The sequence below is a fragment of the Paenibacillus sp. DMB20 genome (assembly GCF_000987955.1).
In the GTDB taxonomy this organism is placed as follows: Bacteria; Bacillota; Bacilli; order Paenibacillales; family Paenibacillaceae; genus Paenibacillus_AQ.
On sequence record NZ_LAZU01000053.1, the window covers coordinates 173,015 to 230,685 of the forward strand.

The 57,671-nt window shown below is 50.8% G+C and carries 59 protein-coding genes and 3 pseudogenes (1 of these 62 cut by a window edge); 54 read left to right on the top strand and 8 right to left on the bottom strand.

The features are described 5' to 3' along the window. The first annotated feature begins 137 nt into the window (after positions 1-137). From XI25_RS28750 to XI25_RS28860, 24 genes are all read left to right on the top strand, one after another. The gene (locus tag XI25_RS28750; protein ID WP_052759788.1) at positions 138-752 is read left to right on the top strand and encodes a tyrosine-protein phosphatase; all 615 of its coding nucleotides are present in this window, start codon (positions 138-140) and stop codon (positions 750-752) included. Positions 753-920: 168 nt separating this feature from the next. Further along, positions 921-1,670, top strand: a complete 750-nt coding sequence (locus XI25_RS28755; protein ID WP_046681261.1) for a YveK family protein — start codon at positions 921-923, stop codon at positions 1,668-1,670. After that, the gene (locus tag XI25_RS28760) at positions 1,651-2,340 is read left to right on the top strand and encodes a CpsD/CapB family tyrosine-protein kinase (protein ID WP_046681262.1); all 690 of its coding nucleotides are present in this window, start codon (positions 1,651-1,653) and stop codon (positions 2,338-2,340) included. The genes XI25_RS28755 and XI25_RS28760 overlap by 20 nt, the downstream gene beginning before the upstream one ends. A gap of 234 nt (positions 2,341-2,574) precedes the next feature. Then, positions 2,575-3,816, top strand: coding sequence for a UDP-N-acetyl-D-mannosamine dehydrogenase (wecC, locus tag XI25_RS28765; RefSeq protein ID WP_046681263.1), 1,242 nt, complete (start codon positions 2,575-2,577; stop codon positions 3,814-3,816). A 36-nt stretch (positions 3,817-3,852) separates the two neighbouring features. Next, a complete protein-coding gene (locus XI25_RS28770) occupies positions 3,853-5,865 on the top strand; it encodes an alginate lyase family protein (RefSeq protein WP_046681264.1) in 2,013 nt (670 codons plus the stop codon). Continuing rightward, the gene (locus XI25_RS28775; protein ID WP_046681265.1) at positions 5,866-7,209 is read left to right on the top strand and encodes a hypothetical protein; all 1,344 of its coding nucleotides are present in this window, start codon (positions 5,866-5,868) and stop codon (positions 7,207-7,209) included. It begins immediately after the preceding gene. Then, a complete protein-coding gene (locus XI25_RS28780; protein ID WP_046681266.1) occupies positions 7,206-8,324 on the top strand; it encodes a glycosyltransferase family 4 protein in 1,119 nt (372 codons plus the stop codon). Before XI25_RS28775 ends, XI25_RS28780 begins: the two co-directional genes overlap by 4 nt. Beyond that, positions 8,314-9,798, top strand: a complete 1,485-nt coding sequence (locus tag XI25_RS28785; protein ID WP_082112529.1) for a lipopolysaccharide biosynthesis protein — start codon at positions 8,314-8,316, stop codon at positions 9,796-9,798. The genes XI25_RS28780 and XI25_RS28785 overlap by 11 nt, the downstream gene beginning before the upstream one ends. Then, positions 9,795-10,913 (top strand): GNAT family N-acetyltransferase, encoded by a 1,119-nt coding sequence (locus tag XI25_RS28790; RefSeq protein ID WP_046681267.1) that lies wholly within the window; start codon positions 9,795-9,797, stop codon positions 10,911-10,913. The genes XI25_RS28785 and XI25_RS28790 overlap by 4 nt, the downstream gene beginning before the upstream one ends. Further along, positions 10,903-12,105, top strand: a complete 1,203-nt coding sequence (locus XI25_RS28795) for a hypothetical protein (protein WP_046681268.1) — start codon at positions 10,903-10,905, stop codon at positions 12,103-12,105. The genes XI25_RS28790 and XI25_RS28795 overlap by 11 nt, the downstream gene beginning before the upstream one ends. A 23-nt stretch (positions 12,106-12,128) precedes the next feature. Continuing rightward, positions 12,129-13,484 carry a hypothetical protein gene (locus XI25_RS33545; protein ID WP_046681269.1) on the top strand — a complete coding sequence of 452 codons (1,356 nt, stop codon included), beginning with the start codon at positions 12,129-12,131 and terminating at the stop codon, positions 13,482-13,484. Beyond that, positions 13,432-14,277: a glycosyltransferase family 2 protein gene (locus XI25_RS28805; RefSeq protein ID WP_160308963.1), complete on the top strand. Its 846-nt coding sequence runs from the start codon at positions 13,432-13,434 to the stop codon at positions 14,275-14,277. Before XI25_RS33545 ends, XI25_RS28805 begins: the two co-directional genes overlap by 53 nt. A gap of 7 nt (positions 14,278-14,284) precedes the next feature. After that, positions 14,285-14,722 (top strand): PssD/Cps14F family polysaccharide biosynthesis glycosyltransferase, encoded by a 438-nt coding sequence (gene pssD, locus XI25_RS36605; protein WP_327204874.1) that lies wholly within the window; start codon positions 14,285-14,287, stop codon positions 14,720-14,722. Next, positions 14,719-15,228, top strand: coding sequence for a glycosyltransferase (locus tag XI25_RS28815; RefSeq protein WP_046681271.1), 510 nt, complete (start codon positions 14,719-14,721; stop codon positions 15,226-15,228). The genes pssD and XI25_RS28815 overlap by 4 nt, the downstream gene beginning before the upstream one ends. A 19-nt stretch (positions 15,229-15,247) precedes the next feature. Continuing rightward, a complete protein-coding gene (locus tag XI25_RS28820) occupies positions 15,248-16,387 on the top strand; it encodes a glycosyltransferase (RefSeq protein ID WP_046681463.1) in 1,140 nt (379 codons plus the stop codon). Between the two features lie 192 nt (positions 16,388-16,579). Further along, a complete protein-coding gene (locus XI25_RS28825) occupies positions 16,580-17,092 on the top strand; it encodes a class I SAM-dependent methyltransferase (RefSeq protein ID WP_235440491.1) in 513 nt (170 codons plus the stop codon). 81 nt (positions 17,093-17,173) lie between these two features. Beyond that, the gene (locus XI25_RS35985; protein ID WP_268794587.1) at positions 17,174-17,308 is read left to right on the top strand and encodes a hypothetical protein; all 135 of its coding nucleotides are present in this window, start codon (positions 17,174-17,176) and stop codon (positions 17,306-17,308) included. A gap of 175 nt (positions 17,309-17,483) precedes the next feature. After that, the gene (locus tag XI25_RS28830) at positions 17,484-18,389 is read left to right on the top strand and encodes a right-handed parallel beta-helix repeat-containing protein (protein ID WP_046681272.1); all 906 of its coding nucleotides are present in this window, start codon (positions 17,484-17,486) and stop codon (positions 18,387-18,389) included. 40 nt (positions 18,390-18,429) lie between these two features. Then, complete coding sequence (locus XI25_RS28835) at positions 18,430-18,795, top strand: hypothetical protein (RefSeq protein ID WP_152669240.1); 366 nt, start codon at positions 18,430-18,432, stop codon at positions 18,793-18,795. 112 nt (positions 18,796-18,907) lie between these two features. After that, positions 18,908-20,488: a right-handed parallel beta-helix repeat-containing protein gene (locus tag XI25_RS28840; protein ID WP_046681274.1), complete on the top strand. Its 1,581-nt coding sequence runs from the start codon at positions 18,908-18,910 to the stop codon at positions 20,486-20,488. A 21-nt stretch (positions 20,489-20,509) separates the two neighbouring features. Next, positions 20,510-21,607 (top strand): L-threonine 3-dehydrogenase, encoded by a 1,098-nt coding sequence (tdh, locus tag XI25_RS28845; RefSeq protein ID WP_046681275.1) that lies wholly within the window; start codon positions 20,510-20,512, stop codon positions 21,605-21,607. A 354-nt stretch (positions 21,608-21,961) separates the two neighbouring features. Continuing rightward, positions 21,962-22,150, top strand: a complete 189-nt coding sequence (locus tag XI25_RS28850) for a hypothetical protein (protein WP_046681276.1) — start codon at positions 21,962-21,964, stop codon at positions 22,148-22,150. A 52-nt stretch (positions 22,151-22,202) separates the two neighbouring features. Then, positions 22,203-23,114 carry an ABC transporter ATP-binding protein gene (locus tag XI25_RS28855; RefSeq protein WP_046681277.1) on the top strand — a complete coding sequence of 304 codons (912 nt, stop codon included), beginning with the start codon at positions 22,203-22,205 and terminating at the stop codon, positions 23,112-23,114. After that, the gene (locus XI25_RS28860) at positions 23,107-23,880 is read left to right on the top strand and encodes an ABC transporter permease (RefSeq protein WP_046681278.1); all 774 of its coding nucleotides are present in this window, start codon (positions 23,107-23,109) and stop codon (positions 23,878-23,880) included. The genes XI25_RS28855 and XI25_RS28860 overlap by 8 nt, the downstream gene beginning before the upstream one ends. A gap of 129 nt (positions 23,881-24,009) precedes the next feature. On the opposite strand, the gene XI25_RS28865 is transcribed toward XI25_RS28860, so the two are convergent. Continuing rightward, positions 24,010-24,414, bottom strand: coding sequence for a bactofilin family protein (locus XI25_RS28865; protein WP_046681279.1), 405 nt, complete (start codon positions 24,412-24,414; stop codon positions 24,010-24,012). Positions 24,415-24,480: 66 nt separating this feature from the next. After that, a complete protein-coding gene (locus XI25_RS28870; RefSeq protein WP_046681280.1) occupies positions 24,481-25,452 on the bottom strand; it encodes a M23 family metallopeptidase in 972 nt (323 codons plus the stop codon). Between the two features lie 260 nt (positions 25,453-25,712). On the opposite strand from XI25_RS28870, the gene cls reads away from it, so the two are divergent. The 3 genes and pseudogenes from cls to XI25_RS28885 all read left to right on the top strand — a co-directional run bounded on the left by cls (position 25,713) and on the right by XI25_RS28885 (position 29,599). Continuing rightward, positions 25,713-27,143 (top strand): cardiolipin synthase, encoded by a 1,431-nt coding sequence (cls, locus tag XI25_RS28875; protein ID WP_046681281.1) that lies wholly within the window; start codon positions 25,713-25,715, stop codon positions 27,141-27,143. 206 nt (positions 27,144-27,349) lie between these two features. Beyond that, positions 27,350-28,287: pseudogene (locus XI25_RS28880) on the top strand (YitT family protein). Between the two features lie 217 nt (positions 28,288-28,504). Then, complete coding sequence (locus XI25_RS28885) at positions 28,505-29,599, top strand: SPL family radical SAM protein (RefSeq protein ID WP_046681282.1); 1,095 nt, start codon at positions 28,505-28,507, stop codon at positions 29,597-29,599. A 14-nt stretch (positions 29,600-29,613) separates the two neighbouring features. On the opposite strand, the gene ligD is transcribed toward XI25_RS28885, so the two are convergent. From ligD to ku, 3 genes are read right to left on the bottom strand one after another with little or no spacing between them, the layout of a single operon-like run. Further along, the gene (gene ligD, locus XI25_RS28890; protein ID WP_046681283.1) at positions 29,614-30,510 is read right to left on the bottom strand and encodes a non-homologous end-joining DNA ligase; all 897 of its coding nucleotides are present in this window, start codon (positions 30,508-30,510) and stop codon (positions 29,614-29,616) included. Next, complete coding sequence (locus XI25_RS28895) at positions 30,507-31,421, bottom strand: ATP-dependent DNA ligase (protein WP_046681284.1); 915 nt, start codon at positions 31,419-31,421, stop codon at positions 30,507-30,509. The genes ligD and XI25_RS28895 overlap by 4 nt, the downstream gene beginning before the upstream one ends. 2 nt (positions 31,422-31,423) lie before the next feature. Then, on the bottom strand, positions 31,424-32,353 hold the full coding sequence (ku, locus tag XI25_RS28900) for a non-homologous end joining protein Ku (RefSeq protein WP_046681285.1): 930 nt from the start codon (positions 32,351-32,353) through the stop codon (positions 31,424-31,426). A gap of 203 nt (positions 32,354-32,556) precedes the next feature. Between ku and XI25_RS28905 the strand changes: the two genes are divergently transcribed. The 14 genes and pseudogenes from XI25_RS28905 to XI25_RS28970 all read left to right on the top strand — a co-directional run bounded on the left by XI25_RS28905 (position 32,557) and on the right by XI25_RS28970 (position 43,906). Then, positions 32,557-32,847 (top strand): hypothetical protein, encoded by a 291-nt coding sequence (locus XI25_RS28905; RefSeq protein ID WP_152669241.1) that lies wholly within the window; start codon positions 32,557-32,559, stop codon positions 32,845-32,847. 3 nt (positions 32,848-32,850) lie between these two features. Beyond that, positions 32,851-33,030, top strand: coding sequence for an H-type small acid-soluble spore protein (locus XI25_RS28910; protein ID WP_046681286.1), 180 nt, complete (start codon positions 32,851-32,853; stop codon positions 33,028-33,030). 323 nt (positions 33,031-33,353) lie between these two features. Beyond that, on the top strand, positions 33,354-33,851 hold the full coding sequence (tsaE, locus tag XI25_RS28915) for a tRNA (adenosine(37)-N6)-threonylcarbamoyltransferase complex ATPase subunit type 1 TsaE (RefSeq protein WP_046681287.1): 498 nt from the start codon (positions 33,354-33,356) through the stop codon (positions 33,849-33,851). Then, positions 33,844-34,626 carry a tRNA (adenosine(37)-N6)-threonylcarbamoyltransferase complex dimerization subunit type 1 TsaB gene (gene tsaB / locus XI25_RS28920; protein WP_046681288.1) on the top strand — a complete coding sequence of 261 codons (783 nt, stop codon included), beginning with the start codon at positions 33,844-33,846 and terminating at the stop codon, positions 34,624-34,626. Before tsaE ends, tsaB begins: the two co-directional genes overlap by 8 nt. A gap of 20 nt (positions 34,627-34,646) precedes the next feature. Continuing rightward, complete coding sequence (rimI, locus tag XI25_RS28925) at positions 34,647-35,171, top strand: ribosomal protein S18-alanine N-acetyltransferase (protein WP_046681289.1); 525 nt, start codon at positions 34,647-34,649, stop codon at positions 35,169-35,171. Beyond that, on the top strand, positions 35,168-36,214 hold the full coding sequence (gene tsaD / locus XI25_RS28930; protein ID WP_046681290.1) for a tRNA (adenosine(37)-N6)-threonylcarbamoyltransferase complex transferase subunit TsaD: 1,047 nt from the start codon (positions 35,168-35,170) through the stop codon (positions 36,212-36,214). The genes rimI and tsaD overlap by 4 nt, the downstream gene beginning before the upstream one ends. A gap of 283 nt (positions 36,215-36,497) precedes the next feature. Further along, positions 36,498-37,412 (top strand): GntR family transcriptional regulator YhfZ, encoded by a 915-nt coding sequence (gene yhfZ / locus XI25_RS28935; RefSeq protein ID WP_046681465.1) that lies wholly within the window; start codon positions 36,498-36,500, stop codon positions 37,410-37,412. A gap of 18 nt (positions 37,413-37,430) precedes the next feature. After that, complete coding sequence (locus tag XI25_RS28940) at positions 37,431-37,775, top strand: PRD domain-containing protein (RefSeq protein WP_046681291.1); 345 nt, start codon at positions 37,431-37,433, stop codon at positions 37,773-37,775. A 27-nt stretch (positions 37,776-37,802) separates the two neighbouring features. Then, entirely contained in the window at positions 37,803-38,162 is a 360-nt protein-coding gene (locus tag XI25_RS28945; protein ID WP_046681292.1) for a DUF2620 domain-containing protein, read from the top strand. A 76-nt stretch (positions 38,163-38,238) separates the two neighbouring features. Further along, a pseudogene (locus XI25_RS28950) lies at positions 38,239-39,485 on the top strand (YhfT family protein). 13 nt (positions 39,486-39,498) lie between these two features. Continuing rightward, entirely contained in the window at positions 39,499-40,431 is a 933-nt protein-coding gene (locus XI25_RS28955; RefSeq protein WP_046681293.1) for a phosphotriesterase family protein, read from the top strand. After that, positions 40,428-41,534 carry an aminotransferase class V-fold PLP-dependent enzyme gene (locus tag XI25_RS28960; RefSeq protein ID WP_046681294.1) on the top strand — a complete coding sequence of 369 codons (1,107 nt, stop codon included), beginning with the start codon at positions 40,428-40,430 and terminating at the stop codon, positions 41,532-41,534. The genes XI25_RS28955 and XI25_RS28960 overlap by 4 nt, the downstream gene beginning before the upstream one ends. Before the next feature lie 6 nt (positions 41,535-41,540). Continuing rightward, entirely contained in the window at positions 41,541-42,704 is a 1,164-nt protein-coding gene (locus XI25_RS28965) for an alanine racemase (RefSeq protein ID WP_046681295.1), read from the top strand. 2 nt (positions 42,705-42,706) lie between these two features. Continuing rightward, positions 42,707-43,906, top strand: a complete 1,200-nt coding sequence (locus tag XI25_RS28970) for a phosphopentomutase (protein ID WP_046681296.1) — start codon at positions 42,707-42,709, stop codon at positions 43,904-43,906. 418 nt (positions 43,907-44,324) lie between these two features. Here the strand turns inward: XI25_RS28970 and XI25_RS28975 are convergent, their stop codons facing one another. Continuing rightward, positions 44,325-46,277, bottom strand: a complete 1,953-nt coding sequence (locus tag XI25_RS28975) for an ABC-F family ATP-binding cassette domain-containing protein (RefSeq protein WP_046681297.1) — start codon at positions 46,275-46,277, stop codon at positions 44,325-44,327. Between the two features lie 184 nt (positions 46,278-46,461). Between XI25_RS28975 and XI25_RS28980 the strand changes: the two genes are divergently transcribed. The 10 genes and pseudogenes from XI25_RS28980 (at position 46,462) to XI25_RS29025 (ending at position 53,311) form a co-directional block, all read left to right on the top strand. After that, positions 46,462-46,899: a 5-formyltetrahydrofolate cyclo-ligase gene (locus XI25_RS28980; RefSeq protein ID WP_046681298.1), complete on the top strand. Its 438-nt coding sequence runs from the start codon at positions 46,462-46,464 to the stop codon at positions 46,897-46,899. Continuing rightward, complete coding sequence (locus tag XI25_RS37130) at positions 46,869-47,090, top strand: 5-formyltetrahydrofolate cyclo-ligase (protein ID WP_160308964.1); 222 nt, start codon at positions 46,869-46,871, stop codon at positions 47,088-47,090. The genes XI25_RS28980 and XI25_RS37130 overlap by 31 nt, the downstream gene beginning before the upstream one ends. Before the next feature lie 14 nt (positions 47,091-47,104). After that, positions 47,105-47,578, top strand: coding sequence for a cyclic pyranopterin monophosphate synthase MoaC (moaC, locus tag XI25_RS28990; RefSeq protein ID WP_046681299.1), 474 nt, complete (start codon positions 47,105-47,107; stop codon positions 47,576-47,578). 38 nt (positions 47,579-47,616) lie between these two features. Then, the gene (locus XI25_RS28995; protein WP_046681300.1) at positions 47,617-48,102 is read left to right on the top strand and encodes a MogA/MoaB family molybdenum cofactor biosynthesis protein; all 486 of its coding nucleotides are present in this window, start codon (positions 47,617-47,619) and stop codon (positions 48,100-48,102) included. 185 nt (positions 48,103-48,287) lie between these two features. Then, positions 48,288-48,515: a twin-arginine translocase TatA/TatE family subunit gene (gene tatA, locus XI25_RS29000; RefSeq protein ID WP_046681301.1), complete on the top strand. Its 228-nt coding sequence runs from the start codon at positions 48,288-48,290 to the stop codon at positions 48,513-48,515. 155 nt (positions 48,516-48,670) lie between these two features. Then, positions 48,671-49,441, top strand: coding sequence for a twin-arginine translocase subunit TatC (gene tatC, locus XI25_RS29005; RefSeq protein ID WP_046681302.1), 771 nt, complete (start codon positions 48,671-48,673; stop codon positions 49,439-49,441). Positions 49,442-49,809: 368 nt separating this feature from the next. Then, positions 49,810-50,091 carry a co-chaperone GroES gene (gene groES / locus XI25_RS29010; protein WP_046681303.1) on the top strand — a complete coding sequence of 94 codons (282 nt, stop codon included), beginning with the start codon at positions 49,810-49,812 and terminating at the stop codon, positions 50,089-50,091. Between the two features lie 62 nt (positions 50,092-50,153). Further along, positions 50,154-51,773 carry a chaperonin GroEL gene (gene groL, locus XI25_RS29015; RefSeq protein WP_046681304.1) on the top strand — a complete coding sequence of 540 codons (1,620 nt, stop codon included), beginning with the start codon at positions 50,154-50,156 and terminating at the stop codon, positions 51,771-51,773. A 551-nt stretch (positions 51,774-52,324) separates the two neighbouring features. Next, a complete protein-coding gene (locus tag XI25_RS29020; RefSeq protein WP_235440492.1) occupies positions 52,325-52,720 on the top strand; it encodes a hypothetical protein in 396 nt (131 codons plus the stop codon). 259 nt (positions 52,721-52,979) lie between these two features. Beyond that, a pseudogene (locus XI25_RS29025) lies at positions 52,980-53,311 on the top strand (DUF4064 domain-containing protein). A 97-nt stretch (positions 53,312-53,408) separates the two neighbouring features. Here the strand turns inward: XI25_RS29025 and XI25_RS29030 are convergent. Together XI25_RS29030 and XI25_RS29035 are read right to left on the bottom strand one after the other, a co-directional pair. Next, a complete protein-coding gene (locus XI25_RS29030; RefSeq protein ID WP_052759790.1) occupies positions 53,409-54,488 on the bottom strand; it encodes an alpha/beta fold hydrolase in 1,080 nt (359 codons plus the stop codon). Further along, positions 54,485-55,087 carry a TetR/AcrR family transcriptional regulator gene (locus XI25_RS29035; protein WP_046681306.1) on the bottom strand — a complete coding sequence of 201 codons (603 nt, stop codon included), beginning with the start codon at positions 55,085-55,087 and terminating at the stop codon, positions 54,485-54,487. Before XI25_RS29035 ends, XI25_RS29030 begins: the two co-directional genes overlap by 4 nt. 180 nt (positions 55,088-55,267) lie before the next feature. Between XI25_RS29035 and XI25_RS33855 the strand changes: the two genes are divergently transcribed. From XI25_RS33855 to cobD, 3 genes are all read left to right on the top strand, one after another. Further along, positions 55,268-55,441: a hypothetical protein gene (locus XI25_RS33855; protein ID WP_200901496.1), complete on the top strand. Its 174-nt coding sequence runs from the start codon at positions 55,268-55,270 to the stop codon at positions 55,439-55,441. Positions 55,442-55,573: 132 nt separating this feature from the next. Continuing rightward, positions 55,574-56,455 (top strand): YwqG family protein, encoded by an 882-nt coding sequence (locus tag XI25_RS29040; protein ID WP_046681307.1) that lies wholly within the window; start codon positions 55,574-55,576, stop codon positions 56,453-56,455. Positions 56,456-56,664: 209 nt separating this feature from the next. Continuing rightward, positions 56,665-57,671, top strand: the 5' portion of a protein-coding gene (gene cobD, locus XI25_RS29045; protein WP_046681308.1) for a threonine-phosphate decarboxylase CobD. It continues 85 nt past the right edge of the window; 1,007 of the gene's 1,092 nt are visible here — the first part of the coding sequence; its start codon is at positions 56,665-56,667; the stop codon falls past the right edge of the window.

The window sequence follows — 57,671 nt, forward strand, 5'->3', positions numbered from 1 at the left end:
ATCGTAAATTAACGATATCGTCAATACAAAATGTATCGAAAAAAATTAAAATCAGCTGTTCGGTCTTGCTGGATCGTTATTGTATCAAGTGTTTTTAGGATTCGGCAGGCTGTGATCACATCCATAGGAGATTGATTATGATTGATACGCATTGTCACATTCTTCCCGGTACGGATGACGGGCCCAAAACCGAAGAAGGCGCTTTGAAGCTGGCTCTGTCGGCCGTTGAGGAAGGGATTGAAACGGTGATAGCGACGCCGCATCATCGGGCTGGAAGGTACCGAAACAAGTCCGCCCATATCCTCCGCCGGGTGAAGTCGTTCAACCATGTCCTTAAAAGAAAGGGAATTCCTCTAACGGTCCTTCCGGGACAGGAATACCGGTTGACGGAGTTTTACCGCAAGGAGCATAAGCGGGGGGTTCTTCAAACCTTGGCCGGTTCCCGGTACGTTCTGATTGAACTTCCCTCCCGGGGGATTCCGGATTTTTTGCCGGAAATGCTGAATTACATGGAAAGCCAGCGGTTAAGGGTCGTGATTGCCCATCCCGAGCGGAACGCTTCCGTTATGAGCCAGCCCCGGCATGTGACCGCATGGCTGCAGAAGGGAGCGCTGCTTCAAGTAACAACTCCATCCCTGGCAGGTTTTTTCGGAGCTAAAGTGCAAGAAACGGCTTTGCGATTATGCCGGGAAGCTGGGCTCATCTTCTCGGTACCGATGCCCATGATCCGTTTCGCCGGAAATTTTTCCTGAACGAGGGCTGCAGCGTCATCAAACATCATTGCGGAACGGCTTACCTTGATGAATTACGGAAAAACGCAGAGGACCTGATCGGCGGAAGGGATATCGCTGCACGGCATTCGTCCATGCTGACCAAAACAAGTGCAGAAGGAAACTAGAACGAACTCTGGGGGGGAACCGATGGAATTCATGGCATGGATGTCAATCATCCGAAAACGGTTATGGTCGATAGCGTTAGGAGTGCTGCTCTGTTCGCTTGGTGCATGGTACTACAGCCAATATGTGATGACTCCCGTCTATGAGGCGTCCGCAACATTGATCGTCAATAAATCCAACCAGGATAACGATGGAGGGCCTTCTCTAGACATTAACCAAATCAACTCCAATATCATGCTGATCAACTCCTATAAAGTCATATTAAGCTCCGCCTCCATCATGGATAAAGTGGTAAGCGGCAGCCCCGAATTAAACGTAACCTCGGAGGAGCTCAGGGACCGCATCGAAGTGGTAACGACCCAAAATTCGCAAATCATAGTCCTGAAAATGCGGGACGCCTCCTATGAACAGGCCAGGCGCATAGTCAATGCCATTTCAAAGGTATTCCAGCAGGAAATCCCGGAGATTATGAAGGTCGACAATATTACGATCCTGGATGTCGCCCAGCCTCAAACGGATGCCGAACCGGTAAGTCCAAAAACGGCCCTCAATATCATACTGGCAGCGGTGGTTTCCTTGATGATCGGCATCGGCCTGGTTCTGGCTCTGGAATATTTTGACGATACGGTCAAAACGGAAAAGGACATCGAAAAATATCTTGATCTGGCCCTTCTGGGGACAGTCGGAAAAATGAAAAAGAAAGATTTGCGGCTTCGTTCCAAGGCTCCGACCAAAAAACAGGCAGGTGAATCCTATGCTCCGCTCAGCCAATAAACCCAAGCTGATCATGCAGACCAACCGGAGATCCCGCATTTCGGAAGGCTACCGGAATATCCGGACCAATATCCAATTTTCGGAATGGAACGGAAGGCGCCATGTTCTGGCCGTTACATCGACCCAGGCCGGCGAAGGCAAAACGACGACCATCAGCAACCTGGCGGTCGCTTACGCCCATGAAGGAAAGCGCGTGCTGCTGATCGATGCCGACCTGAGGAACCCGTCGCTGCAGGATATTTTCCAGAGTTCCAATAAAACGGGACTGTCGAACCTTTTGGCGAACCAATGCTCGCACGCCGAGGTGGTTCGAAAGACGGAGATCGACCACCTGTCCCTGATTACGGCGGGGCCGATTCCTCCAAACCCGACGGAGCTTCTTTCTTCCGGAAAGCTTCGAGAGTATCTCGAAATATGGAAGGGAAGCTACGATATTATCCTGATCGATACGTCACCGGTCATGGCGGTGGCTGACGGACTCATTGTTTCGTCGATGAGCGACGGCGTCATACTCGTGATCCAATCCGGGAAAGTAAAGCGCGAACATATTTTGAAATCAAAAGAAAGACTGGGTCACGTACAGGCGCAAATTATAGGCGTTGTGCTCAACAACAAAAAAATAAATAAAGCGGAAGCCCGGCACTACAACTACTACGGTTTACGGAGCTGATTAACGGGCAAAAGAGAGCGTTTTGAGGTCATGTCTACTGAACCTATATCACGGTAGGCACTCGGCCATGCTGTGGGTGCGAAAGCACCTTAGACGTTTATCGTCGGGAGTGTGGCGTGAGGCGGGGTTGAATGCCCTTTTTCTACTTGTTTTGCGGCGATAGAAGCATGAGTTATGTTGAACGGCTGAACGGTATAACTGATGCTTTTAGATTAATGGAAAGTTGGGACGAACATGGCAAAAAAGGTGTGTGTTGTGGGCCTTGGATATATTGGACTTCCAACGGCCAGTTTACTTGCCGTTAAGGGATTTCAGGTACACGGCGTCGATGTGAACGAGCGCGCGGTGGAGATGATTAACCGAGGCGAGGTTCATATTTATGAGCCCGATCTGGACATCATGGTGAAAGCTGCCGTACAGAGCGGGCAGCTTCAGGTTTCCGGCGAGCCGGAAGAGGCGGATGTGTTTATTTTGGCGGTGCCGACTCCATTTCGGCAGGATCACAAGCCGGATCTCTCCTATGTTAAGCAAGCGGCGATGTCGATCGTTCCTTACTTGCAGCCCGGCAATCTCGTCGTTCTGGAATCGACCAGCCCGGTCGGCACGACGGAAAAGATAGCCGAGTGGATCGTGGAAGCAAGGGACGATCTAAGCATCTCGGAATCACTGCATACGGCATGCAGCCGGGTTTACGTAGCCCATTGCCCGGAGCGGGTCATGCCCGGTCAAATCTTGCGGGAGCTGGTCGAGAACGACAGGATTATCGGCGGAATTGACAGCCAGTCCACGAAGCAAGCCGCAGCATTCTACAATCGGTTCGTAAGCGGCAAACTGCTTGAAACGAATGCGAGAACAGCGGAAATGGCCAAGCTGACGGAGAATTCTTTCCGGGATGTGAATATCGCTTTTGCGAACGAGCTTTCCTTCATTTGCGACCATTTGAACATCAACGTATGGGAGCTCATCCGGCTGGCAAACCATCATCCGAGGGTTCAAATTTTGCAGCCGGGCCCCGGCGTGGGGGGACACTGCATTGCCGTTGATCCCTGGTTCCTGGTGGATGCGGCCCCGGAGCAGTCGAAGCTGATACATACGGCCAGAATCGTGAACGATTTCAAGCCCGGATATGTGGTCGACCGGGTGGCGGAGAGAGCGGGGCGGTTTAAAGAACCGATCATTGCCTGCCTGGGGCTGTCGTTTAAGGCCAATATAGACGATCTTCGGGAAAGCCCATCCGTTGAAATCGTCGAGCATTTATCGAGATTGCAGGTAGGAAGAGTCAACATTGCCGAACCGCACATCCAAGTCCTGCCGGAATCCCTTCAACTGGAGCATGTGGCTTTAATGACGACAGAGGAAGCCATCCGTCAATCCGACATCGTGCTGCTGCTCGTAAACCATGATGTATTTCAGGATATTGACCGCAACCTGCTGAAAGAGAAAATCGTCATTGATACACGCGGCTTCTTTAACTGAAAATCCCGTGGATCACCCCTTGGAGTGTGAGTCGTCATGTCATCATTCATTTATAAAATGCGGAAGCTGAAAAACATGCCGCTGGATCTGGCCGTGAGGAAGGCCTGGAGAAGGGCGGTTAGGGCTCTGGATTGCACGATAAGGAAATATCGGATTCAGGCGGCGCCGATCCCATTGGACACGGCCCGTTTTACCGGATTTAACAGCGGCAGCCGTTTTTTGTTTCATCCACAGGACCGCCGGCGCTATAAAGATCATCTTGTTGAGCTTGGGCGGGACACAGGCATTATTGGGGATGCGGACCGGATCTGCTCCCACAACTTCAATTTGTTGGGCTCCGGAGATATCGGGCTGGGGGAAAGCCTGCCCTGGAACGAGGATTTCAAAGTGAAATACCGCTGGAAGAACTCATTTTATAAGCAGATGAAAATTATCGATCTGGATCATCCGGCGGACGTGAAGGTTCCTTGGGAGCTTTCGCGTTTTCAGCATGCTTTCACTCTTGGGAAAGCTTATTGGCTGACGGGCGAGGAGAAGTACGCAAGGGAATTCCGCGATCAGCTGGAGGATTGGCTGGCGCGGAATCCGGTTGAGATGTCCGTCAATTGGACGTGCACGATGGACGTCGCCATCCGCGCCGTGAATTGGATATCGGGCGCATGGTTTTTTCGGGACAGTCCCTTTCTGGAGGGGGACTTCTGGGCCCGATTCCACGCCTCGCTCTATCAGCACGGTCAGTTTATTATGAACAATCTGGAGAATGAGGGCGAACATACCGGAAACCACTATCTGTGCAATTTGTCCGGTCTTATCGCGCTCGGGATTTACTTCCGCGATTCCAAAGCCGTCTCTGATCGCCGAGGACGCCACGCTCCGGAAAGATGGCTGGGCTTCGGACTGGAAGAGTTCGAGCGGGAAATGTTCGTTCAGGTGAACGAGGACGGAACGAATTATGAAGCTTCCACCTCTTACCACCGGCTTGTTACCGAGTGTTTCTTGGTGACGACGGCTTTGTGTTCCCGCAACGGGATCGGGTTTTCCCCGGACTATATGAACCGGCTGGAAAAAATGTGCCGGTTTCTTCTTGATATCGTGAAACCGGATGGATGTTCTCCCCTTATTGGAGATGCGGATGACGGCCGGTTGCTGATACCGGCGGATTACGGATCATGGGTAAGACATGATTTCCGTCATCTGCTTGCTGTCGCAGGCGAGCTGTTTGACCGGGACGACTTTCGCCATGCCGGCCGGGATTTTCAGGAAGACGCGTTATGGATTGCCGGAACGTTCACGGTTACGGAATCTCCGGGAGGCGAGGACCGGCTGCGGTCAACGGCTTATCCGGACGGCGGCTACTATGTGCTGCGTCAAGGACCGGCTTACTGTCTTGTCCGCTGCGGAGACCTGTCCTTCCACGGGCACGGGGCTCACAGCCATAACGACCAGTTGAGCTTTGAACTGCAGATCGGCGGCCTCGATATCATCGTTGATCCCGGTTCGTATGTTTACACCGGCGATTACCGCATGCGCAATCTTTTTCGAAGCACCCTCATGCACAATACGCTGGAAGTGGACGGCAAGGAGCAGAATGATTTCGAAGCGAGGAATCTTTTCGAGATGAAGGAGCAAACCTTTGCGAGGTGCGACGGATTCCGCGACAACTTTTTCGCCGGAAGCCATCAAGGATACTTGAAGAAATGCGGGGTGGTTCACAGGCGGGAAATGACTTTAACCGGGCATCGGCTGGAAATCATCGATAAGCTGGAACGTACGGAAGATCCGCTTCAAACGGTGCAGGGCTACGCTGCTTCCTTCATTCTTGCCCCCGGCGTCAAAGCGAAAAAGCTTATCGATCGGTTTGTCCTGCACCGTCAAGGCATCATCGTTGAAGTAACCTTTACGAATGCCGAGGATGCCGAATGTCAACCATGCTGGGTATCCAGGCGTTACGGGGAACGGGAGGAGAGCCGGCTTCTCCGGGTGAGGGGAAGGAATTCGAAGCTGCGTACCGTTATAGAGTGGTCCATTCATGGGAAAGAGGGGTTTTAAATGAGCCTTGTCAAAGGGATAACCAAACAGATTTTGTCCCGTTTCCCTTACCGGTATATCAATGTCGGAAGGGAATTTTATAAATGGTTGAACACGTTCGAGCGGATGAAAACGATGACGCGGGAGCAGATCCGGGAGGCCCAGTTTGCCTCTTTCGCAAACATGGTGAGCTACGCCTATGGAGAAACCAAGTTTTACCGCCGGCTGTACGATGACCATGGTTTCCATCCCAATCAGCTGAAGGATTTGTCCGATATCCGGCGTATCCCTGTCATCAGCCGGGCGATGGTCAAGGAAGCCGGGATGGACATCGTAGCCGCCAAATACGCGTCCAAGCGTTTGTTCGTCGGATCGACAAGCGGCTCCACAGGCACGTCGCTCACGGTATATTCCAACCGAGCGTTGGAGCAGCGCGAGTGGGCGTCAACCTGCTTCCTATGGTCTAGCGCCGGATATCGTCCGGGCGACGGCAGAGTGGAGCTCCGGGGGCTTTTTCCTGGCGGAGAGGAATACAAGATCGATCCCTATCACCGAGTTTTTCGGGTGAATGTCTCCAAGCTGACCCCTAACAACATTCATTCGATATTGGAACGGATCGAAGAGACGGGGTACGAATTCATTCACGGCTATCCCTCCTCCGTCAGCCTGGCTTCCAAGCTCGTCCTGGATAACGGTCTTGTTCACGCGTATAAGCCCAAGGCGGTGTTGCTGGCTTCAGAAAACGTATTCGATTATCAGCTGAACACGATCCGCAAGGCTTTTCCGGATGCCTTGTTAAATGCCCATTACGGCCAGTCCGAGAGGGTGGTTACGGCAAGCTGGAATGACGGCGAGAGCGGGTATCATTTTAATCCTTTATACGGGTATGTCGAATTCAGGCAGGAGACGAATGCCGTTATCGGGACCTCATTTATCAATGATGTCACCCCCTTCATCCGGTATGAGCTGAATGATATCGCTTCGACCGAGAACCCGGAGCCAAGCAGCCGTTATCTGTTTCCGGCAATCAAGTCGATCGACGGCCGGGTTGGGGAAATCATGTATAAACCGAACGGGGACATGGTTTCGTCCGCTTTGGTGGCAATCGCGGTCCGGGGAACGAAGTCGGTAACGGCCTGCAAACTGATTCAGCACCGGCTGAACGAAATTGAAATTCTGGTGGAGACGGTTCAAGGCCAGTCGGAGGTTATGGAGGAACTCAAGCCGGTACTGCAGAGACTTCGTTCGATTTTTACGGATGCGATGATATTCACGATCTCGGTGGTGGATCATATCCCAAGAGGACCTTCGGGAAAATTCAAGAGCGTAGAGGTGCTTATAGACCAGGCGGGTGTTCCGGTATGAAAATTGTGATGGTCGGTCCTTATCCCCCGCCGCTCGGGGGCATATCGGTTCATGTGAAGCGGGCTGCCGAACATTTGAGGCAAAACGGCCTGGACTGCGACGTATACGATGAATCCAATGGAAGCCATTCCGCGGCGGGTGTCTACCCTCTCGGCAGCTACAGAAGGTTCCTGCTAAGATTCCCTTTGATCAAAGGGGATCTTTTTCATGTTCATTCGATCCGCAAGAAATTCCGGATGGTGCTGGGGTTTTATAAGCTGTTCGGGAAAAAAATCGTGCTTACCGTTCATGGCGGGAGCCTGATCGATCAGATCGAGAGCTCTAACCGGGTCGTTCGGTTTGTGCTCCTGAGAAGCTTGCGTGCCATCGATCAGATCTTGTGCGTGAACGAGGCGGATACCGAGAAGCTGTTGGCGATGGGATTCAAACGGAACAGAGTCGCTACAATGCCGGCGTATATCCGGCCTGTGGAGACGGAAGGGGCTGATTCCGGCATTCCGGCACACGTTGCGGATTTCCTGGAAAAGGCGGAGTTTGCGATAACGGCCAACGGTTATATCCGTTTCTTTCAGGGGCGTGACCTGTATGGTGCGGATCTGCTTGTACAGCTGTTGAAGGAATTAAATGCACGGGGGCTCAAGGCACGGGTGCTGTTCGCTCTTCTGGGAGCCAGGGAGCAAAGCGCAAGGGAGCGCCAGTATTATCTTGACCTCCGGAAACGGATTAAGGCTTATGGGCTGGAGGACCGCTTCCTGTTTTACGAGGTGCACGATACGGAGCTTCACCCCCTGCTGAAAAAAAGCGATTTGTTTATGCGCCCCACGCTTGCGGACGGTTACGGGGTTTCCATCGCCGAAGCCCTGGCCTGCGGAACTCCTGCGATTGCAAGCGACGTGTGCCGCCGGCCGGAGGGGACGATACTTTTTCGAACGGAAAATTCGGAAGACATGCTGCGCAAGGTACGGGATGTCATGGAGAATTATCCGTCCTATAAACGACAGGCTCTTTCGCTGCCGGTTCCTGATTATATATCCGGCCTGCTGGCCGTTTACGAACGGCTTGGCGCCAAGAAAACCCTGAAAAGCAAGCTGGTCTCCGGTCCGAATGGAAAATAAAAAAATGCTCTCGAACGGCATGGTTTATTTATGCGCGTCCGTACTGACCCAGGCGATCAACCTGATCTTGATTCCGCTGTATACCCGAAATTTATCGCAGGAGCAGTACGGGCAGTACGATTTGATTCTTAGCGTGCAGCAGCTGCTGGCTATCGCGATCACGCTGGGGGTCTATTCCGGCATGATCCGGTTTTTCAATGAATTGGAGGACAAGAACGCCCTGAAGAACACCGCGATGACGTTTTCTCTGCTTTGGGGGGCATTATGCATCGGGCTTGCCTGTATGATCAATCCCTGGCTCTCGGCGGTGCTGTTCGATCAGGTTCCGGAGGGGCATCTGTTTATTCCCCTTATCGTGATCAGCTCCGTTCTCGTGTGCCTGAACACCATCTACTCCAGTTATTATTCGATGGGTTTTAAAGCGCTGAAATCCGCCGCTGTCCAACTCTCCGCGGTCATTCTCATTCTGCTGTATGCGATTTGTTTTTTCCTGATCCTGGATATGGGAATCGTCGGCATCCTGCTGGCGCAAATGTGCGGCCATCTTACCGTTTTCCTGTGCCTGTTTATCCTGGATTTAAGGAATTACAAACCGATGCTGAAGGGAGAGCCGTTACGGAAGATGCTTCAGTACGGAACAGGCTTGCTGCTTGGGGAATTATCGGGGTGGATTCTCACGCTAAGCGACCGTTTCCTGATCAAAGGATTTATGAGCCTCTCCTCGCTGGCGGTCTACTCCATCGGATACAAAATCGGCATGTTGATACAGCCGGTCTTTATCAACCCGTTTACGTCGGTGTTCACGCCTTTTAAGTTCAAGGTGTATAAGGAGGCAGACGGAGCGGAACGGATCCGCCGGATGTTCAGGCTGTACAATTTCATCGGCTGGTTCTGCGTTGCCGGGCTCGCCCTGTTCGGGAAAATCGCCGTAAGCCTGATTGCAACCAAGGAATACGGCGAAGCGGCGTACCTCGTTCCGGTGATCACGCTATCCTATTTTTTATCGGGAGCCATCGCATTTTATTCTTTGGGACTCCATATCGCGAACAAGGTGCGGCTAAATTCGATGATTACGATCGCGGTGGCCTGCTTTAACGTGGCCGCCAACCTGCTTCTGATCCCGCGGTTCGGAATCTACGGATCGGCCGTTTCAACGGTGCTGGCCTATGCCTTGGCGAACGGCGCGTTTTACTATTTCGGTTCCAAGCACTACCCGCTCGGACTGGGGCTCTTGTACCCGTATAAATACCTGATCGTTTTCGGTCCCATTTACGGACTTTATTTTTGGGTTACGGGCCTCACGGATTCTGTCATTGTCGAGCTGCTGCTCAACGCCGTTTTATGCGGCCTGTTTGTTTTCCTGAGTCTGGTTTTCAAATTGATTTCACTGGAAGAGATCACCGGCGTTCTGACGCGTCCCCGTCTGCGCGGTGCGGAAAAATTAGCGGTTAAAGGAGTTCATTCGGAGTCATGAATACAAAGATTGTTACGGATATCGAAGGATTTCTCGGCATCAAGGACGATTGGGAGAGATTGGAGCGGCAGGATGGCGATGTGACCTATTACAGCACGTTTCATTTTAATTATTCCTGGTGGCTTACGTTCGGCAAGAACGCAAACCATAAGCTGTTTATCGTTTGCTGCTATCAGGACAACCGGCTGACAGGCATCGCGCCGCTGATGATCAAGCGTGCCGACAAGAAAATAACGAAGCTGGATACGCTTTGTTTTATGGGCAGAGGGGACTATTTGACGTTTTTGTTGGATAAAAGCGGGCAGCATGAGCTGAAGACGATTAAAGCGCTGTTTGCGGCGATAGAGGAGCATAAGGCGGAGTGGGATAAAGTGGAGTTGACGCATTTGGCTTCCGATACGAGTCTTCTATATTATCTGCTGCGGCACGACAAGTACAATCCGGGCGTAAGCTACCTAACCTCCTGCCCCCAGCTCGATTTAAGCCGATATCCGACCTATGAGCAGTTTGCCAAGCTTGGCCTCTACCCCAGGGCGCGCAAATGCGTGGAGAAATTCCGGAAAGAGGTACCTTACCGCTTCAGGGTGGTTTTCGGCGACGAGGATGAGGCCATCTATGATCGGATTTCGCACATTCACCAGCTGGAGAGGGACTATTTGCAATCGCAAAAAAACAGATCGGAGCGGAAAAGCCTGTTTGATGACAAGCAGAATGAGGAATTCCTGAAAAGATTATTCGACGGAAACGAGAGGATCGTTACCTTTCTATTGGAAAACGAAGAGGGCGAAATCATTATTTACAGGACCTGCTATGTTTACAAGGATAACATCCATGGATGGAATACAGGTTATTCCCCGAAATACGCCCATATCCACAGCCTGTCCGACATCATCATGATCGAAATGATTCAATACCTGTATGACCGCCCTCTGGGCTCGAAAATCGATTTCGGCGCGGGCAGCTATCCCTGGAAATTCAAATGGACGAGTCAATTTACCGCCAGCTATTCGTTCACGAAGTGGAATATGTCCAGCAGAAGGATCAAAACGTACCGGTTTTTTCAAAAAATGAAGGGGTTGCTGAGGGCGGTCAGGGGAGAACTTTATGCACGCTGAAATCTGCAAATGGTATGGCGGCGCGGACTCCCCGGTGTTGTTCATGATTGACGACCTAGCCAACACCTGGGTGGATGCGAATCATAACGGAACGTTGGATCCGGGCGAGGACTGGGGTTATTTCCGAAATGAAGAGAATTCCTCCTTTGCATTTTTAAACGAGAAGATCTTAAAGCAATTTCCGGAATTGAAAGTCACCTTTTTCGTTCCCGTCGGCATCCGTGCCGGCATGCTGACGGATTCGCTGTTCCCGCAAACGTCAAAGCCGATCAACAGCGATGAAGAGAGCAAACGTTTTTTTCGCTCGATCCATCAGCATCCGAAATTCGAGCTTGCGTATCACGGAACCACCCACGGGACGCCCGGAGCGCGTGCAGCCGAATTCGTACAGGAATGGGCAGGTTTCGGCTGCGTGGAAGAGGCGGTAGGCACGATTGAAAGAGGGATCGAAATCTACCGGGAGACGATCGGCGATCGTCCGCGGGGCGGCAAATACTGCGGCTATATCAGCAACGATTATTCGGATGAGAGCATTGACGAGACCGGGTTTGCGTGGTGGTGCAGATACTGGAACCGAGGGGTCCCGGAAGGGGCGAAGGACGTCGGCATCGGGCAGGACCGCAATCCGCGGACCAATTTCGATGTGAAAAGGTTTGGCAGGCGCGAGGTTCTGGATATTCCCTCCACGGTTAACGGCGAGCTCTTGAAGGGGATATACAAAAACGATCCGTCGGTTAAAGGAGCGATCAAAAGACTGCTCGGAAAACCGCTCGCCCGCTGGAAGCTGCGCCAGATCGACTATTTATTAAAGCACCGCTTGGTCATCAGCGTACAGGAGCATATGGCACCCTCCCGGGACGACGGCAAGCGGCAGACCCCTAATATATGGGATGACCTGGAAAGCCTCCTGGGGATATTTCATTACCTGAAGGACAAAAACGTCTGGTATTGCACCGGATCGGAGTTAGCCGATTACGTGAATCTTCGCGATCATGTCGAAATGCATTTCGAGGACCATGATACTTTTACGTTGAAACATACGGCGCACGATGCCAAACGAATCATCAGCCTGAAGTTTAGGGAACGGGGCCGTTTACAGGTTTTGCTGCCGAATCGGATGTCTGTCGGAGTGAAGGAGCGGGTGGCCAATCTGCCTTTAATGAGAGGCAAGTATACGATAATCCGCTGCTGAATCAGGGGGAAGGAGAGCAGTCCATGAACGGTAACCTTTCGTACGGGGAACATCGGAAACTGGGGAACATGACGGGGACGGGGAATGGAAACGTAAGGCTTATCCTCCTGGTTGCGGTTTTTATATTCTTTTTGACGGATACCGCGCGCAGCATTTTAATCAATGACCAATTCAGCTACTACAATTTTCCCTTCCTGTTGGCCGGAACCGTGTTTCTGATAAGGGCGGCAGTCCGGAACTCGGTGAATTACGGAATTTTATATGTCGTTTTTGCCTTCTCCGTCATTTTGTATACATACAGTTATTTATTTACGAATTACACCCTGGCTGTAATCCTGCAGACGGTCATCAGCGTTACCCTACCCCTTTTCCTTATCGGCGTGAAGGTGCCCAAGCCGGAGCTGATGCAGGCTCTGCGCATCGTGATTCTTCTGTTTAATGCGTTGATCTTTCTGCTGCTGGGCGTCGGCGTTGCGGATTTCCTGACGGGCGGTTCCATCCAGCTGCTTATGGCTAACACGATATATAACGGTCTTGAGCTGGGGGACTTGATCCGGGTGGAACGCGCTCTCGGGATCTACCGGTACTACTCATTCGTGGGGCATCCGCTGGCTAACGCCCATTATTTTCTGGTGTTTTTTATCCTCAACCACATTTATGCCAAGCATGACCGCTTTCTTCTCAAAAAAATGGCGGTAACCTTTATGACGATGCTGGGTCTGCTGCTTAGCGGAAGCAAAACGGGGCTGGTTCTGGGCCTGTTTCTCGTGATTTTTTGCAGCGGCATGAAGAGAAACAGGGTGTTTTATTTTGCCGGAATCATCGCAATTATCGTCGTGTTATTTAACACTCCACTGTTTGAGGAAAATATAAAGCAGCGCTTTTTGGGCGGGATTCAGAGCGGCGACATCACGAGCGGCAGGAACGAATTGCTGCAGACGCTCGCGAACAGCCGGGCCGACCGGCCCGGCCTGCTATTGGGCGGGGGGGCCGGATATTCAAGAGAAGTGGCGAAAAGCCTGAACGGAAACATTTTTAATTTTGAATATCCACTGATCATGCTGGCTTACGATTATGGCATTGCCGGCACGGCCATTATTTATTTTCTCATCCTGATCTATCCGGTTTACGTGTTAATTCGGAATAAAAGCTATTATGAACTCGTTCTATTTATCGTTTTGAGCGCTTTGGCAAATTCGAACAACGGATTGGCGAACTTGGGCAGCGATGCTTTGGCGCAGCTTTGTTTTACGTTTTTCATTTTCAGGAATCTCGGAAAACATGAAAAGGCGTCCGATCCCGAGGGTCGGCGCAAGAGGTGGAACGATGGGAAGTCAGGCATTTATGGTGAGCGTGGTCATTCCTTACTACAACAGTGAGCTGACGATTGAGCGGGCATTGGATTCCGTCTGCGGCCAATCCTTTGAGCAGCTTGTCGAAATCATTCTGGTCAACGATGGATCCACGGACCGAAGCAGGGACGTGGTGCACCGGTTTATTCAGGATCATCAGGGATTCATCTTTCGCCATGTGGACCAGGCCAACGGCGGGCCGTCCAAAGCGAGGAATGCGGGCATGCGGTTATCCTCCGGTAAATATATTGCTTTCCTGGATTCGGACGATACGTGGGAGCCGGATAAACTGGCCGTTCAAGTGAGGTACATGGAGGAACATCCCGACGTCGCCATATCCGGAACGGACTACTATATCAACTCGAACGAGGTTACGAAGTACGGCAGCCGGGACGAGATTGTGGAAGCGGACTTTAAATCGATGCTGTTTAAGGTTTTCTTCAGCATGCCGACGGTGATCGTCCGGCGCGACGTGATTGAAAGGGAGCGGTTGCATTACCTGGAAGGCAAGCATTACGGCGAGGATTTATTGTTTTATCTGCAAATTGTCCGGAATCATCGGGGGGTCCGAATATCAAGGCCGCTGGCGAAACTTCATAAATTTCTGTATGGTCAGGGCGGCCTGACCCGGGACTTGAATAAACTACTTATCCATGAGCTGGATAATGCGCGGATATTGTATCGTCAAAACGCCGGACAGCGGGTGAAAATCGGATTTTGGCTGTATCGCGGCTTATTGATTTACAGCGTTCTGAAGCATTACGTCCGTATGTATAAGAGCAGGAAGTACAGAAAGATCGTACAGGAGGGACAGCCTTGAAAATCGGATTGGTTGGGTCCAGCGGCGGCCATTTAACCCACTTGCTGCTGCTGGAGCGTGGTGGAAGGAGCATGAACGTTTTTGGGTTACCTTTAACAAGGAGGACGCCAGAACGGCTCTCGCGGACGAAAAAGCGTATTGGTGCCATCATCCCACGAACCGCAGTCTCAAAAATTTGATCAAGAACACGTTTTTGGCATGGAACATCCTGAGAAAAGAAAAGCCGGATATTCTCATATCCTCCGGGGCTGCGGCGGCAGTCCCCTTTTTTTATTTGGGTAAGCTGTTCGGAGCCAAGCTTGTCTACATCGAGGTGTATGACCGGATTTCCAGCCCGACGGTTACGGGCAGGGCCGTTTATCCGATCACGGATGCTTTCATCGTGCAGTGGGAAGAGCAAAAGAGGTTCTATCCGAAAGCCCGGTTTTTGGGGGGATTATTTTGATTTTTGTAACGGTCGGTACGCATGAGCAGCCGTTTGACCGCCTGATTGCCGAGGTGGACCGGTTAAAGAGGAGCGGGATCATTTCGTCTGAAGTCGTCATGCAAATCGGGTATTCCCAAGTGGTGCCCGCGGCTTGCAACTTTCAAGCCATGATGGGATACCTTGAAATGGAGGCGTTTATGCAAGCGGCGGATATCGTGATAACGCATGGGGGACCGGGGAGCATTTTCGGCGCCCTCAAGCAGTCCAAGATTCCGATTGTCGTGCCGAGGCGCGCGTTATTTAACGAGCATGTGGATGATCATCAGGTGGAATTTGCGCGCCATCTGCAGCGAAGGGGAAATATTTTGCCCGTGTTTGAGATTGAAGATTTGGAAGATACGATCCTGCATTACCGGGAATATGCCGAGCGGATGGGCGGAATGAACCGGACGGAAGACGGCCCGGCAGCGTTTGTGCGGCAGCTGGACCGGGTGGTCGCGGAGTTGCTGGGAAGCCGGGCGTAAGGCGGAGGGAATGAAACGGATGAAGAAGAAAATTGTGTTCGCCGATTTTGTCGAATATAACGATCCGAGCAGCAAACTGGGCAATTATCATTACTGCAACGCTTACGTAAAGGACGGATATGAAGCGCTGTGGGTATCGAACTCATTCAATCAGCTCATTTATTTAAAGAACAGGCAGGATTACGAGTTCAAAAAAAGCATATCCGCGGCGGCAAGACATGAACTGGCCCCTCATATTTACGGCTTCGCGGCGTACGCATGGCGGCTGTATGGAAATTATGCGTTCTCGCGAAAAGCCAAGATCGCCCTGCACCAGGAGAAATATATCCTTCCGAATGCTTATAAATCGTTGCGGGCCATGCGGTTTGACGAGGTGGACACCTTATGGATATCCAATCCCAAGCTGTATTGGCTCACCAATGTCGTGAAATATGAAAGGCTGGTCTACCGGATGGCCGATGATTATGCCAAATTTAAGGAGTTTCCGAATATAGAAGCCATCGAAGGCCGGTTAATGAACAAGGCGGACTTGATCCTGGTGACCTCCGCCAAATTGATGGACAAAGTCCGGGACGGCGGCCGCGTTCCCCATCTGGTCAGCAATGGCGTCCAGTTTGATTTTTTTCATTCGTCCGCGCCCCATGAGCCTGAAGAGTACAAGATCAGCAAACGGCCGAAGATTGTTTATGTCGGAGCCATCAAATATTGGCTGGACGTGGAGTTAATCGAACGGTTGGCTGCGGCTGTCGATGCCGACATATATTTAATCGGGCATGTGGAAGCCGACTTGAGCCGGCTTGAGGCGTTCCCGAACGTCCATATTCTCGGAGCGCGGGCATATACGTCTATACCGGCTTATTTAAAGCATGCCAACGTCGCGATCATCCCGTTCAAGAAAAACGAAGCGACCGATGCGGTCAGCCCCATTAAATTGTACGAATACTGCTCTGCCGGCATTGCCGTGGTGACCTCCGACATGGAGGAAGTGAAACGAACGGAGGCTCCCGTCCACGTTGCGCGGAACGCGGGCGATTTCATGGAAGCGGTCCGAAGATATCTGAAAGAAGGCTATGATTCTTCTTCCCTTATTGAATTCGGAAGGGAGAATTCCTGGGATAAAAGATACGAGGCCGTACGGGCCATTTTTGATAATGCATGAGTCATGCCTGATATCGCTATGCAGGGTTCGCTTGATGGACGCTAGGCGGGATTGAATGATTTCCGGGGCGGATTCGAATACCGCCTTTTGGTCTCCCCTGAGTTTAAACCGGAAGGAAACGTGGTCTTGAAGAGAAAGAGCCGAGAATATATGGTAGAGGCAGGTGGTTTCTCGAAAGGAGGGTTTAAAGTCATGACCCAAAATATATATGACAACGATGAATTTTTCAAAGGATACGGTCAATTAAATCGTTCGGTTCAGGGGCTGGACGGTGCGCCGGAATGGCCTTCGCTTCGCGCGATGCTTCCGAATATCGAAGGACGGAGGATACTCGATCTAGGCTGCGGCTTCGGCTGGTTCTGCCGTTTTGCAAGGCAGCATGGAGCAGGCAGCGTCCTTGGTGTCGATGTATCCGAGAAGATGCTTGCCCGCGGAAAAGCCGAAACGAAAGATCCCCTGATTACGTACAGGAAGGCTGACCTGGAGCAGCTTGAACTGAATGCAGGGGCGTTTGATCTGGTTTTTAGCTCGCTCGTTTTTCATTATATCGAAAAGCTGGACAGATTGATGGCCGAGGTGCATAAATCCCTTTTGCCCGGGGGACATTTCGTATTTTCGGTGGAGCATCCGATTTATACGGCTCCGAAGGTTCCCGGCTGGTTCAAACATGCGGAGGGCCACCGGATATGGCCTGTCGACGGCTAACAGCATCAAGGCCCCAGAATTACGAATTGGCTGGCTAAAGGTGTCATCAAGCAGCATCGAACGATAGGGACTTACCTAAATATGTTGATCGGTCTTGGATTTACGATCACCCATGTCGAGGAGTGGGGACCCGCCGACGATCAGATTGCCTTGCAGCCGGAGCTTGAGGAAGAGCGGGATCGTCCGATGTTTTTGCTTATTTCCGCCAAAAAGTGACGAATAACCGGTCCTCAACCGAACATCCTGCATACTTTAAAGATATAAGCAAGTTTAATAGATCCTTTATCCTTGCTTAAACTTCCAGTGGAAACGTCTTCACCCTTCTAAAGACCATGCCGTTTCTGCTTGAAGGCAAAGGAAGCAGCTAGTTAAAAGGTGGGAGGTTGATCATGTGGCCGCGATAACCGATTTGAAAGTTGCTTTGGCACAGCTAGCTCAATCAGGCGGAGGGGAACTGGTGCTTCCTGCGGGAACCTATCCGGTCAACGAAAATTTGGTGGTGGATGAAAGAATTACGCTTCGATTCATGAATGGAGCCAAACTGGTCGTAGCGAGCGGGAAGAGCATCACGATCAACGGCAGCGTCGAAGCCGGATTGTTTCACATCTTCGATGGTCCCGGCAAGGTGGAAGGAAATATGAGGGTGGCCTCCGTTTACCCGGAGTGGTTCGGCGCCAAAGGCGACGGCATCAACGATGACACCGATGGAATAGAGAAAACCCTTCAGTTATTGGACAAGAATCAAGGCGGAGTCCTTGTGCTTTCCGAAGGAACCTATATTTTGCGCTATTTATATTTAAGATCCAAAGTGACCGTACAAGGAACCGGACCGAGCTCCATCTTGAAATTAAAGAACGGGACGCACCGAAACCTGATCAGTTTGAAGGATAACTCCGTGATGCAATTTCGACTATCCAATTTTTATATTGACGGAAACAGAGCTTATAACGCCGCGGGCAGCGGCATTTATCTGAATAAAACGGCTTATGTCCGCCCGGACCATGTATTGCAGGGAAACGCGGGCGATATCAATTCCACGATCGAAAATATCTTTATTTACGGCTGTGCCGAGCACGGGATATTTTTGGACCGGACCCAGAATAGCGGGGAATTCGTGAACATTCGCGGGATTATTTTTAATAATGTTCAGGTCATCAGCTGCCAAAAGAGCGGGATCAAATTGAACCAGAACACCGATGGAAAGTTCAGCGACGTGATCTGCACGGGGAATGCGCACTGCGGGTTTGAAATCCAGCTGCGCCAACAACTATTATATGGGGTGCAAAACGTTTTATAACGGCTTTGCTGCTCCCGCGTCTGTTATAGGCGGCGGCTTTGTGATGAGGGATAGCGGAAGAAGCTCTTTCATCGGGTGTGAGGCGCAGGAAGAATACAGACACGGCTTTTATGCCGAAGGATGCAGCCTGCTGAGCTTCAGCGCCTGCTGCGCCGATTCCAACGGCCAGCAAGATTCCACCTATTCAGGGTATTATCTCAAGAATACGCAGCTGTCCACCCTGATGGGCTGCAACAGTACTTCTTTCCACTCTCCCAGCTGGCAATATACCGGAGCCACGTTTGAGAACTGCAGCGGCATAACGTCGGTTTTGTCCGTTAACAACCAGCTCAGCAGATCTAACTATGTCTTGAAGGGCAGCAATGCCAAACTGAGTTTGACGATTAATGGCGAAGCTGTCAGGTAAGACTACGGAGTTAAACTTCGTCCGTCCCCTTAGGGGGTTGGGCGGAGTTTTTTTCTTAGAAACCTGCCGTTAGGCGAGGAAGTCGTTTTTTAGGGGGTGAAGGAAACTTGGCATGAGAAAAGCAATCGCGCTTGAACTTCTTTTGTTGATTCTGGTGATCCTGCTGTGCCTGATCTTTCTGTTTCCGGAAAAAATAATTCACCATACCTATTACGTCGACGACGCCGCGGGCGATGATACCAACAGCGGAACCAGTCCTTCAGCTCCCTGGAAATCGTTGTCCCGGATCAATCGGCAAGTGTTTGAGCCGGGAGACCGGATTCTCTTCAAGGCCGGCGGGGTTTGGACGGGGGAGCTTCATCCGAAGGGATCGGGAACGCGGAAGCTGCCTATCCGGATCGGAAGGTACGGACAAGGAAAACGGCCCCTTATTCAAGGGGGAGGAGGAGAGCGCGCCGTCTTCCTTTATAACCAGGAGTATTGGGAAATCGGACATCTGGAGATTACCAATCAAGGACCCGATGAAGCGGATGGACCGCGCCGGGGCGTTGAAATTATGGCTGATCATCAGAACGCCAAACGGAAAGCGGGCCCTGATCGAGTGTCTACGCTGCGCCATATCCGCCTTCACGATTTATATATCCATGACGTCAACGGCCAGGACAAGAAGGACGGTTACGGCAGCTCGGGGATTCACGTATGGGTTTCGGCCGGGGAAGGACCGCATGAACGCATCACGACCTTTGACGGTATTCTGATCGAGAACAATGTGCTCGAAAACATAAAGAGAACAGGGATCATGACCATGTCCGAGTGGAGCAACCGGCCCCAGCATGACGGCAGCGGCTATGATCCGGCGTACCCTTGGACTCCCTTGACCGATGTCGTGATTCGCGGAAACCGCCTGACCAACATTTGCGGGGACGGAATCGTACCGCACGTAACGGACGGAGCCCTTGTCGAGCATAACAAGCTGGAGGGCTTCAATCGCTGTTCGTCGGGGTATAACGCGGGCATGTGGACTTATAACGGAGACAACACCGTTTATCAGTTCAACGAGGTTTCCGGGGGCCATTCAACCCGGGACGGCATGGCGTTCGATTTTGACCACGGTTCCAAAGGCATCATTTACCAATACAACTACAGCCACGATAATGAAGGCGGAACGCTGCTGATTTGCAATAATCTCCCCGGAGGAGGGGTGTACGACGGAGTGTTCCGCTACAATATCAGCCAGAATGACCGGAACAAAATCTTCACGGTCTGTCAGGGCGACAATGCCCGCAACATTCAAATCTACAATAACGTGTTCTTTGTCGGAGAACATTTAGCGACCTCGCTGCTGCCGGCCGAGGGCGGGAAAACCTCGGTCATTCTTCGCAACAATATTTTTTACAACTTGGGCTCCGGGGGGTATGCGGCAAAACCCGGATGGACGTACGAAAACAATGTGTTTTACGGCAATCGAATACCGGACGCGAACACCATGCCGGATGCCGGGATGAGCACCTCCGATCCCATGTTCGTCAGTCCCGGCAGCAGCCCGGACGGTTATAAGCTTAGAAGGGGTTCACCCGTGATCGGCGGGGGGACAGCGGTTCAAGGGAATGGAGGACGCGACTTTTGGGGCAATTCCGTGGATGAACGTCTTCAGCCTAATCAAGGAGCGTACAACGGCGAGGGTGAATTTTAAGAAGAAGGGCGGGGATTTTCCGTGGAGAAGACGATGCTTGGCCTGGTAAAGGAAAAACGCCAGCCGGGAGCGGTTTTGAAAGAGGTTCCCGTGCCGCAGGTCGGTGACGATGAAGTGCTGGTGCGCGTCAAGGCCAGCTCCATTTGCGGTACGGACGTACATATTTACAACTGGGACGCATGGGCTGAAAAAACGGTGGTAACGCCGAACGTGTTCGGACATGAATTTGCAGGCGTCGTTGAAGCGGTCGGCAGCCAAGTGGCAAACGTGAACATCGGAGATCATGTATCGGCGGAGGGGCATATCGTTTGCGGCCGCTGCAAGCCATGCCGGACAGGGAATTCCCATGTGTGTTTACAGACGCGAAGCTTTGGAATAACGGTGCCGGGCTGTTTTGCGACCTATGCCGTTGTTAAGGCAAGCAATGTGATCCATAACCGAAAGGATATGCCGTTTGAGCTCGCTTGCCTGCAGGATCCCTTGGGCAATGCGGTGCAAACCGTGCTGTCCGGCGACATTGTCGGAAAATCCGTAGCCGTCATCGGCTCGGGCCTCATCGGCTTAATGTCCATTGCCGTCGCCAAAGCATGCGGGGCGGGAAAAGTGATCGCGGCGGACATTCATCCCTACCGGCTGGATATGGCGCGCAAAATGGGGGCGGATGTTCTTGTAAACAGTGCCGCGGAAAAGCTGTCGGCAGCGATATATGATCATACGGACGGAGAGGGGGCGGAAGTCGTCCTTGAAATGTCCGGAAACCCGAATGCGATCCGGGAAGGATTTGCAGGGGCGGCCCATTCCGCACGCGTTTCGCTGCTCGGGATACCGATGGGGGACGTTTTGTTGGATATGGAGCAGATCATCTTCAAGGGCATTCGCGTGGAAGGGATCACGGGACGCCGCATGTACGAAACCTGGTATCAGGCAAAAGGCCTGCTGGAAGGAGGCGTACTGAACCTCAGTCCGCTCGTCACGCATACGTTTACGCTGGACCGGTACGAGGAAGCTTTTGATTTGATGATCGGCGGGCGCTGCGGAAAGGTCGTTTTTTTGCACGAAACCATGGAGCACAGCAGCACGGAACTTCATTGCGGCAAATATGCATATCAAACCGTATAGGCGATCGGTTATAGGCATCCTGCGTCTCTTCGTGGACGCAGGGTGTTTTTTAAGATATGAGAAAGTATAAGCTTCGAAAGACGCGACTTCCTTATATCGCAAGGAAAACTTCCGCTAAATGCGGTCTGTCTTCTGAGAAAGTACGTCGATAGAAGTTTTTCTTATTTGAACGTATGCGTATAAAACATGTGCATAAGAACCGGCGGATTGGTCTTCTTTTTGAAAGCGCTTCAAAAAAATCCTCGAAATCGGCCTATTTTAGTTGACAAAGTTTTTAGGATTATATACATTTCAATTACAGATACGATTTGTATCGTTTTTGATTCATATATTCCCGGGAGAGGAAGCTGGACCATGAACCAAATGAAAATGTATTGTATCCGCTGTCGCCGCGTCGTGCCCCTTAAAGAAGGCGGAAGTTTATTCCGCACCGGTTATTTCAAGCATGACATCCCGATGGGAATATGCCAGGAATGCCAATCCGCTGCAGCTTTGCCGTCTTGGGGGGAGGGGAACCTTCGGCGGGAAAGTGTGTTATTATAGAGAAAGTTTGAGAATTTCGGAAGGAAACGACGGAGAGAAAAGGAGTCAACAGATGTCTGAACCGATAGTAAGGCTAATGGGGGTTACGAAGGTCATTTCCTCCAGAACCATCGTTCACGATTTGACGCTCGACATTCCTGCAGGGCAGGTATTCGGCTTCTTGGGGCCGAACGGGGCAGGGAAAACCACGACCATCCGGATGATGGTGGGTCTGATGTCGATTTCGAAAGGGGACATTCTGATCGGGGGCCACAGCATCCGCAAGAATTATGAGCAAGCCTCGTCCCTGATCGGCGCGATCGTGGAAAACCCGGAGATGTACAAGTTTTTGACGGGCTATAAGAACCTTGTCCATTATGCCCGGATGATGCCCGGCATTACGGAACAGCGCATTCATGAGGTGGTGGAGCTTGTCGGCCTGAAGGACCGGATTCACGACAAGGTCAGGACGTATTCCCTTGGCATGCGCCAGAGGCTTGGCGTGGCACAGGCGCTGCTTCACAGGCCGAAACTCCTTATTTTGGATGAACCAACGAACGGCCTGGATCCGCAAGGCATACGCGAGCTGAGGGATTACCTGCGCCGGCTCAGCCGTGAGGAAGGGACCACCGTGTTTGTATCCAGCCATCTGCTCTCCGAGATGGAACTGATGTGCGACATGGTCGGGATCATTCAGCAGGGAAGGCTGGTGGATATACGCCAGCTTCGGACTTCGGAAGGGGGACGGGCTTTCGAGGAAACGGCTTACGAGGTTCATGACCCTTCGCTGGCCGCGCGCGTATTGGCAGCACACCACCCTCAAATCAAGGAGAACCGGATCATTATTCGCGGCGACCGGGAGCGCATAGCGGACATCAATGCGGAATTGGTTCAGGGCGGTGTCCGTGTCTATTCGATACAACCTGTAACAACATCGCTGGAAGATCAATTTTTGCAGATGACGGGAAGTGAAGGCCATGACTGATTTTCTGAAGCTTGTCGCCAATGAAAACATGAAGATATACAGCCGTGTCCGAACTTGGGTCATGCTCGCCATCCTGGTCCTCTTCAACGCCGCTCCGCCGGTGCTGATGTACCTTACGGATGCCCAAATGGACATGTGGATGGTCTTTACTTGGACGGAGAGTTTTACGTTTTTTCTCAATACGATATTCTGCGTGGTGATTGCCGCCGAAATCGTTGCAAGCGAGTTTACATGGGGAACCATCAAGCTTCTGTTGATCCGTCCATGGAGCCGCGGAAAAATTTTGCTGTCCAAATTTTTGGCGATGATTTTGTTCTCCGTGCTGGGTACGGCTATTCTAACGGCCATTGCTTTGCTGACCTCGTATTTGCTGTTTCCCGCCAGCGGGGCGGCTGCGTTGGGTTATGAAGCATTGCCTGCAGAGAATTCGCTGCTCCTCTTGCTCACGGATTATATCGAGCTGTTCGTAATCATGCTCGTAGCCTTTATGATTTCGGCCGTATTTCGTTCAGGAAGCCTGGCCATCGGATTATCGCTGCTGATTCTGTTTACCAAGGGCCTGTTCGGCATGCTGTTTAATCCCGATCGCTTTGCCTGGGCTAAATATGTGCTGTTCCTGCATACGGATCTGAGCGTGTACATTCAATCGCCGGTAGGACCTGGAGGTGTCGGCCTTGGCTTTTCCGTTGCCGTATTGGCGGCCTACTGTCTCGTTTTTATGCTTGTCTCCTGGTGGGCTTTTGCCAAAAGAGATGTGGCGGGCTGAGGAACCGGTATAACATTGAACAATGAGCCCCTTTCGGCAGAACGCTGTCGAAAGGGGCTTTTTAAGCTGCCCGACGGAAGACGGTCCCTAGCAGGAGCGAAAGAAAAAAGGAGCCCATGCCCGGCTCTGTTACCCGGCTTCCGGTCTTTGCAGGGGCAACGTCTCCACCGTGTTCTTCTCCGATGGCGTCTTCTCCATGCGGCTTGCCCCGTTCAATACCCCGCCTTCCATAATAATAAGGGAGGAAGCGGTGACGTCCCCGTACATTTGGCCGGTCGGCGTGATGGTGAGTTTGCCTGCTGCCGAAATATCCCCGTACACTTTTCCGGCGATCACGATCTCTTTGGCCGATATGTTCGACCGGGTGACGGCACTTTCACCGATCGTTACGTTTCCCTGGCTCTCAATCGTTCCGTTGAAATCGCCGTCGATCCTCAAATCGGCCTCGCAATGGAGCGACCCCTCCACTTGGCTTCCCTGGCTGATCAACGTGCTTGCTCCGGAAGAGCGTTTGTTTTTCTTCGACTTTTTCATTTTACCCTGCCTCCTTAATATGGAATCGACGTGTTCAAAAGTTTGAATTTTTGAACTGCATCTTGATTACCGAACGTACGGCAGCGGATTTACCGTCTGATTGTTCTTGACCACCTGGAAATGAAGATGGGGTCCGGTGGAGCGCCCCGTATTTCCAAGCTTTCCGATAGCCTCTCCTTGCTCTACATGATCTCCGGTCTTCACGTCAAAGCTGTCGAGATGCATGTACCATGTTTCGAGCCCGTTCGGATGTTTCACCACAATGTACTGTCCTCTAGACCCGTCGCGTTCAGCTGCGGTTACTATACCTGATCCTGCGGCAAAAACGGGATCCCCGCGCTCGCCTGCAATATCGATCCCGGCATGATAGGCGGACCGTCCGTTAAACGGATCCGTGCGGTACCCGAAGCTGGACGTCAGCCGTTTGGAGACGGTCGGCCACCGGGTCGGATTACCCTCGCGCTTGCTTTGGGTTTCCTGTGCCTGATCGAGCGTGCGGGGAATATGGGCTTCCATCGTTTTGATCATATTCCGGATCGCTTCGAAATCATCCTTGGTTTCCTCGGCCAGGTTAAGCATCTCGTTTTCATGCACCGCGATATATTCGCCGCCGACATGGTCGTTGCCCCCGTTGGTCAGGGAAGAGGTCTCATCGCCGGAAGAACCGTGCTTTTGGATAAACTGCTGCAGCTGAAGCTCAAGTTCTTTTACGCGCTGCATCTGCGTTTTGGTCTGCGCCGCTTCGCTGGACAGTTGGATAACCGCCTTATTCAGCCGCTCGATCGCTTCCTCCTTGTTCGTGACCGTGAGTTCCATTTGAAGCGACTCCAGACTTTTTAAGGTCAGCTGCTGCTCCAACTGAGAAATCGTCCGGGCGGAATGGATCTGCATCGAAACGATCAGGCTCGAAATGGAAAGGATGGCGGCGGCAGGCACGGCGATCATCAAGGGCCTGGACAAGTGGACCTGCTTCGCCGAATGCTGTGCGTCACGGAGTACCAGCAGGGTTAAACGTTGTTTCCCTCGCTTGATTTTCATGGCATCCCCTTTCTGATCAATCTGAATGAAGGTGACTGAACCAGGCTTAAAGTTTGGACGGCTCCTTATCCTCTATGTATTCTACTTCTGCGAGAAACATGTCTAAAAGTTCGAATGAGGGGACCGTGTTCATAAATGGGCCTCATTGGGTATGTATTGAATAAATACATATTTGAATGGTCAATGATGTAACTACGGCCGCATCTTAATCTGCTGTCACGGGACCATACTATTACATACATCGTTAGGGGGCTGCCGATATGTTGTGGCTTCTGCTTGCACTTATCGCATTTATTTGCCAGATGGCGGCGGTGCTGCTGTTGGAGTTCAGAAATCCTGCCAAAGCCGTGGCTTGGCTGTTCATTTTGTTTTGCCTTCCTCTGATCGGTTTTGTGCTCTATTTTTTCGTGGCGCAGGACTACAAGCAGCGGCTCAAGATACGCAGCCGCGGAACGCGCCTGTTCAGGGAGATCAAGGGGCATTTGTGGAAAAGAGCGGCTGTCGTCCGCCATGCAACGGACATGCACAATTCGGATTTTCACCATAACCTGCGCCTGTTCAATCTCCTGAACCATCTGTCGGAAAGCCCGATTACGGGCTGCAACCGCACGAAGGTCCTGACGGATGGGGAAGAGGCTTTTTCCGCCATGCTTGAAGCCATGGAACAGGCAACGGACCATATCCATGTGGAGTTTTATATTTTTCGGCATGACACGATCGGAACGAAGTTTCAGGACATCATGGTCCGAAAAGCGAAGGAAGGGGTCAAGGTCCGTCTCATCTGCGACGGTCTGGGGAGCTACAAGCTTAAAAATTGGTTTATCCGCCGGTTTAAAGAGTCCGGTGTGGAATTTCATTTTTTTCTTCCGGCCATGGCATCGGTTTTTAACCGCAGAATCAATTACCGGAACCATCGGAAAATCGTTGTGGTGGACGGGACCGTAGGGTTTTTGGGCGGCATCAACGTGGGGGATGATTATCTGGGGAAATATCCGAAAATGGGGTATTGGCGGGATACCCACCTGGAGGTGGAGGGGGATGCGGTTTATTTCCTGCAAAACGTCTTTCTTCACGACTGGAGGCTTGCTGCGGGCGAAAAGCTTCTGGATCTGTCCCTGTTTCCCGAGCACCACTGCAACGGGGATGAGCAGGTCCAAATTTTGAGCAGCGGACCGGACATGAACTGGAATGCCATTCAGGAAATGTGTTTCGGCTCGATTTCGGTCGCCAAGGAGCGAATCTGGATCACAACCCCGTATTTTATCCCGGACGAAGGGTTATACGAGGCGCTTAAGACGGCAGCCGTCAGCGGCGTGGATGTCCGGATTATTATTCCGGACCGGGCCGACTCGCGTCTGGTCAAGCTGGCCTCGCTGTCCTACGTGGAGGATCTGCTGACGGCCGGCGTCAAATTTTACGAGTACCGCAAAGGCTTCATTCATGCCAAGGTCCTCATCGTGGACGATTTGATCGGCTCCGTCGGCACGGCCAATATGGATATGCGCAGCTTTTTCTGCAATTTTGAGCTAACGGCCGTGATGTTCGACAAGAAACCGATCAGCCGTCTCGTTTCGGACTTTCAAGAAGATTTGGCCAACAGCCTGCTGATTGATGCCAAAACGTTTCATAACCGCGGTCGGAGGCAGAAAGCAGCCGAAATTTTATGCAGGATGCTGTCCCCGATGCTGTAAACCTGAATCTTTCGAAAAACCGAAAAAAAATGGATCCTAGCCCTCCGTAAAATGTTTAATCTCGGCATTCCTTCATGCGGAAGGTCATTTTGTGATAAAATTAAATGACGAAAGAAACTTTGAAGAAAAAAATCTTTCGGCGCAAGTCACAGAGGCCGCCGCTTGAAATAATGCCAAATGATCGGGGGAGTTTTATGACCAGTGAGATGAATGTATTAACGCAGTCGCCGGAGGATACGGAACCGCAGCTGCCGCCTCAAATCCGGCACGGAGCGCCTCATCCGGAACAGCCTTCCGCAAAATCGCTCCAAAGGCTCGTACGAAGGTTCGTTTTCTTAACGTTTGGAGCCGTTCTGATGGCCGTAGGCTGGAAATATTTTTAGTGCCCAACCGCATCGTTGACGGAGGAATTACCGGAATTTCCATTATGGTTTCCCATATCACCCAAATGCCGCTCGGGGTTTTCCTCACGCTCTTTAACCTTCCGTTCTTATTCATGGGGTATAAGCAAATCGGCAAAACGTTTGCGCTTTCCACACTTTTCGCCGTTTTGGTTATGTCGGTCGGGACCTATTTGCTTCACCCGGTGTCCCCGCTTACCATTGATCCGCTTCTGGCTGCCGTATTCGGCGGCGTTATTTTGGGTATCGGCGTCGGTTTGGTCATCCGCTCCGGGGGCTCGCTTGACGGTACCGAAATCGTGGCGATTTTGATCAACAAAAAGTCTCCGTTTTCCGTCGGGGAAGTCGTTATGTTCATCAATCTTTTTATTTTGGGGAGCGCGGGCTTTATTTTTGGATGGGACCGTGCGATGTATTCCCTGATAGCGTACTATCTTGCGTTTAAAATGATCGACATTACGATCGAGGGCTTGGACCAATCCAAGTCGGTGTGGATCATCAGCGACAAATACAAGGAAATCGGAGATGCTTTGACCCAGCGTCTGGGTCGGGGCGTCACCTATCTTGACGGGGAAGGCGCCTATACGGGCGACAGCAAAAAGGTGATTTTTGTCGTGATTACCCGGCTGGAGGAGGCCAAGTTGAAATCGATCGTGGAAGACTGGGACTCCCAGGCGTTTCTGGCGGTCGGAAACATTCACGATGTGAAGGGCGGACGTTTCAAGAAAAAAGATATCCACTAAACCGAAGCAAGACATCCTTTCAGGTCAGAAACCTGGTAGGATGTCTTTTTTTTCGTATATCGACGCAATCCTTCTTCATCATAAATCTCTTATGCAATAATTTCCTGCAACATCCAATCATATTGATAAAGGGAACGTTTGTTTGGTATAATATCCACGATAACGCTGAAAGTAACGAAATCGAATGGATCCATAGGCTTCGGAGGAGGGGCGCACCATGGCAAAACCAAAATACGAGCAGGTAGCAACCAAACAAACGCTGAACCGGGTGAAGGAAGAGAAAATGCCTTTTGACTGGTCCATCAATCCATATCGGGGATGCGCCCACGGGTGCAGCTTTTGTTATGCCAGGGCGTTCCAGTCGTTTATGGGGATGGGGGCGGAGGATGAATTTCAGAACCACATCTTCATTAAGAGTAACGCCGCCGAAGCGCTGGAAGCCCAGCTCTCGGGAATCGCGCGAAAGTTCGGGCATGATATCGAAGCGGTACGGAGGCATGTCGGCCAAGTGACGATCGGGACCGCCACGGATCCGTACCAACCGGTGGAAAGCCGGGAGGAAATCACGAGGGAATGCCTGAAGCTGTTGGCGAGATACCGGATCTCGACAAGCATCACGACCCGGTCGCCGCTCGTCCTGAGGGACCTGGATATTTTGACGCGAATGGAAAACGTATCGGTTAATATAAGCATCAATACGCTGGATGAGGGCATCATCCGAAAACTGGAGCCCGCATCCCCTCATCCCGCCAAGCGGACGGAAACGGTGAGAGCCTTATCCGAGCAAGGCATTCGCACAGGCATTTTTGCGGCTCCCGTTCTTCCGCTGCTGACGGACCGGGAAGAACAGCTGGATGCGCTGTTGTCCGAGGCGAAGGCGAACGGGGCCGCTTTTGCAATGATTTCGCTGCTCCGGTTGTCCCGTGACGTCAAAGCGTGGTACATGCAGACGCTGAAGCTGCACTTTCCCGAGATCGTCCCGGAGTACGCCCGGCTGTACCACGGTTCAGCCTATGTGGAGGAAGGTTACGCTGCTGCGTTTAAGAACATGGCGGCAGGGCTGCTCTCGAAATATCAATTAAGCGGATTGCCTCCGGAAGGAAGAGGGGATGCCGGGGAACATAGCGGATTTGCCGCGGAGAATTCGGCTCCTTGGGCGGTGACGCCGAACGGAGGGGAGCCCGCCATATCCTCGCTTAACGGATTCAAAGCGGCGCCGCGGTTTTCCAAGGGCAGGCTTCCGGTGCCGTCCAAACCGGTTACACCGGATGAGCTTGCCCCTGAAATCGAGCAGATTTCATTCCCGTTTTGAACGGAAAGGCCGCCTTATTTCCGTTTGGCTGACAAGTGCCTGAGAATCGGCTCCAGCGGCTGAGGCGGCAGCTGGGCCAGCAAGTCGCCTTTTTCCCGCAGGCGCTCTTCGATGTTGAGAAGATGAAACTCCGTCGGGGATACGTCCCGTGACACTTCTTCCCACGTAAGCGGAGTCGAGACGGTCGCGAGCGGACGGGCTCTTGGGGTATAGGGCGCGGCAAGGGTTCTTCCGCTGTAATGCTGAAGATAGTCGAAATATATTTTGTCGCCGCGGTTTTTCTTCAGCCGCTCGATCGTAAACAGCTTGGGATTCTTTTCAGTGACATACTGGGCGACAAACTGGCCGATCGAACGGAGCTGGTCAAACGTCATGCCCTCGGGAATGGGCACGATAATTTGGACGCCTGTGGCCCCGGAAGTTTTGGGAACGGAAGAAATGCCGAGCGAAGCCAGGGTTTCGCCGACGATGGAAGCCGCCTGCATGATGCGGGGCTCTTCAGGAAGGGACGGATCAAGGTCGATCATCCATTCGCAAGGAAGCGCGCTGCCCGCATAGTGCAGGGAAGGATGAAATTCGAGAGCGGCAAGATTGCCGAGCCATAGAAGCTCCGGCAGGCCGTTCAGCAGGACGTAATTAATATTTTCATGCACGGCTGTCCGGACAAAAGGCGGCAGAGGCTCCGGCGCGTTCTTTTGATAAAAAAACTCCCCGGGCACGCCGTGAGGATAACGGATGGTGGTGAGCAGCCTGTTCCGGGTGTAGCGCAGCAAAAAAGGAGAGAGCGCCGTCAGCTTCTGCAAATACATGGCCTTGGTAATGCCGGCTTCCGGCCAAAGCGGCTTGTCCGGATTCGTAATCTGTATTTCCTGCCCCTCGATCGTAAGCTTTCCTTTGACTTGTTTTCTCATGTATTGTTCATTCCTTTAACGGCAAGGAGTTTGGGATGCCTCATCATTCCGTCCTGGCTCCATTCGAGAAACGTAACCTCCACGGTTAACGGGGGGCTGAGCCAAACCAGCGTTTCTTTTTTCAGATCGGACGGCAAACCGGTCCATCGCCCGGTTCCGCTGTGAAGCCCGGCGTATTCCATAAGAATTCGCTTGGTCCGTTCGTTCAGCCCCAGCGAAGCCCGGCCGATGTATGAGCCGTCCTCTCCGGCAAGGACCAGGCTGGCCACCCGGCCTTCCCGCAGGATCAATGCAACCGCCTCTGCCTCCATGCTGATCGCGATTTTTTTCTTAAACCAGTCCTGATGTTTCTTGCCTTCGCGATAGGGGGAGGACAGCCGTTTGATGACAATGCCTTCCCAGCTGCGCTCCTCCGCCCACGTCCACAAGCTATCCCCGTCGCCGAACAGATCGGCGATAAGCAGTCCGGGTTGGACCGGAACGGTTTCCTTCAGCCGCTGGTGCCGTTCAATATAGGGAAGGGAGCGGATGTCCTCTTCCCCGTCGACCAGGATATCGAACAATACGTACGTTAGCAGCGGGGCGTTCGCGCTTACGGTACGGGACCGTTCCCGCTGGAGCACCTTTTGGAACACCGGACGCCCCAGATCCGGATGGAAGTAGACCACTTCCCCGTCAAGCAGAAGCCGGCGATCCCGAAGACCGGATAGAGAACGGACGACCTCCGGATAGAGGGAGGTTTTGTTCAGCAGCTTTCGCGATACAAGGGAAATATCTCCGTTCCCGATCAGCGATAGGATACGGACACCGTCCCACTTCAATTGGTAGCCCCATTCCTCGCCCTCGGGAATATTCTCCGTCATGATCGGGGCCATCGGCTCCTTCGGAAGGAACTTCTTCAAATCGGCCATGATCAGGAGCCGGTTTCCGTCTTTTTGGTCTTGGCGGTGCGGCGTTTAGGCTTCGGCCCTTCCGTCTCGGCTCCGTCTCCGCTTACTTTGACGGCGGCATCCCCGGCTGCGGTTTTGCGGGTCGTTTTCCGCTTTTTCGGAGCCATGCCCGGATCGGTGGCAATGGGCTTTACGGCCTCGATGCTGGCCTGCAGGGCGGCCATGAGATCCACCACATTGGTTTCCTGGCGGGCAGGAGCGATTTTGACTTCCTCACCGGCCACCTTGCTGTTGATTATATCCAGCAGGCGTTCACGGTAATCGTCCGTATATTTGGCCGGATCAAACGCAGTGGAGAGCTGGTCGATCAGCATCTGCGCCATGGTCAGCTCCTTCTCGTTTACCGTGACGTTTTCGGGCAGGTTCGGCACCTGCGAAATCGGACGGATCTCGTCGGGGTAAAAGATCGTTTCGATGGCCAGGCAATCCTCAATGACCCGAATGGCCGCCATGCTGCTTTTGGAGCGGATGGCGATTTTGGCGATGCCGATTTTCCCGGACTGACGCATGGCTTCCAGCAAAAGGCGGTATGCATTGGCGCCGGCTTGGTCGGGAGAGAGATAGTATGTTTTCTGAAAATAGATCGGGTCTATTTCCGTCAAATCCACGAAATCGAGAATCGTAATGTTTTTATTGTTTTGCTCGGAGAGCTGCTCGAGCTCCTCCTTTTCAAACAGCACAAACTTTCCTTTTTCGTATTCATATCCTTTGTTGATTTCCTCCCAGCCGACCTCTTCCTCGCAAACCGGGCATTTGCGTACGTAGGAGAGCGGACTTCCGCACGCTTTATGGACATATCTCATGGAAATGTCTTTATCCTCGGTGGCGGAGAACATTTTGACGGGTACGTGCACGAGTCCGAAACTGATGGCGCCTTTCCAAACCGTATGCATCAATGAAACCTCCCTATCATTTTTTTGTAGATTAGTCCGTAAATTCAATAATGACTTTTAAATCTGGCTATATGGCATATATTCTGCCCAAAAAATGACTCTGGTATGAGTCAAAAGGCTTTTTGCATATTTCGGGGGGAGTTGAGGCATATTTAGATTGGATTTCAAAGGGATTTCCCAAGCCGGCAAGGAGGAAGCGAAACATGACCCGGGAACATAAAGAAACGGAGACGCAGGAATTATCCCGTCCCCAAAACGCTGCCGACGATCAAGCAGTTCAAGCGGTTAACGGAGAAATGCCGGATTGGAACGAAGTGACCGGTCCTGAAAGCGGAATGGAACGAGAATCGACGATGCTGGATATCGACCGCATGGTCAACGAGGGGTTAGCCGGCGGGAATGTCACGAACGACAACGGGATGATCGGCCCCACGACGACAGATACGATGAAGACGGTGGATGAAACGCCGGGAAATACCGGGAAAGGAGAATAAACCATGGATCTGGAACGAGCCATCAACATTTTTAAATCGGAAGACACATACAAGGTGAAGCTGGAAGGCGAGCCGGTATGGATCGAAGAGATCGACCGCGAGAACGGCATGGCCACGGTTCAAGTCGGATCACGGCCGACCAATACGATTACGGTTAGCGTGCAACGGCTGGAAGAAGAGTAGCCGCCGATTTTGTTCAGCGCAGAAACCCTGCCGTCCTTTGAGAAGGATAACGGGGGCATTTCTGCTCAGCATACGGAATTCCATAAACGGGCACCTTGTTTCCGGTTGATTAACCCACGAAGGTTATGCGGATGCAAGGTTTTTTTATTATCGGGTCTTTGGGATTCCGCCCTTTGAGAACATACGCGCGTTGAGCCTGGATTATGCATGGTACAAACCGTTTTAATACATGGGATCCCTTCCCTTGCGGGGCGGTGGACAGACCGATATAATTAAGTTCAAGTCAATTCTAGCAATACGAGCTGAAAAAGGTGGGTACACAGGTGACGGATAGCGGTCAAGAAAAGCAGTACCGTTTTAGTTCAAAAAGTCCGGCCGACACGGAAAGGCTGGCCTCTTGGCTGGCAAAAAAGGCGCAGCCGGGAACGGTCATCGGCCTCGACGGGGACCTTGGGGCGGGGAAAACGGCGTTTTCCCAGAGCTTTGCCAAGCATCTTGGGGTCGCCGGCGTGGTAAACAGCCCTACATTTACGATTATTAAGGAATATGAGGGGCGCCTCCCTCTCTATCATATGGATGTATATCGCCTATCGGTGGATGAGGCGGACGAGCTGGGACTGGATGAGTATTTTTTTGGCGAAGGGGTCTGTCTGGTGGAATGGAGCCGTCTGATTACCGAGCTCCTTCCCGGCGAGTATCTTCATATCCTGATTGAAACGACCGGGGAGTCCGAGCGTTTGATCACGGTAACGGGCATCGGCGAATCTTACGGCCAGTGGTGCCATGACTTGAATGAAAATGGGGTAAGCATCAATGAATAATTACGACAGAATGCCGCGTCAGCGGTTTTTGGCGTTGGATACGTCGACATCCTCGCTTGCGGTGGCGGTCTTGGAGAACGAAACCCTGCTGCGGGAAATCAATGCCAGCGGGGAACGGAACCATTCCGTGCATATGCATCCGGTCATCGCGCGGGCGGTGGAGGAAGCGGGGCTAACCATCCAGGAAGTTGAAGGCATAGCCGTCGGTATCGGTCCCGGATCGTATACGGGCGTGCGCATGGCGGTGACGGCTGCCAAAACGCTGTCCTGGGCCAACCGGATTCCGGTTGCCGGGGTATCGAGTCTGCACGCTATAGCTTGGGGAGGATTAGAGTCGGGACTTCAGGGCCGCCCGGGAAGAGATGAAACGTTTTGGGTAATCCCGCTGCTGGATGCAAGACGCGGTCAGGCCTACACGGCGCTTTTTGAAGGAACAGGCGGAGAGGTTCCCCGGCGGCTTGCGCCGGATGGCATCCGGCTGATGGAAAGCTGGATTGACGAGCTTGCGGACAAGCTGAACGGATTGAGCGAAGGGGAATGCCCCGCCGGAATCTGGTTTACCGGTGACGTTTCGGTGCATGCCAAGGCGGCGGAACGGCTGTCGCAGTCGTATCAGGGGCCGCTGACGGTGCTTCCCTATGAGCTTGAAGGCCGCTGGGTTGGCCGGCTTGGCGCAGAACGTCTGCTTCGCGGCGAAAGTGACGAAATGCATACCTTGGTACCGAACTATACACAGCTTTCGGAAGCGGAAGCCAACCTGCTGCGCAAGCGGTGAAGGGAGCGTAGGATTGGAGTATGGAACAGGAGTTTAAGGAATCGCCGGCGGATGAGGGACTTTCCTTCCGTTTAATGACGCTGACGGATATCCCCGATGTCATGGTCGTGGAGCATGATGCGTTTACCCTTCCCTGGACGGAGGAAGCTTTCCGCAATGAACTGACCATGAATCATTTTGCGCATTATATGATCATGGAATATGAAGGCCGAACGATCGGCTACGCAGGCATGTGGACGATCGTTGATGAAGCGCATATTACCAATATCGCGCTGCTGTCTGCTTACCGGGGCCGGAAATGGGGAGAACGACTGCTTGGCGAGCTGATGAAGACGGCGTCTTTTATGGGCATGGAACGGATTACGCTGGAGGTCCGGGTCAGCAACGGGGTTGCCCAAGGGCTTTATAAGAAAATGGGATTTAAACCGGCAGGCATCCGTAAAGCCTATTATTCCGACAATCAGGAGGATGCTTTAATCATGTGGGCGGATCTGCCGCCTTACCATGATCGCGGAAATGAGGAAGGAAGCGAAGACGTATCATGAATGAACAGAATCATACAGGGTTGCATAGTCTGATTTTAGCCATAGAGACAAGCTGTGACGAGACCTCGGTCGCGGTTGTACGGGACGGGCACGAGGTGCTGTCCAGCGTGATTGCCAGCCAAATCGAGACCCACAAAGCCTTCGGCGGCGTGGTGCCGGAGGTGGCGTCCCGCAAGCATGTGGAGAGCATTACGTTGATTTTGGAGGAAGCCGTCCGAGAGGCCGGCGTGGATCTGCAGGATTTGTCGGCTGTCGCCGTAACCCAGGGACCGGGACTTGTCGGGGCGCTGCTTGTTGGCGTCGTGGCAGCCAAAAGCCTGGCCTATGCCCTGGATAAACCGCTGATCGGCACGCATCATATCGCGGGTCATATCTATGCCAACCGCATTGTCGGACCGATTGAATATCCTTCCATGGCGCTTGTCGTTTCGGGAGGGCATACCGAGCTGGTCTATATGCGGGATGAAGGAAGCTTTGAACTCATCGGCCGAACCCGGGATGATGCGGTCGGAGAGGCATACGACAAGGTTGCCCGCGCGCTTGGATTTCCGTATCCCGGGGGTCCGCATGTGGACAAGCTGGCGCTGGAAGCGGAGGAGGCCGTGGATCTGCCCCGCGTATGGCTGGAGCATGACTCATACGACTTCAGTTTTAGCGGTTTGAAATCGGCTGTGCTTAATGTCGTCAATCAGAGCAAAATGCGCGGCGAAGAGGTAAAGACAGCCGCCATCGCCCGCGGATTCCAGGAATCGGTCACGGAAGTGCTCGTTGAGAAAGCGGTTCGTGCCGTGAAGGCTTATGAGGCGAAACAGCTTTTGCTCTGCGGAGGGGTTGCCGCAAACAGGGGGCTTCGGCAGCTGCTTACCGAACGATGCGATCAGGAGAGCATTCCGTTGACGATTCCCCCGCATCGATATTGTACGGACAACGCCGCGATGATTGCGGCCGCCGCACATTTGAAATGGAAGCAAGGCAGCTTTACGCCGCTTCATATGAAGGCTGACCCTCAGCTGTCTTTGGAGGAATGGGCCGGAACGTTGTAAAAATAGCCCGCCGTCTCTTTTAGTAAGAGCGGCAGGGCTTTTTTTCATGGCGAGGGTTCTCTTGGACAGGTTTAATAATTGTTTAGATTTATCTAATTATTCAATAAGAACTCCATTCCAAGATACAATCACCTGTTGGCTTTACCGAGTTGTATATTCATGTAAATTATTAACAATTAGTTTGTGAGCTTAAAGCTATTGAATTCAATATGAGGTGATGATATCATTAACTATACAAAATACAGAAAATTGTACATTGAGGAGGTGAGATCAAGTGAACATCATGCAAGGGCTGAATTCCAAAAGCAGCATCGTGCTAAAAAAACTTGTAGAAGATATTTTGCTGATCGAACTGGATACCCGAATTCCAAAGATTGAAGAATTATCTAAAAAATATGGTGTTGGTCGCGGTACAATTCAGAACGTATTAAAACAAATGGAAGAAAACAACTGTGTCGTTTTGGAATCAAGAGGACACCTGGGAACATTTCTCCGGGATAAAAATATGAATCTGCTGCTTCAATGCTGTGGCGTCCATAATATTATCGGTGTCATGCCTCTTCCTTATTCGCGTAAATATGAAGGGCTGGCAACAGCTCTGCATGAAGGCTTTGAAGATATTGGGCTGCCCCTGCATTGTGCGTTTATGCGCGGAGCTGCGATTCGCTTGAACAATCTGATAGAGGGCAGATACGACTTTGCGCTCGTATCGAAGTATGCCGCTTTAACAGAGAGCAGTAAATCCAAGGATTTGTTAATTGTTAAGGAGTTCGGAGTGAATTCCTATGTCTCCCGCCATGCGATCGTGTTGGCAGAAAACACCGGTGGAATTCAGGACGGGATGAAAATTGGAGTCGATAGTTACTCCATTGACCAACAGGTACTGACGAATCTGGAGGTAAAGGGCAAGAACGTGGAGTTGGTCAATCTCAACTACATGCACTTGTTTGAACATTTGAAATCAAAGTCAATTGACGCGATGATATGGAACATCGATGAAATTGACAGCACTTCATTTCATCTTGCTGAATTAACTTCAGAAGAAGCCTTGAAAATGGACAAGGAAATGAGCCGGGCAGCGATCGTTATCAACAAGGATAATTCGAAAATGGAGTATTTGCTTAATCTGGTATCCGCTGCGCATGTAATGGAGGTTCAGAAGCAGGTTGAGCTTGGAGAACGCATGCCTAAATACTGACACGGGAGTGATGAGTGCGTGAGCGCTTTGCGAGAAAGGCTTGATATTTTGTTTTCTACAAATACCATTTCACCCAACGCAATGAAGATTTGCCAGGCAACCATTGAAAAATTTATAGATGAAGGAAACGAAAAGAAATACAGAAAGCTGGTCACGCACCTCGCCATGGCCATAACGCGAATCGAGAGAGGGGAAGAGCTCAACGCACCTCCTGAACATATTATGAAGGAAATCAGGCAGTCCCCGCATTTTTCCCAAGCGTACACGAACGTAACCTGGATTGAAACCCAGATGGGCCAAAAGCTTCCCGAGGAAGAACGGGAGTTCTTGATCATGCATTTTGTAAACGCTTCACATTTATAAAATATCATTTAGAAAAGAGGGATTCAGATGAAAATCGTCATTGGCGGACAAGTGGAAAAGAAGGAAATTGAGGCTTTGGTCAAGCAGTATGGCGGAACAGCTATAGAGGTGAACGTTAGATCCGATTTGGATGCCGCGATGGCACTAAAGACGGGACAAGCCGATTATTATCTGGGCGCTTGTTATACCGGCGGGGGCGGTGCTTTGGCTATGGCGATTGCACTTGTCGGCAAGCCGAACTGCGTGACGGTTTCCATGCCCGGCCATCCTCCGACACAAGAGAAGGTTGATCAGGCTGTTGCCCAAGGAGCTAAAGCATTCGGATTTACGGCGGACCATAAAGAGCAAGCCGTTGAACTTATCATGAAAGCGCTTAATATCCAATAACACGAATTCGATTCAGGGGGCGAATCTTATGCTGGAAGCATTGATAGTCATTGGGTTAGGAATTGTAACTGCTATCATGGCCAATCTGGGGATAGCCGTGTTTAATGACGGACTTAGACCCATTGTCCCTGAAAATCTCGAAGGACGGATGACTCGCAGAGAATTGGGCGTAACCGCTTTCGCGATGAGTTTCGGACTGGTGATCGGGTTCGGGATCCCCATTTCGATTTCAGGCAGTATATTGCTAATTCATAGTATTTTGCTTGGTACCGATATTATCGGCTTGGCTTTTAAACGCGGAAAAATGAGCACGGCCGTGGCTGGCGCCCTTGGCGGCCTGTATGGTGCGGGAATTTATTTTGGCCTTCAGGCGGTTGTCAAAGCTTTTGAAATGCTTCCGCTCAACTTCATCGAAGGCTTCAACAAAATCGGGGAACCTGTGGTTGTGTCCTTTATGGTGTTTCCCGCCCTTGCGATAGCCATCCAGTTTTCGATCAAGAAAGGGGTTGTTACCTTGCTGGTAGCGGCCCTGGCCAGACAGCTTGTTGTCTTCAGCAATACCAATAAACTCATTCAAATTGATGGTACACCGGTTGTTTTAAGTCCTGAAGGCATAGCGCTTATCGTCGGAATGACCTTTCTGATCGCTTTTGCAATGAAGGAAAAATCCGATGACCAGAACCTTTCCGCCCTTGCTTCCATGTTTACGGACCGTGTGGCAAGGATTAAAAAGTTTACGTGGATCGTGATGATTAGCGGCGGATTGGCTGCTGCGGCCACGAATCTTCTGGTCATCGCCGGGGATCCAATCTCTCTCAGCCTGCTGGCAGACGGGAAAATAACGGAAGGAGGAATGGCATCCTTGGCCAAGGCGATCGGCTTTGTTCCCCTGATTGCAAGTACAGCCATCGCTACCGGGGTCTTTGGTCCCGTAGGATTTACATTTGTTTTCGGGGTGGGAATATTTTCGCCTAATCCGGTCGTTGCAGCTTTGGCCGGCGCGGTCGTCATCTTTTTGGAAATTCAGTTGTTGTCCAAAATGGCCAAATTTTTGGATCGGTATCCAGGTATCCGCGCTTCGGGTGAAACCATCCGGACGGCGATGACCAGGGTATTGGAAGTTGCCCTTTTGATCGGAGGGGCTAATGCGGCCAATGCCATTGTACCGGGTCTGGATATTTCGGGATCGCCGGCTTCTACCTGCTGAATGAGGCGGCGGGACGCCCGATTGTTCGTATGGCCGTAGGTCCTGTAGGTGCTATAGCGATCGGGATTTTGGGGAACATTCTTGTGCTTCTGGGATTGTTTACACCACCGCAGTAAGGAGAGAGGTTCGATGTATATACAGACCGTACTTGAACGGATACAACCGCAGCAGCTAGGCGTTTGTGCTTGTCATGAGCATCTGCACATTGACTTGAGCCGGATTAAAAAAAATGAGGATACGTGCCTGCAGGATACAAAACTTGTGCTGAATGACCTGAAAAGTTTTTATTCCCATGGAGGACGGGCGATCGTCGAAGTGACAAATGACGGAATGGGTCGGGATGCGAGAAGGCTGGCCGAGATCAGTAAAGCGGCGGACATCCATATTATCGCGAGCACCGGTTGCTATAAAGATCCTTTTATTCCGCTGGAGAAACAGGATTGGGACCGGGACAAGTTCGCTGAATGGATGATTCGGGAGATTGAACATGGCATCGATGATACAGGGATTAAGCCTGGCGTAATCGGTGAAATCGGAAGCAGTCTGAACGAATTCAAAAGCGTCGAAACGGAACTGTTTCACGGTGCGGTTGCCGCGGCGATGCAAACAGGGCTTCCGTTGTCTACCCATACGACGCTTGGAACCTGCGCGCTTGAGCAGATCGAGCTGTTCAGTAGGGAAGGCATCCCGATGGATCAGATTATTATAGGCCACCAGGACCTCAATGATCGGGACGAAATGGTGCTTGAGGCGCTGAAATCGGGAGTTTACGTGGCGCTGGATACCATCGGCAAGGAAAACTACCGCAGTGACGAAGCCCGTATTGAATCGTTGTTGAAGTTTGTGGAGGAAGGGTATGAGGACCAACTGCTTTTGTCCAGTGATCTGACCAGAAGATCGCATTTGCGTGCGTTTGGGGGACAGGGCTATGACGTCGTGTTAAGGACATTTATTCCGGCTCTTCGTGAACGGGGGATTACGGAAGCAACAATTCACAAGTTTCTGGTGCTCAATCCGCAGCGGGCATTCAGCATTAGAAAGGCGGGTGGCAACTCGGCATGAGATATGAACACTCGGTTTTGCAGAATCGGACGATGGAACAAGCCCAAGAACTGCAGTTTCGATTGATAGATGAGATCACCAAAGAGTTCGCGAACAATGAATTTTTTCAAATGGGAGATGTCGGACTGCATCCGGAGTATCACAGGCCGCTAGTAACGGCCCGGGTGGAAAAGGTTCTGGCTCGTACCTTCGGTGGGGAAGAGTGCGCACTTGTCCGGGGAAGCGGAACGGGAGCGATTCGGAACATTCTGAGCGTACTGGTCGAGCCGGGCGACTCCATTATCGTTCATACGGCTCCCATGTATACCACTACCAAGGAAACCTTCCGTTTGATGGGGTTGAAGCAATCACGGACAAATTACAACGACTTAAGCAGCGTGAAGGAACTGTTGGAAAAGGATCGAGTTTCCAAAGTGTTTTATGTGCAGCATGCAAGACAGCAGCCTTCGGATACGTACTCAATTCAAGACCTGATCGCCTTCGTGAAAGAGAAGCGTCCCGATCTGCCGATTGTGGTGGATGATAACTACTGCGCGATGAAAATGCTGGGCATCGGTGCAGAGTATGGTGCGGATTATTCCACATTTTCCGGATTTAAGCTGATGGGTCCCCAAGGGATCGGCATCATTATCGGCAGGCGGGAAGGAATCCAAGAGCTGCAGGCTCGAAACTACTCGGGCGGCGGCCAGGTGCAAGGCTATGAAGCCCATGAACTGCTGCGCAGCATGGTATTTGCTCCCGTCATGCTGGCGATTCAGAATGAACAGGTGGAGAAATTATGCCATCGTTTGGCGGGAGGAGAGGTTGCCGGCGTACGCGATGCTTACATCACGAATTCGCAATCGAAGAACGTCATCGTAGAGTTGGAGCAGCCGATCGCTCCCGCCGTTATTGAACGTGCTTCCCGCTATGGCGCAGCTACCTACCCGGTCGGGGCGGAATCCCGCTTTGAGCTGGTACCGATGATTTACCGGGTTTCCGGGAGCTTTTTGGAGAGTCAGCCGGAACTCCGGGAATACGGTCTGCGCATCAATCCGATGAAAGCTTCTGCGGATACGGTTATCCGCATCTTGGGTCATGTTTTGCAGGAATTTAGGGGGTAGCAGGCCATGTTTATTGATATGACTTTAAAACGGAATGAGGGATTAATCAGAGCGGCGCTCCTCCTTCATCAGAAGGGGGAGATACCGGCTAATACTTATGTGATTGACGCTGAGGGAGTAGAGCATAATGCAAGCGTGCTGTCCGAAACGGCAGCAAAGCATGAATTGAAGCTCTATTATATGACTAAGCAGATCGGTCGCAGCGGTTATGCCGGGAAGCTGATTGAAAGCAACGGGATAAAACAGGCGGTGGCCGTTGATATCGATGAAGCTTTTGCATTATCCGAAGCCGGCTGCAAAATCGGTCATATCGGGCATATCGTTCAGCCGGGCAAAAACCAGTGGGGAGTTGTCCTACAGCACATCAAGCCTGAAGTGGTAACCTTGTTTTCTATCGAAAGGGCCGTCCAATTATCTGAGGCTGCTTTGGCATTGGGACAAGTTCAGGAGGTCATTCTGAGGGTAATCCGCCCAGGCGATATCATCTTCCCCGGTCAGTTCGGCGGATTTTTACTGCATGAGCTGTCAGCTCTCCTTCCCGATCTATTAAAGCTGAGGGGGATTCGAATTATTGGCGTTACCGGCTTTCCTGTACTGCAAATCAATGATGAGCATACGGATTTTGTCGATACCCCCAATATGCAGACGCTAAGAAGTGCAGTTGAAGTCCTTGAATCGTATGGGATCGAGGTAAAGCAGGTGAATGCGCCCAGTGCAACCAGTTGTTATACCATTCCGCTGCTTAAGCGCTATGGCGTAACGCATGGAGAACCCGGGCATGCCCTGACAGGAACGACTCCCCTGCATGCTTTTAACGATCGGCTGGATGAAATTCCGAGTATGGTGTATGTTTCTGAAATATCTCATATGGATGACCAATATGCTTATACGATCGCCGGGGGATTTTATGCTCGTTCCCACATGGAGCAGGCGTTATACGGATCATCCCCGCAAGAGATTACCACACAGAAGGCGAAGATCAGCCGGTTTTCCGCCGAGAATATCGATTATTATGGTTGTTTGGACCGGGAGCCATCGATGAAGGTAGGAGACACAGCCGTATATGCCTTCCGGACGCAGATATTCGTTACTCGTTCCCATGTTGCTTATGTCAGAGGGGCAAATACGTTCAGTCCGGAAATCGTTCATTTCCAGAAAAGAGGGATTTGAAAATGGGGAAACTTACATTGCTGGTACTGGATGGATTCGGAATTGGAGCGATGGCGGATTGTCAGTCGACCAAACCTGAAGATTCTCTTGCACATACGTACAAACATATTCGAGAAACAGTACGGCTGGAGATTCCGGTCCTGTATAATCTGGGGCTTGGCAAGCTGGTGGATGATACAGGTGAGCCGCTCGCGGCTTATGGACGCTGCAATCTGGCCCATTATGGCGCCGATACCTTTATGGGACACCAGGAGCTGATGGGAAGCAGACCCGGGATGCCGGCGAAGCGGTTAATGGCCGAAATCGGCAGCACGCTCAAAGCTGCGTTGGAAGCAGCAGGCTATCGAGTGGAATATCCCGTTTCCGGCGCGTCTGTTTTACTTGTTGAAGGAGCCGTAGTCGTAGGTGACAATCTGGAGTCTCAACCAGGTAACATTATCAACGTGGTAGGCGACCTGAATCTTCTGCCTTTTGATGAAACTGTTAATATCGGAAGAGTCGTTCGCGCCAATGTGGATACTAGCCGGGTTATCGTGTTTGGGAACAAGAAGACGAACATTGATGTGATTTTATCGGTCGTTCGTGAAAAAAATCCGGGCCAGTGGGGAGTGGACGCCCCCAAAGCGAATGTCTATGGAGAAGGTTATCATGTAGTTCATCTCGGGTATGGGGTAGACTACCAAAAACAATTTGCTTATATGGCAGAGCAGGCCGGATATCCGGTATACCGCATTGGAAAAACGGCAGATGTCATCCAGGCCAACGGATTCAGCGATCCGGTCGTCGAATCGAAGGAGGTGCTGGAAACGTACCGAAGAAAATACCGGGAAGCCGAAGACAATGCCGTATTCCTGGTTAACGTGCAGGAGACCGATCTCGCCGGCCATAAAGAGGATAGCTTTTGGTATAAGGAAGTGCTCGAAGAGTCGGACCGTTTCCTAGGGACATTTATTCGGGAGTTGGGGGATGAGGATATGCTCATCATTACGGCCGATCATGGCAATGATCCGACCATTGGCCACTCGAATCATACGAGAGAACAGACGCCAGTGTTCATTGTCGGAAAACAATTTAAGCCGGTATCGATTGGCGAGCGGAGCACGATGGCGGATATTGCAGCTACGATGGCAGAGTATTTAGGGATCGGTGCGCCGGAATACGGAACAAGCTTTCTGAAGCTGATCCAGAGGGTCGGGAATTAAAACGCCTTCTATTCACGAAATCATGGCTCTGTCAAGTTGTGGACAAGGTTATCCACATATCCGTTCAAAAATGTGCGCAAACCGAAAAAATGCGACTATGCCGCACTTTTGGTCGAAGATGAAAAAGGGGGATATATTTTTCAAAGTCCCATGTTGAAACTGTGGATAATGTGCATAAATTAGTGGATAAACCTGGATATCGTAACTAAAGAGCTAATTTAACAACAAAAAAATGGCCCTATGGGCCATTTTTTTGTTGAACTTATGCACGGTTTTTGGGGATAAAGCTGTGTATAAATGTGAATATCTTTTTGAAACACTTTTATGAACTTTTTTGAATGAATACATTTTTGCGTTTTCAGCCGGGCCAAACCGATGTTTCATTTGTTACCAATCCCTCAATAGTCCGTCATACGTGTTACTCTTCCAGCAGGGCTTCCCATTCGGCAAAAATCTGTTCCAGCTGAGATTTTTTCGTTTCTGCCGCCTGCTGCCGTTCCTGCAGGGCGACATAATCCTGGTACACCTCGGGCTGTGCCATCTCCGCTTCAAGCTCTGCAATCTCGGATTCCATGGCATGAATTTGCTGCTCCAGGCTATCCAGTCTGCGCTGTCTGCTTCTTTCCTCCCGCTTAGCCTGTTTATCGGCCTCGAAAGAGGTGGCGCCGCGCTTTTCCGGAAGGGATTCCGGTTTGGCTTCGTTTTTGGGTCCTGTGCGGGCAAAAGGATCGGACGGTTCGTTGTTCATTTCGTCGAGCTCCAGCTTTTTCTCCGTGTAATCATCGTAATTACCCAGGAAATGCAGGGCTCCGTCCGGGTGAAGCTCGACAATCCGCTCCGCCATTTTATTAAGGAAATAACGGTCATGAGAAATAAAAAGCAGCGTGCCTTCGTAGTCGATCAGCGCGGATTCAAGCACTTCTTTGCTGAACAGATCCAAATGGTTCGTAGGCTCGTCGAGAATGAGCATATTGGCTTCCAACAGCATCAGTTTTGCGAGGGAGACGCGCGCTTTTTCGCCGCCGCTGAGCGAACCGACCTTCTTCAAAACATCTTCCCCGCTAAACAGGAAATTCCCCAGAACGGTTCGGATCCTCGCTTCCTCCATATGCGGATACGCGCTCCACAGTTCCTCAAGCACGGTGTTGTCCGGATTCAGCTCGGACTGTTCCTGGTCGTAATAACCTATTTTAACCTTTGTGCCCCATTGAAAGGCTCCGGAGGCTGGCTTCATGTCTCCGATAAGGCACTTGAGCAGCGTGGATTTGCCAATGCCGTTCGGGCCGATCAGCGCTACGGTTTCGCCCCGTCGCAGATCGAACGAGACGTGCCGGAATAAATAAGTACCGGGCTCAAAAGCAACGGATAGGTCGTTAACCTGCAGCACCTCTTTTCCCGACATGTATTCCACTTCAAAGGAAAAATGGGCTTTTTTCAAGTCGCCCATCGGCTTATCGAGCCGTTCCATCCGTTCCAGGGCTTTCCGCCGGCTCTGGGCCCGCTTGGTTGTCGAGGCGCGTACAAGGTTCCGCTGAATAAAGGTTTCCATCTTGGCGATTTCGTCCTGCTGCTTCTCGTACTGCTTCAGCTCCGATTCATATTCCGCTGCTTTCAGTTCGATATATTTGCTGTAATTGCCGGTATACCGCTTGGATTGATGGCGCTCGATCTCGACAATGGTCGTGACGAGGCGGTCCAGGAAGTAACGGTCATGGGATACGACCAGCAGCGCGCCGGAATATCCGCGGAGATAATCTTCCAACCAGGTTAAGGTGGCGATATCCAGATGGTTCGTAGGTTCGTCGAGCATGAGCAGGTCCGGTGCCTGAAGCAGGATGCGGGCCAGGGCCAATCGTGTTTTTTGGCCTCCGCTCAAGGTGGAGATGAGCGTGTCCGGCGAAAAGCTTCCAAATCCCATCCCGTGAAGGATGCTGCGAATGCGCGTCTCCATTTCGTAACCGCCGTGATCTTTAAACCAATCGGAGCGGACGGCATATCTGTCGAGCAGATCCTGATATCTCTTCGGATCCTCGCTTGAAGCGGGATCGGCGATCTGTTGTTCGAGTTGACGCAGTTCCCGTTCGGCTTCGATCAAAGGAGTGAACACGCTCAGCATTTCTTCCCAGATGGTGCGGTCCGACTGAAGTCCGCTGTTTTGGGCCAGATAGCCCACGGTCGTTTCTTTCGCTTTGAATATTTGTCCGCCGTCATAAGATATTTCTCCGGCCAGAATTTGAAGCAGCGTCGATTTGCCTGCGCCGTTGACGCCGACAAGGCCGATTCGTTCCCTTTCCAAAATTTGCAGATGGATGCCTTCGAGCACAGGAGTGATTCCGTATAATTTCGTAATGCCATTGGCCTGCAGAAGCATGTGCGATTAAACCTCCATTTATATGTAGTACCTGATTGATCTCAGAATTCAACGATAATAAGGTAAGTTTACATGAAAAATGTCAAACAAGCGACCGATCCGCGGTACTCCGGGCATTCTTGGCGAAAGGAAGGAACAGTGGTAAACTAATCTTAATTATAAGCATGAGAGGGACGACGGCGTTTTGAACACCTTCCGGAACGAGCGGCAAAACCATGTATCCAAAACCGAACTTCGATCGGTCAAGGCGGCCTCCAGGGATTCTATCCCGGAGGAGCAACGAAACAAGCTGTCTGCCGAAGTATGCGACCATGCGGCCGATCTTCTGAAGAAAGCGTCAGCCGGGAGCATGCTGGTTTATGTCCCGTTCCGTTCAGAGCCGGACACCTGGCCGCTCATTCGCTGGGCTTGGAACAACGGGGTATCGGTTGTGGTCCCGAGGAGCCTTAAGCATGACCGAAGCATGGAGCTGTATAACCTCCGCAGTGCGGAGGAATTGGAGAAGGGAAGCTACGGAATCATGGAACCCCATCCGATGAAGGCGGAGCTTTGCGATGAGGCAGCTGTTCCGGACGTATTTGGGTACCGGGCTTGGCGTTTGACCGGAAGGGAGGAAGACTAGGCTACGGAGGCGGCTACTATGACCGTCTTCGGGAGCGTTTGAATCTTCAGGAGAGCGCCCGAGGTAAAAGATCTTTGTGGATCGGCCTTGCCTATGAAATTCAGCTTATGGATAAAGTGCCGACGGAAAGCCATGATCTGCGATTGGACGGGCTAATAACGGAGAATGGCTGCATAAAGTTTGAGGAATAGCGGAAGGTGATGGGATGGAGCTTAGTCATTTTAATGAACAGGGCAGAGCCAAGATGGTGGACGTAAGCGATAAGGAAATAACTACCCGCACCGCGGCCGCTCAGACAACGGTGAAGATGCGCCCGGATACGCTGGGGCGGATTCTTGATGGCGGCGTGGAGAAAGGCGACGTTCTTGCGGTGGCGCAGGTAGCCGGAATCATGGCGGCCAAAAAAACGTCCGATTGGATTCCGATGTGCCATCCATTGCCCTTGACGGGGATTAACATAAACTTTGGCGACAATGGCCGCGATGAACTATATATTGAAGCAATCGTCAAGACAACGGGAAAGACCGGCGTTGAGATGGAGGCGCTCACGGCTGTTTCCGCAGCGGCGCTGACGGTCTATGACATGTGCAAAGCCATGCAAAAGGACATGGAGATCGGCCCGACGAGACTGGTTAGCAAAACAGGGGGCAAAAGCGGGGATTATCACAATTTTACATAGATTCAGGATTCGGCTGAAGAGGGAAGGGGAGGTAACTCATGCTGTGGAAAACGGCGATCCTGACGGCGAGCGATAAGGGCTCGCGGGGGGAACGTGAGGATACGAGCGCCCAGGTGATCCGGGAACTCATTGAAGAGGAGCTGGGCGGGGAAATTATCGAATACCGCATTGTGCCGGATGAAGAGGATGAAATTATAGCCGCATTGATTGAGCTTACGGACTATTTCCAGGTTGACCTGGTGCTTACGACCGGAGGAACGGAGCTGGCCGTAAGGGATGTGACGCCGGAGGCGACCAAACGCGTCGTTGAAAGGGAGGTTCCCGGCATTGCGGAAGCCATGCGGGCCACGGTGATGCAGAAGAACCGGAGCGCCATGCTGTTCCGGGGCGTATGCGGCATTCGCGGGCGGACCCTCGTCCTGAACCTGCCGGGATCTCCGAAAGGGGTTCACGAGAACCTCGCGGCCGTGATGGATCAGCTTCCTGAGGCGCTGCTGATGGTCACCGGCCAGTATAGGGAGTAACTTTTTTGAAGAGAAATAATTGTGCGAAAATTGTCAATTTTCTTCCCTGTCTTATGTGATTTACGTTATGGTATGATGGCGATATATGTATGTCTATTGTTTGTCGGAATTCTTTAAGTCGGCGCTGGTGTGCCGTTATCGTTCGGATACTAGCATGTGAGTGACGTGACAAGGAGGAGATTGGTATGAGTGGAATCGGAGTGCCGGGTATCATTTTGCTCGTCATTTTAGCGCTGCTGCTGTTTGGACCGAACAAGCTCCCCGAGCTGGGAAGAGCCGTGGGCAGAACGTTCCGCGAATTTAAGGACGGGGCCCGGGAGATTATTGAGGATGAACCTTCAAAAAAGAAGAATGAAACTCCTCAGCCGGCAGCCGTTCAGACCAATGCCGAAGACAAACGTCTTCCGGAATAAGTTGGCCGTTCGCCAATAAGAAATCCCTCCTCCGGGAGGGATTTTGTTTCTCAACCTAATTATTTACGAAGAATAATTACATAGAGTCTGCCTTCTGTGAAGTGCGTCAAAAGACGCTTTTAATCTGCCGGAAACCGGATGAGGTGATATCTAGCGTGTCAGAGCAAATGGAAGAAATGGCGCTTGTGGAGCACCTTAGCGAGCTTCGAAAGCGGATTATATTAGTGCTTGTCGTATTTGTGGGCGGCTTGGCCCTGGGCCTGTTTATCGCGGAGCCGATTTATCGATATTTGACGGGAACCGAGCAGGCGAAGACGTTTGAATTGAACGCGTTCTCATTTTGGGACGGCATCGGGATTTACATGAAAATAGCCGCGCTGTTTTCGCTCGTGATCTCCATCCCGTTTATCTTTTACCAGCTGTGGGCTTTCGTCAAGCCGGGACTCCGTAAAGAGGAGCAGAGGGCGACCGTCCGCTACGTTCCCTATGCGTTTCTCCTGTTTATCATAGGCGTCGGGTTCGGCTATTATATCGTGTTTCCGATGACCCTGTCGTTTACGACCTCGATTACGCAGAGCATGGGGCTTAAGGAAACGTACGGCATAACGAACTATTTTAATTTTATGTTTAACCTTGTACTGCCGCTGGCCTTGGTGTTTGAGCTTCCGCTTGTCGTCATGTTTTTGACGAAGCTTCGGATTCTTAATCCGCTGAGGCTGAAAAAAATGCGGCGACTGGCTTATTTTGTTCTGGTATTTATTGCGATCGTAATCACGCCGCCGGATTTCATCTCCGACTTCCTGGTAATGATCCCGCTGCTGCTGCTTTACGAATTCAGCGTATTCCTGTCCGCGGCGGTATACCGCAAGCAGTTGCAGGCCGATATGGAGCTGGAAAGCCGGTATGTGCGCAAGGACGAGGATTAGAATACGAAGAATAACAACCCGTTGAACGGCACTATATGCTTGTTCAACGGGTTGTTTGCGTGCAGGGCGGTTAATCTTGATCTTACGAGTCTGCCGCGGTTTTTCAGCTCAAAGCATCCTTAATGCCCAGGCATAAATTAAATTCCCATGGATAGAATGGGAAGGGGGATTTTTTTGGACAAACCATGGAATGCCCCCAAAGAATTAAAAGGTAAAAAATGAGTAAAAAATCATGCGAAGGACTTGAAATTTGCCGACAACTTGAGTATCATAAAACTTGGTTGTTAGCACTGAAGGCTGTTGAGTGCTAATACATAAAGCTTTGAATCAAAGCGCACCACAACATATTTTAAAGGAGGCTATTTTTCATGATCAAACCTTTAGGTGAACGCGTACTGGTAGAACCGATCGAACAAGAAGAAACCACGGCATTCGGGATCGTGCTTCCGGACTCCGCCAAAGAAAAGCCGCAAGAAGGAAAAGTTATCGCTGTAGGCAGCGGTTCTTTGAAAGACGGCGTTCGCGTACCGCTGGAAGTTAAAGAAGGCGACCGCGTCATTTTCTCCAAATACGCCGGAACGGAAATCAAATACGAAGGCAAAGAATATTTGATTATGAAAGAAAGCGACATCCACGCGATCTTGGGTTAATTCACAACCTGAATATAAGAGTGCTGAAATATTCATAATCCACTAGGGAGGTATATAATACCATGGCTAAAGAGATTAAGTTTAGTGAAGACGCCCGCCGCTCCATGCTTCGCGGTGTTGATGCATTGGCTAACGCAGTAAAAGTAACGCTCGGACCGAAAGGCCGCAACGTGGTTCTTGAGAAAAAATTCGGCAGCCCGCTGATCACCAACGACGGCGTGACGATTGCTAAAGAAATCGAGCTGGAAGACGCATTCGAGAACATGGGTGCACAGCTTGTTAAAGAAGTAGCTACCAAAACCAACGATGTTGCCGGTGACGGTACAACGACTGCAACGGTTCTTGCTCAGGCGATGATCCGTGAAGGTCTGAAAAACGTAACGGCAGGCGCTAACCCTATGGTTATCCGCAAAGGGATCGACAAAGCGGTAAGAGCGGCTGTAGAAGAGCTGCAAAAAATCTCCAAAACGATCGAAGGCAAGCAGTCCATCGCTCAGGTTGCATCCATCTCTGCAGCTGACGAGGAAGTTGGCCAACTGATCGCCGAGGCTATGGAAAAAGTGGGCAAAGACGGCGTCATCACCGTTGAAGAATCCCGCGGCTTCTTGACTGAAATGGAGATCGTGGAAGGAATGCAGTTCGACCGCGGTTACATTTCCCCTTACATGATTACGGATACGGATAAAATGGAAGCTGTCCTCGACAATCCATACATCCTGATCACCGATAAAAAAGTAACCAACACGCAAGAAATCTTGCCGCTGCTTGAAAAAATCGTTCAACAAGGCAAACCGCTCGTTCTGATCGCCGAAGACATCGAAGGCGAAGCGCAAGCAATGCTGATCGTGAACAAACTGCGCGGAACATTTAACGCGGTTGCCGTTAAAGCTCCTGGCTTCGGCGACCGCCGCAAAGCCATGCTGCAGGATATCGCTGCCCTGACCGGCGGCCAAGTGATCACCGAGGAATTGGGTCTTGACCTGAAATCCGCAACGATCGACCAACTGGGTACGGCACGTCAAGTGCGCGTAACGAAAGAAAACACGATCATCGTTGACGGTGCCGGCGACAAAGCCGATATCGAAGCTCGCGTTAAACAAATCCGTGCACAGCTGGAAGAAACCACTTCCGAGTTCGACAAAGAGAAACTGCAAGAGCGTCTGGCTAAACTGGCCGGCGGCGTAGCGGTAATCAAAGTCGGTGCGGCAACGGAAACCGAATTGAAAGAACGCAAACTGCGCATCGAGGACGCTCTGAACGCGACTCGCGCTGCGGTTGAAGAAGGCATCGTATCCGGCGGCGGTACTGCGCTGGTGAACGTATACAAAGCCGTTGAAGCCCTCAATGTAGAAGGCGACGAGAAGACGGGCGTAAGCATCGTGCTGCGCGCTCTGGAAGAGCCAATCCGCACGATTGCTGACAATGCGGGTCAAGAAGGTTCCGTGATCGTTGAGCGCCTGAAAAAAGAAGATCTCGGCATCGGCTACAATGCTGCGACCGATACTTGGGTGAACATGTTCGAAGCGGGTATCGTTGACCCTGCGAAAGTAACCCGTTCCGCTCTTCAAAACGCTGCTTCCGTTGCGGCTATGTTCCTGACCACCGAAGCGGTGATCGCCGACAAGCCGGAGCCGGAAAAACCAGCTATGCCTGACATGGGCGGCATGGGCGGCATGATGTAATAAAGGGGTCCCTAAACCCTGTAATAACGCCAGTTAAAAGGCTCCCGCGAGGGAGCCTTTTTTCGTAAAATCACAAAAAAAATCGCATTTCTTACATTTGGCTTTCGATGTTTATTAGTATATCTGTGATCTACGATAAGTCATTTGTCAGATTCCAGTATTCAAAGTGTTAGGAACTTTGGTCCAGAGGATGCTGCGCAAGCCAACGGAATTAAGCAAGGTGAACACATAATCTCTCTATATGGTCAAAATGGATCGGAGTATTTAAGGCTTCATGTTTATGCATCTGATTCTAGAAATCATACTCGGTGGCATTATCATACAAAAGATAATTGGCCTGACCATAAAGGTAACGTTGATTTATACCATAATTCACTTCCAAAATGGGGTTCAGAATAAAGTTGGATAAAAGACGATTTCTATTAACGTTTGGTCGTAATTTAGACCACAGTAATATCGACTATTTGGTAAGAAGCCGATTATTAAGGTATAAGGGCGGGATCCAGAAGGATTACTTTAACCCCATTCTTCAAAAGGGAGCCGAAGTGATTTTGAACTACCAGATCATCGATACGAATTTTGATCGAATATCATCTAAGTATTATTTGGATGATTATCATATTACGGAAGCTCAGAAGAACGGTTTTTTGCTTTCATTGAAAAAGCTAAAAGGGACTCATGTCTGGTGCGATCCGCGAATTCAAGGCCATGCCTTTTGTGTAGTTGATGGGATCGAGTACAGTTTTTATGTCTATCGATCACTTGAAGGGCAAGATTACCGTTTTCCCCAATATTACAATGATGACGGTAACGCTGATCCTATTGTACACAGTCAATTGCATAAAATGCCTGAGGAAGAACAATATTTGCAGTTTCCTTCCGATTTGAGTAGAGAGGTCAAAGATGAAATAACGATCAAATGGATAAAGAAGCTGATTAAAATGTAGTAAATTACGGTAACCCGCCTGTAATTTTCCTATCAATAGTATGAATTATATTTACAGATATATTTTATAGAAACGGATAAGCTCTACGGGCTTGTCCGTTTTATGTTGGATGGATGCCTTTGAATTTTCGATGGCTAACTTTACTCCTCAAAATTCCACAAAAACAGACAAATCCCTCCAACAAAACAACAAAATATACTTGGATAATACGGGAATATCGTGTATAGTACATTTGAACCAGAGAAAAGGAGGTGTATTTATGTTTGCAATGGGTCTTATAGCGGGGATTTTCGGGATTATTGCTTCGATTGTTGCTCTTATGATCGGGGGAGTGGACGCTGCATTTTCCGACAGCGGAACATCGAGTATTACTGGACTTGCAATTTCTGCAATGTTGTTTAGTATTCTTGGTATTGTTGGCGCTGCATGGCAAAAGCAAAACCAAAGGTAGCCGGTGTACTCATGATTGTGAGCGGCATTGCCGGGTTTATTAGTATTTTCATGTTCTACATATTGTCCGGCGTCCTCTTTATTATTGGGGGATTCATGGGTATTTTGAGCAAAAAGAATGTACATAGCAAAACTGCTTAACTCAACAAGGCTCGGATAACTTTTATCCGGGCCTTTTAATGATGTCACTGGCGAGACGCAGTACAACTCTTCATTGAGTTGGATCAAAGAGGACCTTTTATCGTATCCGGTCCAGAATATCAAATAATGCCTCGTTAAATTTCTCCTTCTGATCCAGCATTGTTGCATGGCCCGCATCCGGAATGGAATAAAACAACTGAAGCGGCGCCGTTATGTTCGGAAAGAATTCTTTTGCTAGCGGATAGGGAGTTTGCCAGTCTCGTTCTCCCTGTATGTAAAAGACAGGTATTTCATAGGTTGTCCCCAATAACATCAGATCAAACGATTCCATCAAATATTTCATAAGATGGGACTGTCCATCGCCAACGGCCCCCGTACGGAAAAAATAGCTTACATCCTTGAACGTATAAAAAGGGGAACATAAACCGCTTATGATGAGGTCGATTGTAGCGCCGGCAGATAATTTATATTTACTTTGGTACTTGCGAACCTTTGTAAGTTTTTTAAGCATCTCGCTATCGAATTGATGTGGTGGGTATGGTCCCAAACGAAGGAGTGCTTGATAATCTTTATTGTCGTTCGCCGCTTTCGCAGATTCCAGCACCTTTTCATAACCGACACGCTCATTTTCCATCATATTCACGACCTGCCCCACGCCGATATAGGCTTGCGCAAGTTCCGGATATTTTTTAATAAACAGGCTGCCTAGCACCGACCCCCATGAATGCCCCATGATGATGATCTTCTTTTTCTTGTATTTCTTTTTCAAATATTCTACGACTTCGTACGTATCATGAATAACTTGTTCAATCGTGGTTGTTGGCGTAATTTGTTTCGGATTGTTTTTAAAGTAAGTTTTTCCGCAATTCCTTTGATCCCAATGGACAACCGTTACGCGCTTTTCCCAAGGAATCTGAAATTCTTGGGCAAACGGCAGCATGGGCGACCCTGGACCGCCATGTAAAAACAACATCACTGGATTATCAACGTTCTCGCCTCGATGATGTAAATATTGCGGAATCCCTCCGATCGTTACAAATTCTCTACAATCTATACCCATACCCTCCGATGAAATCCGAGTTTTCATGGAAGCCTTTGTTTTCTTGTATTGCATAGATAGAGCCAGACAAATCATGAGTATAAGAACTCCGCCCAAAATGATCCATGCTATTGTCATTTGTACCTCCCGGTGGAATCTCCCACCACATAATCGGCTATGGATTGGATGAGAATATCTAGAGCTTTCTCTTTGCCTTGCTTTCCGAAAGATGTTTCAGTCGATCCTACAAAATGGAGCGCATTCATTAAATAGGCCACCACATTAAAATCGCATTCGGATTCCTCAATACCGCAAAGGGATATGATCCTGCCAAAATAGTCATTTGATTTCCTTGCTTCCCCATCCGTCACCGCAGCAGGAAGTTTGCGAAGAAGATACTCAATATCCGATGGCGAAACATAAAAAACAATGCTATCCTCGGCCAAATAGACTTCCTTTAACGCTTTTATAAACCGTTCCCTTACTTCTGTTTTTTCGGAAAGCACGGCCTCCACTTTTTTAAACATTCGGTGCTCGCTCTTTTTAATAATCTCATAGAGAAGTTCTTCTTTGGATGTATAGTGTGAATAGAAGGAACCTTTGCCCATATTAGTTGCCATGGTTATATCTTCTACTGTGACACGCTTCACGCCCTTTTTCCGAATCAACTCAATGCCTTTAACATACATGGCGTCTTTAATCATCTTTTTTTCATGTTCACTAACAATCTTCGGCATCCATCCTGCTCCTTTTTTTGACTGAAAAATTAATTTATAGTCAATAAAAACACAATAGCTCTTTTTCCATCTTTTTTCAAGAGATTTGTCCGTGACAATGGAATTAAAGAGGAAATATTCCATATTTGTTGAATGAAGTTTAGATAGAGATTGGAAAATGGAGAATAAGGAGGGACATCAGTGGAAAAAGAAAAAGAGATTCAAGCACTCAAAGAGCGATTGAATAACGTCGAGAAACAGCTTCAGAGAAGATCCAATGACTTTAAAGCTGTAAAGATAGCAATCTTCGCAGTAATTGGTATATTTTTACTTTTGGCGTTAATCGGGATTATTCAATTTGTAAGCGCCGGGTAGATAAAAAGAAGTACCTACGTTCTTTTCTCCAGGTATTTCGCCACACCCAACATAAAACAAATAGTCACACGGAATGGGAGACTATGCTTCAGGTACACTGAAAAAGATATCGAGGAGAGGAGAGGTTTCACTTTGCTGGAACACAATCGAATCAAGCTGGAGCAGCAATTGAAGGAGCATGGTTTTGAACATGCGTTGAATTATTTGATGGAGACGACGCGGCAAGGGGTGCGTTGCGCTAAAAACGGGAAGGCGGACTACACGAAGCCCGGACGTTCGCGCGTTGGCGGCGATCCGGATTTGCCGCCAACGTTTGCATGGCCGCTTACATCGGATGGGAAGCCCATGACCTTTTTGGTTCAATTGAATATGCAGGATACAGCTCAGCGTGATGCCAATGAATGGTTGCCTAAAACAGGCATGCTCTCTTTTTTTCTCGGGATCGACGAGCCGGCTTACAACATCGAACATCGGGTCATATGGTTCGACGAATCGGAGCTGCTGACGGTTGTCCGTCGCGAACCGCCGGGCGAGACGGCGCTGGAAGAAACTTACGCCGGTTTTGATCTGGCAGAGCGTTCCTCTCTGGAACCTCCCAACTATGCTTACATGGATGAAGATCAGGTCGAGAGCGAGAATGCCGACTATGAGGATTATGAGGATTTGCTATTTGAGATTCGTGACGAAGGAGACGACGATATCATTCAGGTATTCGGTTATCCGACCGGACAGCATGATGATGCGGAATATGAAGCGGCTCTTTACCTTCTGACCGGGGAGCCGTACGAGTATAGCATGGATAAAGCATTGACAAAGATAGCGGCACATTTCGGCGGCGATAAGACGAAGGCGAAGCAGGAAGTCGCGGATATGCTGATGCTGCTGGAACTGGAGACTGACGATGACGTGGGTTTCTGCTGGTGGGATGCAGGAGTGCTGCACTTTTTCATTCGAAAGGAAGACTTGATCGCAGGACGGTTTGATCGTACCTACTGCTCGCTGTATTCCAGCTAAACCGTGGATACGAAAGTTAATCGATGTTGGCGGCGTTAATGCCAAACCATAACCCCGAGTTTCATATCGCCATATGCTTGTCCTCCACGGAAGCGTATGGCGATATTTTCATTTCTCTTCATCGGATCTTTCGGTCTGTCATTGACGCATCCGAAGAGCCCGCGCGATAATGGACACATTGAATAAATTCAGGCAGAGGGGTTATCGGCATGTTGGAGAAATACGGTCATGGAGGGGACCTGGAAAGTGCGGCGAAGGCCTATGGAGTGAAGGAGAGCGCATTCCTGGATTTCAGCGCGAATATTAATCCATTCGGTCCGCCTCGTCAAGTATTGGAGCAATTGGAGCAGGCGCTATCGTCCATCATTCGTTATCCGGATCCGGGCCATCGGCAATTCAAAAGCCTGCTTGCCCGCAAGCTGGGCGTGGAAGAAGATCATATATGCGTAGGAAATGGCGCGGCGGAATGCATGTCTCTTATTCTGCTGGGGCTTCAACCGCAGAAGGTGGGGATTATCGAGCCTTGTTTTTCGGAGTACCGGCAGCTGTCCGAGCAATTTGACATCGAAGTGCATTCGGTCCGCGGCAGAAGAGATCAGGATTGGAAAGCAGCGGTTGAGGATATTGAGGAATTAATACAGCGGGTGGACCTTCTGTTTATCGGTCAACCGAACAATCCCAATGGAGTTCAGTACTCGCTTCAGGAATTGCATAAATTAGCCGACACGGCGGAGCAATCCCGAACCTACCTCGTGGTAGACGAAGCCTTTATCGACTTCATTCCGGAACAACGGCAAGCTTCATTATTGGCGGAGCTCGAAAAATATACCCGTACGCTGTTGGTACGGTCCATGACGAAGTTTTATGCCATCCCCGGTTTGCGATTGGGATATGCCTTGGCCCATCCGGATGTCATCCGATCCATGCAAAGGAAACAGGTAACCTGGAGCGTGAACGGACTGGCCTTGTTGGCCGGCGAGGCGGCCCTTGCTTGCGATGAGGAATTCGAGGAAAGCACCTTGGAGCTGATTACGAAAGAGCGTGAAGTGCTGGTCCGGGGGCTTCGGAAGTTAGGGTGCGAGGTAAGTCCGGGGGAAGCGAATTTTTTGTTGGTGAATCTGCCTGAACCATGGCGGGCGATCGATATGCAGCGGGAACTTGGACGCCGGGGAATCTTAATCCGAAGCTGCGCGATGTATCCGGGACTTGGCCAAGG

Bases quoted from the DNA above. Each gene is read 5' to 3' on its own strand.
- tsaD (WP_046681290.1), top strand. From the start codon at position 35,168: ATGAATGAACAGAATCATACAGGGTTGCATAGTCTGATTTTAGCCATA.
- XI25_RS28960 (WP_046681294.1), top strand. From the start codon at position 40,428: ATGAGATATGAACACTCGGTTTTGCAGAATCGGACGATGGAACAAGCC.
- XI25_RS28955 (WP_046681293.1), top strand. From the start codon at position 39,499: ATGTATATACAGACCGTACTTGAACGGATACAACCGCAGCAGCTAGGC.
- XI25_RS28850 (WP_046681276.1), top strand. From the start codon at position 21,962: ATGAACCAAATGAAAATGTATTGTATCCGCTGTCGCCGCGTCGTGCCC.
- XI25_RS28965 (WP_046681295.1), top strand. From the start codon at position 41,541: ATGTTTATTGATATGACTTTAAAACGGAATGAGGGATTAATCAGAGCG.
- XI25_RS28755 (WP_046681261.1), top strand. From the start codon at position 921: ATGGAATTCATGGCATGGATGTCAATCATCCGAAAACGGTTATGGTCG.
- groES (WP_046681303.1), top strand. From the start codon at position 49,810: ATGATCAAACCTTTAGGTGAACGCGTACTGGTAGAACCGATCGAACAA.
- cls (WP_046681281.1), top strand. From the start codon at position 25,713: ATGTTGTGGCTTCTGCTTGCACTTATCGCATTTATTTGCCAGATGGCG.
- XI25_RS28780 (WP_046681266.1), top strand. From the start codon at position 7,206: ATGAAAATTGTGATGGTCGGTCCTTATCCCCCGCCGCTCGGGGGCATA.
- XI25_RS33545 (WP_046681269.1), top strand. From the start codon at position 12,129: ATGAACGGTAACCTTTCGTACGGGGAACATCGGAAACTGGGGAACATG.
- XI25_RS28975 (WP_046681297.1), bottom strand. From the start codon at position 46,277: ATGCTTCTGCAGGCCAATGGCATTACGAAATTATACGGAATCACTCCT.
- rimI (WP_046681289.1), top strand. From the start codon at position 34,647: ATGGAACAGGAGTTTAAGGAATCGCCGGCGGATGAGGGACTTTCCTTC.
- XI25_RS28785 (WP_082112529.1), top strand. From the start codon at position 8,314: ATGGAAAATAAAAAAATGCTCTCGAACGGCATGGTTTATTTATGCGCG.
- XI25_RS28790 (WP_046681267.1), top strand. From the start codon at position 9,795: ATGAATACAAAGATTGTTACGGATATCGAAGGATTTCTCGGCATCAAG.
- tsaB (WP_046681288.1), top strand. From the start codon at position 33,844: ATGAATAATTACGACAGAATGCCGCGTCAGCGGTTTTTGGCGTTGGAT.
- ligD (WP_046681283.1), bottom strand. From the start codon at position 30,510: ATGAGAAAACAAGTCAAAGGAAAGCTTACGATCGAGGGGCAGGAAATA.
- XI25_RS28860 (WP_046681278.1), top strand. From the start codon at position 23,107: ATGACTGATTTTCTGAAGCTTGTCGCCAATGAAAACATGAAGATATAC.
- moaC (WP_046681299.1), top strand. From the start codon at position 47,105: ATGGAGCTTAGTCATTTTAATGAACAGGGCAGAGCCAAGATGGTGGAC.
- XI25_RS28775 (WP_046681265.1), top strand. From the start codon at position 5,866: ATGAGCCTTGTCAAAGGGATAACCAAACAGATTTTGTCCCGTTTCCCT.
- ku (WP_046681285.1), bottom strand. From the start codon at position 32,353: ATGCATACGGTTTGGAAAGGCGCCATCAGTTTCGGACTCGTGCACGTA.
- XI25_RS28820 (WP_046681463.1), top strand. From the start codon at position 15,248: ATGAAGAAGAAAATTGTGTTCGCCGATTTTGTCGAATATAACGATCCG.
- XI25_RS28760 (WP_046681262.1), top strand. From the start codon at position 1,651: ATGCTCCGCTCAGCCAATAAACCCAAGCTGATCATGCAGACCAACCGG.
- XI25_RS28870 (WP_046681280.1), bottom strand. From the start codon at position 25,452: ATGAAAATCAAGCGAGGGAAACAACGTTTAACCCTGCTGGTACTCCGT.
- XI25_RS28840 (WP_046681274.1), top strand. From the start codon at position 18,908: ATGAGAAAAGCAATCGCGCTTGAACTTCTTTTGTTGATTCTGGTGATC.
- groL (WP_046681304.1), top strand. From the start codon at position 50,154: ATGGCTAAAGAGATTAAGTTTAGTGAAGACGCCCGCCGCTCCATGCTT.
- XI25_RS29035 (WP_046681306.1), bottom strand. From the start codon at position 55,087: ATGCCGAAGATTGTTAGTGAACATGAAAAAAAGATGATTAAAGACGCC.
- yhfZ (WP_046681465.1), top strand. From the start codon at position 36,498: ATGCAAGGGCTGAATTCCAAAAGCAGCATCGTGCTAAAAAAACTTGTA.
- XI25_RS28865 (WP_046681279.1), bottom strand. From the start codon at position 24,414: ATGAAAAAGTCGAAGAAAAACAAACGCTCTTCCGGAGCAAGCACGTTG.
- XI25_RS29030 (WP_052759790.1), bottom strand. From the start codon at position 54,488: ATGACAATAGCATGGATCATTTTGGGCGGAGTTCTTATACTCATGATT.
- XI25_RS28855 (WP_046681277.1), top strand. From the start codon at position 22,203: ATGTCTGAACCGATAGTAAGGCTAATGGGGGTTACGAAGGTCATTTCC.
- XI25_RS28910 (WP_046681286.1), top strand. From the start codon at position 32,851: ATGGATCTGGAACGAGCCATCAACATTTTTAAATCGGAAGACACATAC.
- XI25_RS35985 (WP_268794587.1), top strand. From the start codon at position 17,174: ATGTTGATCGGTCTTGGATTTACGATCACCCATGTCGAGGAGTGGGGA.
- XI25_RS28795 (WP_046681268.1), top strand. From the start codon at position 10,903: ATGCACGCTGAAATCTGCAAATGGTATGGCGGCGCGGACTCCCCGGTG.
- XI25_RS28825 (WP_235440491.1), top strand. From the start codon at position 16,580: ATGACCCAAAATATATATGACAACGATGAATTTTTCAAAGGATACGGT.
- XI25_RS28995 (WP_046681300.1), top strand. From the start codon at position 47,617: ATGCTGTGGAAAACGGCGATCCTGACGGCGAGCGATAAGGGCTCGCGG.
- XI25_RS28885 (WP_046681282.1), top strand. From the start codon at position 28,505: ATGGCAAAACCAAAATACGAGCAGGTAGCAACCAAACAAACGCTGAAC.
- XI25_RS28805 (WP_160308963.1), top strand. From the start codon at position 13,432: ATGGGAAGTCAGGCATTTATGGTGAGCGTGGTCATTCCTTACTACAAC.
- wecC (WP_046681263.1), top strand. From the start codon at position 2,575: ATGGCAAAAAAGGTGTGTGTTGTGGGCCTTGGATATATTGGACTTCCA.
- XI25_RS28770 (WP_046681264.1), top strand. From the start codon at position 3,853: ATGTCATCATTCATTTATAAAATGCGGAAGCTGAAAAACATGCCGCTG.
- tatA (WP_046681301.1), top strand. From the start codon at position 48,288: ATGAGTGGAATCGGAGTGCCGGGTATCATTTTGCTCGTCATTTTAGCG.
- XI25_RS28895 (WP_046681284.1), bottom strand. From the start codon at position 31,421: ATGGCCGATTTGAAGAAGTTCCTTCCGAAGGAGCCGATGGCCCCGATC.
- XI25_RS28750 (WP_052759788.1), top strand. From the start codon at position 138: ATGATTGATACGCATTGTCACATTCTTCCCGGTACGGATGACGGGCCC.
- XI25_RS28905 (WP_152669241.1), top strand. From the start codon at position 32,557: ATGACCCGGGAACATAAAGAAACGGAGACGCAGGAATTATCCCGTCCC.
- XI25_RS28970 (WP_046681296.1), top strand. From the start codon at position 42,707: ATGGGGAAACTTACATTGCTGGTACTGGATGGATTCGGAATTGGAGCG.
- XI25_RS28945 (WP_046681292.1), top strand. From the start codon at position 37,803: ATGAAAATCGTCATTGGCGGACAAGTGGAAAAGAAGGAAATTGAGGCT.